Annotated in this window: 58 protein-coding genes and 1 pseudogene (2 of these 59 cut by a window edge); 26 read left to right on the forward strand and 33 right to left on the reverse strand. The window is 64.4% G+C overall.

The window, feature by feature from the left end; all coding sequences use genetic code 11:
• The 7 genes from MU553_RS05085 to MU553_RS05115 form a co-directional block, all read left to right on the forward strand.
• A protein-coding gene (locus MU553_RS05085) for a hypothetical protein (RefSeq protein WP_247376417.1) crosses the window boundary here: on the forward strand, nucleotides 1-116 show its end. 217 nt of this gene lie to the left of the window's left edge; only the last 116 of its 333 coding nucleotides appear in the window; its start codon lies beyond the left edge, outside the window; its stop codon occupies nucleotides 114-116.
• A complete protein-coding gene (locus MU553_RS05090) occupies nucleotides 116-514 on the forward strand; it encodes a DUF8023 family protein (RefSeq protein ID WP_247376419.1) in 399 nt (132 codons plus the stop codon). The genes MU553_RS05085 and MU553_RS05090 overlap by 1 nt, the downstream gene beginning before the upstream one ends.
• Complete coding sequence (locus MU553_RS05095) at nucleotides 511-1986, forward strand: Env/VP5 family phage fusion protein (protein WP_247376421.1); 1476 nt, start codon at nucleotides 511-513, stop codon at nucleotides 1984-1986. The genes MU553_RS05090 and MU553_RS05095 overlap by 4 nt, the downstream gene beginning before the upstream one ends.
• 9 nt (nucleotides 1987-1995) lie before the next feature.
• Nucleotides 1996-2538, forward strand: coding sequence for a DUF8063 family protein (locus MU553_RS23945; protein WP_486860559.1), 543 nt, complete (start codon nucleotides 1996-1998; stop codon nucleotides 2536-2538).
• Entirely contained in the window at nucleotides 2535-3374 is an 840-nt protein-coding gene (locus MU553_RS05105) for a DUF8125 domain-containing protein (protein ID WP_247376424.1), read from the forward strand. The genes MU553_RS23945 and MU553_RS05105 overlap by 4 nt, the downstream gene beginning before the upstream one ends.
• Nucleotides 3367-4359, forward strand: coding sequence for a hypothetical protein (locus tag MU553_RS05110; protein ID WP_247376426.1), 993 nt, complete (start codon nucleotides 3367-3369; stop codon nucleotides 4357-4359). The genes MU553_RS05105 and MU553_RS05110 overlap by 8 nt, the downstream gene beginning before the upstream one ends.
• Before the next feature lie 105 nt (nucleotides 4360-4464).
• Nucleotides 4465-5385 carry a hypothetical protein gene (locus MU553_RS05115; RefSeq protein WP_247376428.1) on the forward strand — a complete coding sequence of 307 codons (921 nt, stop codon included), beginning with the start codon at nucleotides 4465-4467 and terminating at the stop codon, nucleotides 5383-5385.
• 314 nt (nucleotides 5386-5699) lie between these two features.
• On the opposite strand, the gene MU553_RS05120 is transcribed toward MU553_RS05115, so the two are convergent.
• Nucleotides 5700-5999 (reverse strand): hypothetical protein, encoded by a 300-nt coding sequence (locus MU553_RS05120; RefSeq protein WP_247376430.1) that lies wholly within the window; start codon nucleotides 5997-5999, stop codon nucleotides 5700-5702.
• A 528-nt stretch (nucleotides 6000-6527) separates the two neighbouring features.
• Nucleotides 6528-6794: an ArsR family transcriptional regulator gene (locus tag MU553_RS05125; RefSeq protein ID WP_247376432.1), complete on the reverse strand. Its 267-nt coding sequence runs from the start codon at nucleotides 6792-6794 to the stop codon at nucleotides 6528-6530.
• Nucleotides 6795-7148: 354 nt separating this feature from the next.
• On the opposite strand from MU553_RS05125, the gene MU553_RS05130 reads away from it, so the two are divergent.
• Nucleotides 7149-8198 carry a site-specific integrase gene (locus tag MU553_RS05130; protein ID WP_247376434.1) on the forward strand — a complete coding sequence of 350 codons (1050 nt, stop codon included), beginning with the start codon at nucleotides 7149-7151 and terminating at the stop codon, nucleotides 8196-8198.
• Nucleotides 8199-8449: 251 nt separating this feature from the next.
• Here MU553_RS05130 and MU553_RS05135 read toward each other — a convergent pair whose 3' ends face one another.
• The 8 genes from MU553_RS05135 to thpR form a co-directional block, all read right to left on the reverse strand.
• The gene (locus tag MU553_RS05135) at nucleotides 8450-9220 is read right to left on the reverse strand and encodes a hypothetical protein (protein ID WP_247376436.1); all 771 of its coding nucleotides are present in this window, start codon (nucleotides 9218-9220) and stop codon (nucleotides 8450-8452) included.
• 114 nt (nucleotides 9221-9334) lie between these two features.
• Entirely contained in the window at nucleotides 9335-9550 is a 216-nt protein-coding gene (locus MU553_RS05140; RefSeq protein ID WP_247376437.1) for a heavy-metal-associated domain-containing protein, read from the reverse strand.
• A gap of 164 nt (nucleotides 9551-9714) precedes the next feature.
• Entirely contained in the window at nucleotides 9715-10221 is a 507-nt protein-coding gene (locus MU553_RS05145; protein ID WP_247376439.1) for a hypothetical protein, read from the reverse strand.
• A gap of 12 nt (nucleotides 10222-10233) precedes the next feature.
• Nucleotides 10234-10899 carry a translation initiation factor IF-6 gene (locus MU553_RS05150; protein WP_247376441.1) on the reverse strand — a complete coding sequence of 222 codons (666 nt, stop codon included), beginning with the start codon at nucleotides 10897-10899 and terminating at the stop codon, nucleotides 10234-10236.
• 2 nt (nucleotides 10900-10901) lie between these two features.
• Nucleotides 10902-11177, reverse strand: a complete 276-nt coding sequence (locus MU553_RS05155) for a 50S ribosomal protein L31e (RefSeq protein ID WP_247376443.1) — start codon at nucleotides 11175-11177, stop codon at nucleotides 10902-10904.
• A complete protein-coding gene (locus tag MU553_RS05160; protein ID WP_247376445.1) occupies nucleotides 11177-11329 on the reverse strand; it encodes a 50S ribosomal protein L39e in 153 nt (50 codons plus the stop codon). Before MU553_RS05160 ends, MU553_RS05155 begins: the two co-directional genes overlap by 1 nt.
• Nucleotides 11330-11646: 317 nt before the next feature.
• A complete protein-coding gene (locus MU553_RS05165) occupies nucleotides 11647-12456 on the reverse strand; it encodes a ZIP family metal transporter (RefSeq protein ID WP_247376447.1) in 810 nt (269 codons plus the stop codon).
• Between the two features lie 113 nt (nucleotides 12457-12569).
• The gene (gene thpR, locus MU553_RS05170; protein WP_247376448.1) at nucleotides 12570-13127 is read right to left on the reverse strand and encodes an RNA 2',3'-cyclic phosphodiesterase; all 558 of its coding nucleotides are present in this window, start codon (nucleotides 13125-13127) and stop codon (nucleotides 12570-12572) included.
• 150 nt (nucleotides 13128-13277) lie between these two features.
• On the opposite strand from thpR, the pseudogene MU553_RS05175 reads away from it, so the two are divergent.
• The 4 genes and pseudogenes from MU553_RS05175 to MU553_RS05190 all read left to right on the forward strand — a co-directional run.
• Nucleotides 13278-14015: pseudogene (locus MU553_RS05175) on the forward strand (tetratricopeptide repeat protein); the annotation flags it as partial.
• Complete coding sequence (locus MU553_RS05180; RefSeq protein WP_247376452.1) at nucleotides 14015-14305, forward strand: DUF424 domain-containing protein; 291 nt, start codon at nucleotides 14015-14017, stop codon at nucleotides 14303-14305. The pseudogene MU553_RS05175 and the gene MU553_RS05180, both read left to right, overlap by 1 nt.
• A 68-nt stretch (nucleotides 14306-14373) precedes the next feature.
• Entirely contained in the window at nucleotides 14374-15471 is a 1098-nt protein-coding gene (locus MU553_RS05185) for a mandelate racemase/muconate lactonizing enzyme family protein (RefSeq protein ID WP_247376454.1), read from the forward strand.
• 54 nt (nucleotides 15472-15525) lie between these two features.
• A complete protein-coding gene (locus tag MU553_RS05190; RefSeq protein ID WP_247376456.1) occupies nucleotides 15526-15933 on the forward strand; it encodes an acyl-CoA thioesterase in 408 nt (135 codons plus the stop codon).
• Between the two features lie 36 nt (nucleotides 15934-15969).
• Here MU553_RS05190 and MU553_RS05195 read toward each other — a convergent pair whose 3' ends face one another.
• Nucleotides 15970-16629, reverse strand: a complete 660-nt coding sequence (locus tag MU553_RS05195) for a helix-turn-helix domain-containing protein (protein ID WP_247376458.1) — start codon at nucleotides 16627-16629, stop codon at nucleotides 15970-15972.
• A 265-nt stretch (nucleotides 16630-16894) separates the two neighbouring features.
• Between MU553_RS05195 and MU553_RS05200 the strand changes: the two genes are divergently transcribed.
• Together MU553_RS05200 and MU553_RS05205 are read left to right on the forward strand one after the other, a co-directional pair.
• Nucleotides 16895-18139: an aminotransferase class V-fold PLP-dependent enzyme gene (locus MU553_RS05200; RefSeq protein WP_247376460.1), complete on the forward strand. Its 1245-nt coding sequence runs from the start codon at nucleotides 16895-16897 to the stop codon at nucleotides 18137-18139.
• Nucleotides 18140-18309: 170 nt separating this feature from the next.
• Complete coding sequence (locus MU553_RS05205; RefSeq protein ID WP_247376462.1) at nucleotides 18310-18486, forward strand: hypothetical protein; 177 nt, start codon at nucleotides 18310-18312, stop codon at nucleotides 18484-18486.
• A 2-nt stretch (nucleotides 18487-18488) separates the two neighbouring features.
• Here the strand turns inward: MU553_RS05205 and MU553_RS05210 are convergent, their stop codons facing one another.
• From MU553_RS05210 to MU553_RS05220, 3 genes are read right to left on the reverse strand one after another with little or no spacing between them, the layout of a single operon-like run.
• The gene (locus tag MU553_RS05210; protein ID WP_247376463.1) at nucleotides 18489-18836 is read right to left on the reverse strand and encodes an AzlD domain-containing protein; all 348 of its coding nucleotides are present in this window, start codon (nucleotides 18834-18836) and stop codon (nucleotides 18489-18491) included.
• On the reverse strand, nucleotides 18826-19524 hold the full coding sequence (locus MU553_RS05215) for an AzlC family ABC transporter permease (protein WP_247376465.1): 699 nt from the start codon (nucleotides 19522-19524) through the stop codon (nucleotides 18826-18828). Before MU553_RS05215 ends, MU553_RS05210 begins: the two co-directional genes overlap by 11 nt.
• Before the next feature lie 59 nt (nucleotides 19525-19583).
• Nucleotides 19584-19781: a hypothetical protein gene (locus tag MU553_RS05220; RefSeq protein WP_247376467.1), complete on the reverse strand. Its 198-nt coding sequence runs from the start codon at nucleotides 19779-19781 to the stop codon at nucleotides 19584-19586.
• 105 nt (nucleotides 19782-19886) lie between these two features.
• Here MU553_RS05220 and sufU point away from each other — a divergent pair, with 105 nt between their 5' ends.
• Nucleotides 19887-20312 carry a Fe-S cluster assembly sulfur transfer protein SufU gene (gene sufU, locus MU553_RS05225; protein ID WP_247376468.1) on the forward strand — a complete coding sequence of 142 codons (426 nt, stop codon included), beginning with the start codon at nucleotides 19887-19889 and terminating at the stop codon, nucleotides 20310-20312.
• A 521-nt stretch (nucleotides 20313-20833) separates the two neighbouring features.
• Here sufU and radA read toward each other — a convergent pair.
• The 5 genes from radA to MU553_RS05250 all read right to left on the reverse strand — a co-directional run bounded on the left by radA (nucleotide 20834) and on the right by MU553_RS05250 (nucleotide 25608).
• On the reverse strand, nucleotides 20834-21883 hold the full coding sequence (radA, locus tag MU553_RS05230; RefSeq protein ID WP_247376470.1) for a DNA repair and recombination protein RadA: 1050 nt from the start codon (nucleotides 21881-21883) through the stop codon (nucleotides 20834-20836).
• A 110-nt stretch (nucleotides 21884-21993) separates the two neighbouring features.
• Complete coding sequence (gene pspAB / locus MU553_RS05235; RefSeq protein ID WP_247376473.1) at nucleotides 21994-22641, reverse strand: PspA-associated protein PspAB; 648 nt, start codon at nucleotides 22639-22641, stop codon at nucleotides 21994-21996.
• A gap of 25 nt (nucleotides 22642-22666) precedes the next feature.
• On the reverse strand, nucleotides 22667-23563 hold the full coding sequence (locus tag MU553_RS05240) for a M48 family metalloprotease (protein ID WP_247376475.1): 897 nt from the start codon (nucleotides 23561-23563) through the stop codon (nucleotides 22667-22669).
• 36 nt (nucleotides 23564-23599) lie between these two features.
• Nucleotides 23600-24478 carry a zinc metalloprotease HtpX gene (gene htpX, locus MU553_RS05245; protein ID WP_247376476.1) on the reverse strand — a complete coding sequence of 293 codons (879 nt, stop codon included), beginning with the start codon at nucleotides 24476-24478 and terminating at the stop codon, nucleotides 23600-23602.
• A gap of 92 nt (nucleotides 24479-24570) precedes the next feature.
• Nucleotides 24571-25608 carry an NAD(P)-dependent alcohol dehydrogenase gene (locus MU553_RS05250; RefSeq protein ID WP_247376477.1) on the reverse strand — a complete coding sequence of 346 codons (1038 nt, stop codon included), beginning with the start codon at nucleotides 25606-25608 and terminating at the stop codon, nucleotides 24571-24573.
• 139 nt (nucleotides 25609-25747) lie between these two features.
• Here MU553_RS05250 and MU553_RS05255 point away from each other — a divergent pair, with 139 nt between their 5' ends.
• A complete protein-coding gene (locus MU553_RS05255) occupies nucleotides 25748-26875 on the forward strand; it encodes a 60S ribosomal export protein NMD3 (RefSeq protein ID WP_247376479.1) in 1128 nt (375 codons plus the stop codon).
• Nucleotides 26868-27911 carry a class I SAM-dependent methyltransferase gene (locus MU553_RS05260; protein ID WP_247376481.1) on the forward strand — a complete coding sequence of 348 codons (1044 nt, stop codon included), beginning with the start codon at nucleotides 26868-26870 and terminating at the stop codon, nucleotides 27909-27911. The genes MU553_RS05255 and MU553_RS05260 overlap by 8 nt, the downstream gene beginning before the upstream one ends.
• A 12-nt stretch (nucleotides 27912-27923) precedes the next feature.
• Here MU553_RS05260 and MU553_RS05265 read toward each other — a convergent pair whose 3' ends face one another.
• The 5 genes from MU553_RS05265 to MU553_RS05285 form a co-directional block, all read right to left on the reverse strand.
• The gene (locus MU553_RS05265) at nucleotides 27924-28127 is read right to left on the reverse strand and encodes a hypothetical protein (protein ID WP_247376482.1); all 204 of its coding nucleotides are present in this window, start codon (nucleotides 28125-28127) and stop codon (nucleotides 27924-27926) included.
• Nucleotides 28128-28543: 416 nt separating this feature from the next.
• The gene (locus MU553_RS05270; RefSeq protein WP_247376484.1) at nucleotides 28544-30283 is read right to left on the reverse strand and encodes a helicase C-terminal domain-containing protein; all 1740 of its coding nucleotides are present in this window, start codon (nucleotides 30281-30283) and stop codon (nucleotides 28544-28546) included.
• A 71-nt stretch (nucleotides 30284-30354) separates the two neighbouring features.
• A complete protein-coding gene (locus MU553_RS05275; protein WP_247376485.1) occupies nucleotides 30355-30570 on the reverse strand; it encodes a DUF7561 family protein in 216 nt (71 codons plus the stop codon).
• 42 nt (nucleotides 30571-30612) lie between these two features.
• Nucleotides 30613-31356, reverse strand: coding sequence for a MinD/ParA family ATP-binding protein (locus tag MU553_RS05280; RefSeq protein ID WP_247376487.1), 744 nt, complete (start codon nucleotides 31354-31356; stop codon nucleotides 30613-30615).
• A gap of 58 nt (nucleotides 31357-31414) precedes the next feature.
• Nucleotides 31415-31840 (reverse strand): HIT family protein, encoded by a 426-nt coding sequence (locus tag MU553_RS05285; RefSeq protein ID WP_247376489.1) that lies wholly within the window; start codon nucleotides 31838-31840, stop codon nucleotides 31415-31417.
• Nucleotides 31841-31918: 78 nt separating this feature from the next.
• On the opposite strand from MU553_RS05285, the gene MU553_RS05290 reads away from it, so the two are divergent.
• On the forward strand, nucleotides 31919-32758 hold the full coding sequence (locus MU553_RS05290; RefSeq protein ID WP_247376490.1) for an amidohydrolase family protein: 840 nt from the start codon (nucleotides 31919-31921) through the stop codon (nucleotides 32756-32758).
• Here MU553_RS05290 and MU553_RS05295 read toward each other — a convergent pair.
• A complete protein-coding gene (locus tag MU553_RS05295) occupies nucleotides 32755-33135 on the reverse strand; it encodes a DUF5658 family protein (protein ID WP_247376492.1) in 381 nt (126 codons plus the stop codon). The genes MU553_RS05290 and MU553_RS05295 overlap by 4 nt on opposite strands.
• 180 nt (nucleotides 33136-33315) lie before the next feature.
• On the opposite strand from MU553_RS05295, the gene MU553_RS05300 reads away from it, so the two are divergent.
• From MU553_RS05300 to MU553_RS05315, 4 genes are all read left to right on the forward strand, one after another.
• Nucleotides 33316-33738 carry a hypothetical protein gene (locus MU553_RS05300; protein ID WP_247376493.1) on the forward strand — a complete coding sequence of 141 codons (423 nt, stop codon included), beginning with the start codon at nucleotides 33316-33318 and terminating at the stop codon, nucleotides 33736-33738.
• Nucleotide 33739: 1 nt separating this feature from the next.
• Nucleotides 33740-34393: a hypothetical protein gene (locus MU553_RS05305; RefSeq protein ID WP_247376495.1), complete on the forward strand. Its 654-nt coding sequence runs from the start codon at nucleotides 33740-33742 to the stop codon at nucleotides 34391-34393.
• 146 nt (nucleotides 34394-34539) lie between these two features.
• Complete coding sequence (locus tag MU553_RS05310; RefSeq protein ID WP_247376497.1) at nucleotides 34540-35691, forward strand: thiolase family protein; 1152 nt, start codon at nucleotides 34540-34542, stop codon at nucleotides 35689-35691.
• 257 nt (nucleotides 35692-35948) lie between these two features.
• Nucleotides 35949-36731, forward strand: coding sequence for a hypothetical protein (locus MU553_RS05315; RefSeq protein WP_247376499.1), 783 nt, complete (start codon nucleotides 35949-35951; stop codon nucleotides 36729-36731).
• Between the two features lie 92 nt (nucleotides 36732-36823).
• Here MU553_RS05315 and MU553_RS05320 read toward each other — a convergent pair whose 3' ends face one another.
• From MU553_RS05320 to MU553_RS05340, 5 genes are all read right to left on the reverse strand, one after another.
• Nucleotides 36824-38635 carry an LEA/WHy family protein gene (locus tag MU553_RS05320; RefSeq protein WP_247376500.1) on the reverse strand — a complete coding sequence of 604 codons (1812 nt, stop codon included), beginning with the start codon at nucleotides 38633-38635 and terminating at the stop codon, nucleotides 36824-36826.
• Between the two features lie 87 nt (nucleotides 38636-38722).
• Complete coding sequence (locus tag MU553_RS05325; RefSeq protein WP_247376501.1) at nucleotides 38723-39556, reverse strand: ZIP family metal transporter; 834 nt, start codon at nucleotides 39554-39556, stop codon at nucleotides 38723-38725.
• Between the two features lie 45 nt (nucleotides 39557-39601).
• Nucleotides 39602-40780, reverse strand: coding sequence for a DUF7344 domain-containing protein (locus MU553_RS05330; protein WP_247376502.1), 1179 nt, complete (start codon nucleotides 40778-40780; stop codon nucleotides 39602-39604).
• 83 nt (nucleotides 40781-40863) lie between these two features.
• Entirely contained in the window at nucleotides 40864-46269 is a 5406-nt protein-coding gene (locus MU553_RS05335) for a PAS domain S-box protein (RefSeq protein ID WP_247376504.1), read from the reverse strand.
• 165 nt (nucleotides 46270-46434) lie between these two features.
• The gene (locus tag MU553_RS05340) at nucleotides 46435-47073 is read right to left on the reverse strand and encodes a uracil-DNA glycosylase (protein WP_247376506.1); all 639 of its coding nucleotides are present in this window, start codon (nucleotides 47071-47073) and stop codon (nucleotides 46435-46437) included.
• Nucleotides 47074-47462: 389 nt separating this feature from the next.
• On the opposite strand from MU553_RS05340, the gene MU553_RS05345 reads away from it, so the two are divergent.
• The 4 genes from MU553_RS05345 to MU553_RS05360 all read left to right on the forward strand — a co-directional run bounded on the left by MU553_RS05345 (nucleotide 47463) and on the right by MU553_RS05360 (nucleotide 54261).
• Entirely contained in the window at nucleotides 47463-48503 is a 1041-nt protein-coding gene (locus MU553_RS05345) for a hypothetical protein (RefSeq protein WP_247376508.1), read from the forward strand.
• A 223-nt stretch (nucleotides 48504-48726) separates the two neighbouring features.
• Entirely contained in the window at nucleotides 48727-51924 is a 3198-nt protein-coding gene (gene ileS, locus MU553_RS05350; protein ID WP_247376510.1) for an isoleucine--tRNA ligase, read from the forward strand.
• Between the two features lie 294 nt (nucleotides 51925-52218).
• Nucleotides 52219-53151 carry a DUF726 domain-containing protein gene (locus tag MU553_RS05355; RefSeq protein ID WP_247376512.1) on the forward strand — a complete coding sequence of 311 codons (933 nt, stop codon included), beginning with the start codon at nucleotides 52219-52221 and terminating at the stop codon, nucleotides 53149-53151.
• 279 nt (nucleotides 53152-53430) lie between these two features.
• The gene (locus MU553_RS05360; protein ID WP_247376514.1) at nucleotides 53431-54261 is read left to right on the forward strand and encodes a DUF726 domain-containing protein; all 831 of its coding nucleotides are present in this window, start codon (nucleotides 53431-53433) and stop codon (nucleotides 54259-54261) included.
• Nucleotides 54262-54296: 35 nt separating this feature from the next.
• Here the strand turns inward: MU553_RS05360 and MU553_RS05365 are convergent, their stop codons facing one another.
• From MU553_RS05365 to MU553_RS05375, 3 genes are all read right to left on the reverse strand, one after another.
• A complete protein-coding gene (locus tag MU553_RS05365; RefSeq protein ID WP_247376516.1) occupies nucleotides 54297-54731 on the reverse strand; it encodes a hypothetical protein in 435 nt (144 codons plus the stop codon).
• Between the two features lie 54 nt (nucleotides 54732-54785).
• Nucleotides 54786-55634, reverse strand: a complete 849-nt coding sequence (locus tag MU553_RS05370; protein ID WP_247376517.1) for a ribose-phosphate diphosphokinase — start codon at nucleotides 55632-55634, stop codon at nucleotides 54786-54788.
• Between the two features lie 85 nt (nucleotides 55635-55719).
• On the reverse strand, nucleotides 55720-55999 hold the final stretch of the coding sequence (locus MU553_RS05375) for an HVO_0234 family beta-propeller protein (protein ID WP_247376519.1). Its footprint extends 521 nt past the window's final position; the window shows 280 of its 801 coding nt (coding positions 522-801); its start codon lies off the right edge, out of view — the gene reads right to left on this strand; the stop codon is at nucleotides 55720-55722.

Raw genomic sequence — 55999 nt, forward strand, 5'->3', positions numbered from 1 at the left:
TCGTCGGCTCGCAGATCATGTACGCGAAAAGCGAAGACGAGGAGTCGTTCACCGACGGCGACGGCGAAGAGGTCACGTACAACCCGCGTTCGTTCCGCTTCCAGGGTGATGACTGATGGCGACGGCACGCAAGAGCGTCATGCAGATCGTCGGTGATCGCGCCCAACTCCGAACCATTCCGGCACTGCTCTCGCTGCTGTTCGCACTGTCGTCGCTGTTCCAGTTCGGCGGCCTCGCAGCGCCGAAGTTCCTCTGGCTGAACTACACCATGACCCCGCTGCACGCGACCGCTGTCAGTGCCGCTGCCTACTTCGTCGCGTTCATGTCGTCCGAAACCCGCCAGTGGGAGAACTACGCCAAAGGCGAACAGGCGTTGATCGCGATCTCTGGCGGCGTGATCTTGGGCCAGCAGTTCGTCCCGATCGTGAGTAACACGATTTCCTCTGCTGGTGCAGCTGGTGGGATCTTCGCCTGGATGCTCTCGCTGATCGGTTGGGGTGTTGCCATCCGATGAGAGAGTCAGCCCGGCGAGTCGCCTCGATCTCCCTGGCGCTCCTGGTCCTGTCCTCGGCTGGCCTGAGTCCAGTCGGTACAGCGGCCGCATCCCACAACTGCGGGTCTGTCGACCTGACGGCAGGGCTCGCGATCACTGCAGGCGGTGAAACCGCTGAAGCGCTCGGTCTCGGGAACAACAAGGACTTTGATGGTGACCTGCTGCCTGGCTGTGACCTTCTTCACGGGTCAACTGACACAGGTGCTCTCAAAGATGTCGACAAAGCCCAGGCTCGCAGTGAAATCAAGACCGCCGCAGCTACTGCTGCACAGCACGCCCGCGACGAGCTGAAATGGTGGAACAACGGGCTTCAGGGCCTGCCGATGCAGGCCCGCAACGACGCCCTCGCTGCGTACGGCCGTGCGCTCGATAACGGTACTTCGCAGGCCGCTGCCCAGGTCGAGGCCAACGAGACCGTCGACGAGTTCTACAGCGCCCAGGTGACGAACTTCGTCGCTGACTGGAACAAGATGATCCTGTCCTGGGACGACTACGATAAAAAAGAGACCAACGAGAGCCTGGCAATTGACTACGTTGGTCGTCTCCGTCCAGACGGCGAAACCCGTAAATCTACCACCATTGAGGCCACTGAAAGCGTATCACTGTCTAACGGCAGTACTGCTGATGCTTACCGCATCAATCAGTATGGCCTGGTCAGTGAAACCGGGAACGTGACGCTGATGGTCAACAGGACTATCGAGTCACCGACCTCCTGGGAGTGGCGTCAGGTCCTGGAGAAGATGCGCCAGCAGCGCCAACAGACGAAGGCCGAGGTCAAGACCTGGATCGATCAGACCTACTCGAAAGTCGAGTCTGGTGATCTCACCTGGTCGCAGGCCGTCGGTGCTTCGACAGTTGCCCGCAACTTCGCTGCCGAAGGTGACTTCCAGTCGTGGGCTGCGGTGCGCCTCGCAAACATGAAAGGCGTCTCTATGCCCGAGAACATGTCGCAGGTCGGGTACTGGAACATCACCCACGGTCACCACACGACCAAGGGCATCCTGGCCTCAGACGGCAACCCGCCGAGCGGTGCGTTCGAGGCCGGGAAAACGTACAACGGTAGTGAGCTACCCGGCCCGCAGTACCTGATCTCCGACTCGGGCGTTACCAAACTGGACGGTCAGTTCACCATCGAGGACATCACCAACTCCGACGGTGAGAAGGTGAACAAGACCGTCATCAAGGAGGTCCACTACGAGACCGCGAACGTCTCGAACCTGAAAGCGATTCTCGAACGACAGCAGAAGCGGCGAGCCGAGCTTGAAGCTCGCGAGCAGAAGTTACTGAATCGCTCTCAAGGAGGGAGCAGTGGCCTCCTTCCCGAATCGCTACCGTTCGGAGGTGCCGGCGTCGCGGCAGGTGTCGCGATCTTCCTGCTCCTCGCGATCGTCGCATCGAGGAACCCTGCTGGTCCTGCCGCCTACAGAAAGTAACTCACAACTATGCGCTTTTTCGTGAAAGCAACCCTGATAGTCGTGCTGCTCAGTAGTATCGCCGGTCCTGCGGCTGCAGCGAACAATTCGACAGCGACGTCTTCGAATAGTTCCGCTGCTCCGCCAGGGACCTACATCAGTGAGAACGTTCGCCTCCTCGACTCAGGCTACAACCAGTCGAGTGGTGAGGCGTTCGTCGAACTGCGCTCGACCAAGACCATGGCGGTGACGATCTCCGACGGCGGAGCGTTATCGACTGGTTCTGGTGAAATTGCCTCTCGGACGTTCGTGCTCGATGCCGGTGAAACCACTCGTGTCGTCCTCCCGGTGACGAAGACAGGCGGCCGGGTCGCCGTGGTGATCGACACGCCAGGAGTCCTGTACGGTCACATCATCAAAACCAGCGACTCGATCGTCGGTCCTGGCGGTTTCACCGCTCGCGACGCTCAGATCACTGCCGCCAGCGGTGCCCTCGTCGTGGCGATCGTCTCGATCGTGATGGTCGTCCGCTACCTGGCTGGGACCAACGACGCTCCGGAGCGGATAGCATGAGATACGACGATTATCACGAGCGACGGCCTGAGACACTGACTGAATGGACGCTCTGGTTCGTGAAAGAGCGATTCCTGAGTATCATCGCGGTGATCGTCCTGGTCGGTCTCGCGTTCGTGCTGGTCGGCGTCGATCTCGGTATACCCCGATGGCTACGCCTTTCGGGACTAACCATGATCGTGCTGAGTCCGTTCGCGTACCTCGTCGGCTCCTCGATCACCGGCATGCTGCCGGACCCGCCCGGTGAGATTCTCGTCGATATTGACGCTCGGAAAATGGACGGTGCCGTGTTCTGGTTCCCGACCGACGATTTCCGTCAGCTGACCGTCACCGAAGGCGAACTGAACCAAGTCGCTCCCTCGCTGTACTTCGGGAAGCAGGTCGATCTCGATGAGATGACCGCGATCGGCACCTGGCGCGGGACACTCTCTGATCGGCAACTGCTACGCGGTCTCCAGAAAGTCTACGAATGTCGTGGCCAGCTCGAGGACGACGCGAAGAAAGGCTTCGTCCTGGAAACCCAGGCGTTCACGCTGCTCCGAAATGCAGTGCGTGAAACTACCGCTGTCGTCGTCGAGACGTTCCAGCGTGGGACGCTCCCCGACGAAGGTGAAGGACTGGACCACCAGATAGAGCAGGCGCTCGAACAGTTCGATCTCGATGATCGCATCGATGACGAACTGAGCGACCTGGACGACCTCGATGCAGACGAGGCCCTACTCGATCCGGACGGCGACCGTGACCTCGACGAACAGGCTGCTGAACAAGTCGGCGACCGCGTCGATCACGACGCAGCTCGTGCCGACGCTGCCCAGGAGGTTCCCAGCGATGACTGATATTGACGAAAAACTGCTGACTGCTGCCAAACTTCGCGAGCAAGTCCGTGGCGATCTCGATGGCGGTGATCCGCGTCTCCTTCCCCATACTGGAATGGTCACGAACGAGCGAGATCGAGCGGTTCTTTCGTTCCTCGAAACCGCTGACGTGCCTGGATCTGCTGACCTCAAGGGATGCAATAGCTTCGCTGAAACGGACCTCGGCGACACGGTGACCTCGAAAGTTCTCACCGACGAACTCTCAAAGGCCGTCGTCGACGGGAATGCCTCGATGCTTGCCTACGCTGTCGGTGTCACTGAACAAGATCTCGACGGCTCTGCACTGCGACTCCCGATGATGCTGAACGACCAGCTGCACAACAACGATGCTCCAGCATTCATTCTTGGTGCTGGCAACCCCAACACTGGGAAGACGAACACCATGTCGCTCCTTGCAGAACTCCGCAGCTATGCCCTCGATGACTACCTCGTTCTCTCGAACAGTCGATCGTGGGATCTAACCGACGTGGTGGTTACTTCTGCCCACGATCTCGCCGTCGCGCTGCTCGAACACCGCGACGTGCCGAAGTTCCTGATGATCGACGAAGCCTCGACGCACTTCGACGCCCGGACTCATCGGCGCGAGGTCGCAACCCAGTGGACTCCACTGGCAAAGCGGTTCGCCAAGATCGGTGTCGATGCCTGCGGGCTAGTCGTTCATACCGGTAAAGACTGTCACCCCGAGGCGAAGCGACTTGCGACGCTGGCGTACTATAAGACGCAGAAAGACGTTGTGGAATTCTATGAACGGTGGCCTGCTGACGGTGACTTTCCCGCCGACCAACTGTTTAATGGCTCCATTGAGGATCTGGAACCGACTAGTGTCCACTACGATCCCGACGACGCCGCACCGTGGGACTGGAACCTTGAATCAGAGTTGTTTACTCTTGACTTATCCTGGTCCAAGATCCTTGATAGGTTGTCTAATGATGGCGAATATGACTAATGGATTAATATTAAATTGCTGCAAACTCCAAAAAACGCAGGTTGATTGAATTAGATACCGGTCTTTCCCAAAGGAGTTTAATTTCATGGCTACCAACACTATCTCATGTTTGATTTCCTACCCTGGAGTAAACGAAATAGCGAACCTGAACAACGCATACATGAAGAAATAACACCTCCTGCCAGAAAACGGATCGCGCATTCTCTCCGTTTCGTAGAAAAAGAAGACATCTCCTCGGCATATGACACGTTAGTAGAACTGACTGGAAATGATCCACATTGGTTTGAGTACTCCCATAAAAGAAAACAGGAGCAATATAATTTCATCCTAAATGTAGATGATCAAGACATTTTGTTAGACTATTTAGAATTTCTGTTAAACACCATCTGGCGAAGCAGGGGGTCATATAGTACGCCTACTTATAGCACGAATGATTTGATTGAGGCCTGTCTGAAGGTTGAGATGGCATTAATTGAAGAAGGAATTTTAATTCAAATGAAACCCTCCCCTTCTGAGGAAATGATAAAAGATGAATGGAATCGAAATGACTATCATAAAATCATCTTTCAACAATTGTCTGATGAAACTATAATAGAATCGGACCAAGAACTTCGCGTCTTAGCACTTGGTGATACTTGGAAAGAACCTCTTGAAGGCTACAATGAAGCTTGGCAATTGTACAAGGAAGGAACATTCACGTATGTAATTCCAGAAAAACTCTATAATAGTCTTGAAGCAGTTTGTGAAAGAATTTGTATTGACAATGAAGAGTGGTTGGATGAGAGTGCTGGACTCGGTGATTGCATTTCCGAACTTCGGGAACAAGGTCTATTTAAACCAAATGATGAGATGGTAGCAGAATGGCAGAAAATAGCTTCCGGGATACAAGTTGGCGTTCAGAGAGCTGGTGGAGACCGAAAACGACATGAAAAAATTGATCAAGATTACTTAATATTGTTACTTCATCAGGTATCATCATTCTTGACATTTGTCATAAAGAGATACGAAAAGGAAATTCGAGAATAGAGGCTTAGAAAATTGCATTTATCGATCAATATGGGTAGATGGTTCCCTCTGATTCCTAACGGTTCAATCTCCCAGCTCGTTGTATGCCTCAATCAAGCCGCATCCACCAACCACCGAGCGACCCACCCAAACTGTCGGTCGGCTCGACGCGATCTCGATACACTCGAAATTGAATGAAAGGTTACTCTGAATTCCTCAGCAATCTATGGGAGGCCTGGAACCGTCTGTGCCCCCCTCACATGGGGGGTACACACGGAAGCCCGGCCGTTTTGAGGGACCGAAGGGACCGATATCATCGGCTGTGACAAAATCTGTTAAGAAGCTTTTCTATTGTCCTTGGTCTTTGTGCCTTCAGTAATTTCGTATTTTACACCGGTTTTTGAAGATTCTGTTACAATAATGTCTGCGTTTTTATATTCTAACGATTCGCTCATTTTATTGATCCTCTGAAGCCCTACATAAAGACTCCCGACTAGTACTATTAAAACAACACCCATGATCACAATAAAGAAGTCGCTTTTCCCATTAAGAGACCAAGTTGCAATAAACCCGCCAGATGCTCCACTCATGATATCTCTGAATGCTCGTTCAAACTGCTCTTCTTTGTTTATCATAATTTGGTCAATGTATCTTCATTAGTTAAGTGCTATATTACTATTTGTGCATAGAGTATGATTCTTTGACATCTATAGTACAAGTACAACAGTTAAGTCCCAATATTCCATAGATCTCCTGGCCCATTCTCCATGGAAGCTTAAACCGACATCTTTGTGTACGAAATCTGGCAAACTCCGACTCGCCAATTTAATATTAATTTGAACTCATCCGCTGTATAACTGTTCCAAAACCCGCGGATGGCGCGGTCGTGGATACAGCTCAACGTCGATCTCACCATCGAGATATTGCTGACCTCTTGTCGTCAACTCGACTAAATCCATGTCGTCGGTCAGGAATCCGACGAGATCTGCGTCTGCGAGGACTCGACAGCGCTCTTGAATCTGTGACTCAGTCGCGTGGAAGCCCGCTATTTTCGACATTAAACTTGGCGTCGACATATCTTCATCTCGGAGGTGTTCCAGGATTCGGTCATCCAGTGCTTCTTGCCAACTTGCGGTCCTGCGAATCGTCATGATGGAGGGTCGTTATACGTCGTTCGTCTCTTGTTCCGATGCGATACCTTCGCTGTTTACTCCGTTTTCGTCGATATAGACGCCTTCCTCCGCGTCGTATCGTTCTTCGAGATACGCTTCTCCTTCCTCGGTGATCACGTAGGCTCCGTTCCCGACGTGCTTGAGAAGCCCATGTTCGGACAACTTCTTCATGCGCCGTCCGATCTGAGTCCGCGACACTCTGATCAGACCGCTGTCGTGGATCTCTTTCGGTGTCCCTGTCCCCTCGTTTTCTCGCATCCACTCCAGTATCCGGTCATCCCAGACACTTTGCCACGAACCAGATAGACGCATTGGAGATGTCTATACATCCGCGCCCACCTAATTCACTCTTTATACAATCTTGTGCCCGCTCTAGTACTATTTGGTTGTTCGATACATTTATGCACTCTACGACTAATTGTGATTCTGCGGGCCACTGGCTGGTGGCTCAGTGTCGCCAGAAAAGGCCGTGCTGGAACACGGCCCGAAGGTGGTCCGTCCCTCGACCATGAACGACGGAACCTTGCAGGGGCGTACGCCCCACGAGAGCGTAGTCGCATCATCCGATAAAAACAGTTGGACTACCAGCTGTCGCGCTCGCGGGGGTGAGAGATGACCGACCTCGACCCGATCTCTCCCGTCGACGCTGTGGCGATGTACCACGATGCCATGCGCGACGAACACGCTGAATCCACACGCAAGAGCGCGAAGCACCGCCTTCGTGCTTTCATCCAGTTCTGCGACGAGGAAGAGATCGAGAACCTGAACGAACTCTCCGGCCGCGATCTCTACAAGTATCGGACTTGGCGACGCGAAGGCCAAGGAGATGGTCGCGACCCGATCAAGCTCGTCACGCTCAAAGGACAACTCGCGACGCTTCGCCGGTTCCTCCGTTTCGCGTCGAACATCGACGCCGTCCCGCCGGAGCTGTACGAGCAGGTCACCCTGCCGGTGATGAAAAATGGCGAGGACGTGTCAGATACGACGCTGAAACCTGCGCGGGCGATCGACATTCTCGACTATCTCGAAAACGCGCAACCCGCTTCTCGCGACCACCTGATCGTGCTGCTGCTCTGGGAAACCGGTGCGCGTACCGGCGCGATCCGCGGCCTCGACCTCGGCGATCTCGATCTCGACGGCTCCCACCCGCGACTCTCCGGACCTGCGGTTCACTTCGTCCACCGCCCGGACACCGGGACGCCACTCAAGAACCAGGAGAAAGGAACTCGGTGGAACCGGATCAGCGAGAAAGCCGCCCACTTCATCGCGGACTACATCGAGTACCACCGGCCCGACGTGACCGACGAGTACGGTCGCGACCCGCTGATCACGACTCAGTACGGTCGTCCGTCGGGCAATACGTTTCGGACCACTCTCTATCGCGTCACCCGCCCGTGCTGGCGCGGTGCCGAGTGCCCGCACGATCGCGACATCGACGACTGTGAAGCGACTCACCTGGACAAAGCGAGCCGGTGTCCCTCGGCTCGATCACCCCACGACGTGCGTAGCGGTCGGGTGACCTACTATCGTCGAGAAGACGTGCCCCGTCGAGTCGTCAAAGATCGACTCAACGCGAGCGAGGATATTCTCGATCGGCACTACGACCGTCGGAGCGACCGCGAACAGGCCGAACAGCGCAGCAACCACCTTCCTGACCTGTGAAAATGATGTGTGCTAACATTCCAGTCTCACAATCCCGAAAGTCCTGCTCCCATCGTGCCCGTCCACCTTTTTTCTCGTCGGGTTCGCCTGCGGCGAACCGCTCCTCGCAAAAACGTGGGCGAAAAAGGGCTGCTGGCTCCCGCTGGTCGCCAGCAGTGAAACGCCTCGCTTCGCTCGGCGTATGCTCTGTGATCAACGGAGACTTCTAGAGTAACAATATACTGTCGTACCACTGTCTAAACTACTCTCCGTTAGGATTCGCCGAGTTTCATCCGCTCGGGAACCACCGTCCCGTCGGCCCTGCCGAGTTCGATCAGGCCGGACGTGAGGAGGACGCCACCGATGCCGGCGACGAGGAGCGCACTGGCGGCCGGTGGGAGCAGGTCTGTGCCCGCGGTGCCGACGACCGCGCCGGTGGCGAAGCCGAGTTGTGGGGCGGTCACGCCGACGAGTCCCCAGCCACGGCTGGCCGTTGCGTAGAGGCCGCCGACGGCGACGGTCTCGACGACGGCGTGGCCAGTCAACAGCGCGACGGCGGCGAGACCGAGGCCAGCGTCCGCTGTGTAGACCCCGGCGACCAGCACGCCTTCGACGGTTCGGTGGGTGAGGATCGCGCCGAACGTGCTGTCCGCACAGGGACCACAGTCCGTGAGGGCTCTGTTCCGGACGAGCCAGGCGAGGCTGATACCGGCGACGCCGCCGACGACGGCGTATCGCCCCCGATCGACTCCCGCCGCGACCAGCCCGAGGGCGCCCAGAGCGACGACGAGCCACACGATCCACTGGGGCTGGGACGGGGACGGGGTCTGTGCGGGACGCGCCCGCCGACGGGTGACGACTCCGAGGCCGACGAGGAAACTGACGAGCACCGAGAGGGAGACGACGACGCCGAACGCGACCGGTGACTGGGCGGACGACGTCCCAGGGTCGTGACCACTGGCGACTCCCGGGACTCGCGTCATCGCGAGCAGAACGCCGATCGCCACGCCGAGGCCGCTCGGTCTGAGTCTCTCAGCACACATGTGTCCTCCCTCCGCTGTCGTCCGCCCGTCGGCTGGCACGCCGATGACGGGGGAAGCCACACCTTCTCCTCGCCGATCGACGTGGGTGCTGTGGGGTCACACCGACGCCGGTACTTACCGGTTCGCAGAGAACCCGAGTTCGTTGATCTCATCCACGAGCGCGTCCACGTCCAGATCGTCGTCGCCCTCTACCTCGACGGTCCCTTCGATGTAGTTGGCACTGACCCGCTTGACACCCGGCTTGTGGCGGAGTTCGTCCTGTATCGTGTCTTCACACCCGTTGCATTTCATGTCCGAGACGTTGATCTGGTGGGTCGAAATCGAAGCCATGTGTCACAGTACCTAACGCACTACCGCTCAAAAGCCGTTGTTCCGATATTGATGCGCCTGTGGACGGACTGATCGGCTGTTTCTCACCGATCGAAGCTCCTTGGAACCGAATACATCTCGGAGTTCTTCCCCTCCCCTCTCCGCGAACTCGCCACCGCGTATCGCTAGCCCGTCGCGTTGATCGGGTTCGGGAGCGGGTAGAGGTTCGCCGTGGTTTCCTCCTGATCGACGGTGCGAACGGGGCGGCCGTTCATCGTGACCACGAAATCCGGGTCCGGCAGGTCCGTCGCGACGTTGACCGTCGTCGCTGCCCGGCAGCTCTCGTTCTCGAATTTCAGGCTGTTTGACTGGACCGTTTCGAGGGCGATCTCGTAGTCGCCGGTCTGTCGCTGGGAGACATCGACGGTGACGTCCGTCCCACGCGGGTGGACGACGGTCGCGTTCAGCGTCGTCGTCCATCGCTCGCCGCTCGCGATGACGTGAAGCCAGCCGGCGTTCGCTCGCGGGCCGTCGTAACAGGACGGGCCGCCGCTACTGACGCTGGTCGGGAGCGTCGAGTCGTCCAGGGGCGCCGAGTTCGCGCCGCTAACGACGATTCCACCCACGAACCCGATCAGCAGGCCGGCAGCGAGAACGAAGAGAAGAGAACTGGCAGCAGCACTGTCGCGCATCGAAACGGGCTCTCAGTCGATGTAGTCGAGCGCGGACTCGATACGCCCCAGTTCCGGTCCGGTGGTGTCCTGGCCGACGACGTAGCCGGACTCGTTCGCGAGCAGTCCCGACCCGACGAGGGGACCACCGTAGTTGATGGTCCCGATGTCGGCGGGGACGTCGAGTAGCTCCTCGAGGAAGTCGAGTTCCTCGTCGGTCGATTTCGGGTGGCAGAGTACGCCGCGGTCGGTCGCGACGGCTGCGGTCCCGACGGTGCGGACGCCGGCGAGCGTCCCGCGTTCGACGGGCACGTCGAGGCCGTCTTTGACGGCCTGCACGGCCTCTCGCGGGAGGTCCGGGTGGACGTACGCGCCGCTGTTGTTGGCGAGGACGACGTTCCCGGCGGCGTTGATCCGGCCCGGGAGCTCGGTGATGGGTCGCTCGTACTGCTCGGCGATCCGCTCGCGCTCCATCTCGGAGATGCGGCTACTGACCAGCAGGCCGCTGTCGTTCCCGGTGGCGAGGGCGCCGACCGTTCCCGAGCCGCCGACGGTCGTCGGGATCGCCGGCACGTCGAGTTCCTCGGCGACGTCCTCGCGGACCTGCTCGTCGATGTCCGGCCGGATCAGGAGACAGTCGTCCGTGGCCCGGGCGAAGACGCCGACGTACGCCGAACCGGCGAAGGCCGCGCGAAGCAAAGCTATGCCGTCTCTGCCTCGACGACGCTCTCGCCCTCTTCCTCGAAGCGAGCGGCGCGCACCCGAAGCTTGCTCGGGGGCTTTTTCTGGCCCTGCGACCAGACGTCCTCGTTGATCGAGGCGTCGAGGCGGACGTCGTCTTCGTCGACGTTGAAGTGCTTCGCGAGGTGCTCGCGGATGATCGTCATCGCTCGGCCTGCACGCTCGTGTTTCGGTACCGCGTTGACGTCACGGAGCGGGACGGTGATGACCCGCTCTTCGAAATCACTTGCGCTCATTATTCGTCAGTGTCGCTGCTGCGCCAGTTGCGGCGCTTGGGGTTTCGCGAAACGTCGCGATCCGTCTTCATCATGATCCAGGCAGGCACACGGCTGTTCTGCCGGTCCTTCTTGGCGAGGCGCTTTTTCTTGGCCTTCGACTTCTTACCCATAGTGCGCTCTTCTTCCTCGCCACCGCTTAAATTTGTGTTCTTTCGAACCCACGTTTTTCTTCGTCACCAGAACGCCCGCGTTCTGGTTGGCTCACGAGAACTTTGTTCTCGTGAACGTCGGGTGTCCTCGCGAGCTAAAGCTCGCTGCGGGACCTGCGTGGCGGCTTCGCCGCCACGTTTTGAGGTTGCGGGCCAGCGGCCCGCAACCCACTCCTCGAAAAACGTGGGCGAAAAACTGCTGCTGACTCGGCCTTTGGCCTCGCCAGCAGTGAACCGGCGGCCAGCGGCCGTCGGATGCTATCAGCGACGGTTCTTGATCAGATGAACGCCAGCGGCACCATCACGAGGACGCCCACGACGAGTCCCGAGATGAGTTCCCGGTGACCGCGATTCGGGAGTCCGGCCCCGTGTTCGAGGGCCTCGGGGATGAACTCCGAGAGCACCAGATACACCATCGCGCCGGCGGCGAAGCCAAAGCCCGCGGGCAGGAACTCCTTGGCGATGCGGACGAAGTAGAAGGCGAGCACCGCCCCGATAGGCTGGGGGAGGCTGGAGAAGACAGCCCACCACACCATCTTCCAGTTCGAGATGCCCATCGACCGCAGCGGGATGGAGATGGCCAGTCCCTCCGGGATGTTGTGGATGGAGATGGCCACGGTCATGAAGATCGCGAGGAGCGGGACGACGAACGGCCCGAACGTGAGTCCGCCCGCGAGGTTCAACTCGGCGAACGAGACGCCGACGGCGACTCCCTCGGGGAAGCTGTGGACCGTCAGGATTCCGAGAATGAGCACGAGCTTCTGGAAGTCGGCTTGCTCGAAGTCCTTCGAGTCGAAGTGGTGATCCGAAATGACTCTGTTTGCGACGATGACGAGGACGACGCCGGCAAGCAATCCGCCGATCATCAGGTACACGTCGAACTGGCCGTCGGCTTCTGCCAGGCCCTCCATGACGAGCCCGAACAGCGACGCGGAGACCATGATGCCCGACGCCAGTCCCCAGAGCCCGACCTGCAGTCGCTCGCTGACGTCGTCGAGGAAGAAAAACGGGAACGCACCGATCCCCGTCGCCAGTGCCGTGATCAACCCCGCAACGAAGACTAACACCAGATTCGCCAGCAGTCCCATACTCGTCCTCGACTTGCCCCTCACGCGGCTTAAGAATTATCACTAATGTGATTGTTTTGGGTGGCCTAAACCGGGGGACGCGCGCTGGCCGTCTCGCCAATCGGTCAGCTGATTTATAACTCGAACCGTTCGAGCGTCGCGTACTCGGGACCGTCCGCAGTGAGGACGCTCTCGGTCAGTCGGACCTCCTCGACGTGCATCGTCCCGACGGTCGGTTCTGCCTCCCTGACTGTCTGTTGCACCAGTTCTTTTCCGCCAGCGTGTTCCATGCGTGCGAGCGTGACGTGGGGCGTGAACTCGTGGTCCTCCTCGTCGAATCCCAGGTCGACCAGTCGCGGTTCGATGGCCGACTGGAGGGTCACCATCTCGTCGCTCCCGGCATCGACGCCGAGCCACACGACGCTGATGTAATCCAGTGAGGGAAAGACGCCGAGGCCGCCGAACTCGGCCGTGAACGGTCCGACGCTCGCGTCAGCGACGGCGGCGTCGAGCGCGTCGACGATCGCGTCGACGCGGTGGGACGGGGTGTCGCCGAGGAACTTCATCGTGACGTGGGCCTGCCCGGGGTCGGTGAAGTTCAGGCCGGGTGCGTCGGAGAACAGGTCCTGCACGGTGGCGACCTCGTCTTCGAGCCCGTCGAGGTCGATGCTCACGAACAGTCGCTTGCCCATGGCGTCCACTACAGTCGATTCGTGCTTGAACCCACCGGCGATTTGTCAGATCGCCGCGGGTGGTCCCAGTGAGTCGGCGCGACCGTCACGTCCGAGCGCCGGCCGGTCGGGGACGTAGCCCTTAACCGGCTCCCCGCCCAAACCGGGCACATGACCGACAGAGACTCCGAGGAGCACGACTTCTCGGAGGGGCAGGGTTTCGACGACCCCTACGAGGAGTTCGATCTCGATCCGCCGGAACTGGCGGTCGACCCGGACAAGGTCGACCCCGTCGACTCGCGTGTCCTCGCCGACATGCTCGACGACCGCAACCTCGCCAGCGAGGAAGTCGACGCCGAACAGCTGCTGGAGGTCGGCCTGGAGTACATGCACATCAACCGCTTCGAGCAGGCCGCCGACGCCCTCGAACGCACAGCACGGTACGCCGAGGACGACCGCATCGCACAGGAGGCCTGGACCAACAAAGGCGCCGCTCACGCCCAGCTCGAAGAGTACGACATGGCGATCGGCGCGTACAAGGAGGCCATCGACATCGACGCTTCCAGCGATCACACCGCGACCGCCGAGACCAACCTCGCATACGCGCTCTGGGAGTCCGGCCGCTCCGAACAGGCCTTAGAGCACGCCGAGCGCGCCGTCGAGATCGACGAGCGGTTCGCCGAAGCGTGGTACAACCGTGGCTTCTTCCTGCTGGAGCGCGGCCTCGCCGAGGACGCCCTGAACTGCTTCGACAACGCCATTCGCCTGGGCCACCGCAACACCCAGGTCCTCGAAGAGAAAGCGATGGCGCTGGAGGAGATGGGCGAGTACGACGAGGCCGAGGAGGTCGCCGCGGAGGCCGAAGAGATGCGCGAACGGGCCGAACAGGACCTCGTCCAACAGCGAGAATGATCCTCAACGAACGCGACACGGACGAAGGACTGCTGGTGTCGGTCTGTGACCCCGACGTGCTCGGGGAGACCTTCGAGGATGGGCCGATCTCGCTGACGGTCGACGAGGAGTTCTACGACGGGGACCCAGTCGACGAGGACGCCGTCGTCAACAGCCTCGCGAAGTGCGCGGTCGCCAACCTCGTCGGCACCGAAGCGGTGGGCGTCGCCATCGAGCACGGCTTCGTCGACGAGGCGAACGTCCTCGACATCGAGGACACCCGCCACGCCCAGATGCTGCGGATGTGAGCGGTTCCTTTTGAAAGCCTCGTAACACCGGCTGAATACTTATTGAGATACCCGTTGGGGTACGTGACATGCAGATAACGGGTGTCAATCAGTACAACCTCGAACACCAGGCCGAGGGCGCGTTCGAGCCGACCTGGATTCCGGAGTATCCGCAGGGGACACACGAGGTGGCGCTGTTCGAGATCGAGACCGACGCAGGGATCACGGGGTACGGCGCGATGCCGAGTTTCGCCGGCGGCATGGACTTTGCCGAGCCGCTCTCGCTGTTCTTGCTCGGCGAAGACCCGCACGACGTGGAGGGTATCCTGGGGAAATTAGAGAGCGTCAACCTCATCGGGCCGCGCCCGTGGGGCGTCGAGATCGCGCTCTGGGACGTCATCGGCAAGGACGCAGGCAAGCCCATCTACGAACTGCTCGGCGGGAGCGCGAGCGAGATCCCGATCTACGCCTCGACGGGAGAGGTCATGCCCGCAGACGAGCGCATCGAGTACGTCGAGGACCGGCTCGACGAGGGCGTCGAGGCCGTCAAACTGCGGGTGACCGAGGTCGAACACCTCGACATCGTTCGCAAAGTGCGGGAGGCGTTCCCGGACCTGACGCTGATGGTCGACGCAAACAAGGGGTGGGCCGTCCGGGTCATGGACGACGAAGTCGCGTGGTCCTACGGCGATGCCCTCGAATTCGCGCGCGGCCTCGACGAAATCGGCGGCGTCGAGTGGCTCGAAGAGCCCCTACCGCGGCACGACTACGCGCAGTACGCACGCCTGCGCGACGCGGTCGACGTGCCCATCGCCGGCGGCGAGTTCAACAACGGCATCCACCACTTCCGCGAGTTCGTCGAGCACGGGTCGCTGGACGTGCTCCAGCCGGACGCTGCCCTGGCGACGGGGATCAAGCGTGCCAACGAGGTGGCGGCGATGGCGCGCCAGCACGGCCTCCGGTACGTTCCCCACACCTGGACGAACGGGATCGGGTTCGTCGCGAACCTCCACGTCATGGTCGCCAACGACTCGCCGTGGTGTGAGTTCCCCATGGAGCCGCCGTGGGACCCCGAGGTACGCGACTTCCTGCTGACCGAGACCCTGGATCACGAGGACGGCTTCGTCACGCCGCCGGACGGTCCCGGACTCGGCGTCGAGATCGAGCCGGACCTTCTCGCGGAGTAGTCGATCCTGCAGCGAACCGTAAGGGGGACAACCGCGCACCTCTCGGTTCCGGTAATGACAGACGCCGCATTCGAGTTCGTGACGGAGATGGAGATTCGCTATCGGGACCTCGATCCCTGGGACCACGTCAACAACGTCGTCTACGGGACGTATCTCGAACAGGCCCGCATCGAGTACATGGACGCCGTCATCGACGAACCGCTGGAGGACCGGGACTTCGTGCTCGCCCACCTCGAACTGGACTACCACCAGTCGGTCGAGTACCGCCACGACCTGACCGTCGCGGTCCGAGCCAGCGACATGGGCACGTCGAGCCTCTCCTTCGCCTACGAGGTGCGCGCCGACGGTGACGTCGCTGCGACCGGCGAGACCACGCAGGTCCACATGGGCGCGGACGGCCCAGCGCCGTTGCCCGAGTCCTGGCGGGAGACGATCGAGCGCTTCGAGCCGGCACTCGACTGATACCTGGCTGCCGACGGCTACAACCGACGGGTGTGGTCACGCTGGATCGTTCATGAGGCGACCCTCGACGAGGTGCTGTTCGATGAGCCGTTGCTGGGCGCGTTTCAGCCGCTCGGACAGCGACGGCGGGGAGATGCCGAGGGCGCCTGCGACGTCTGCCTGCGTGGCTCCTTTCGGAACGTCGAAGTAGCCCATCTCGTAGGCCGTGATGAGCGCCTCGAACTGTTCGTCGGTGAGGCCGTCGTCCGGGTTGGCTTCCGTGGCGTCCTGGAGGCGGACGACTTCCATCGCCATGTCCTGGTCGGTGATGAACTCGCGGGTTCTGATGAGCTCCTCGCGGTCGGCGAGATAGCCGGTCACGTAGATGCCGTCGGGTTCGATGCGGACGTGGCTGATGACGCCGTTGACCGACGAGTTCTCCGGCAGGTGCGTGAGCGTCGAGTCCAACCGCACTCGGTAGAGACGTGCCGTCTGGCACTCGGAGACGATGTCGGTGCCTCTGCTGTTTGGCAGGTCAGCGAACGCCGCTTCGAGGTCGTCGAACTGGTCGCCCTCGGCGCGGACGAACAAGCAGAGCACGTGTTCGGATTCGATGCGCCAGCGCTCGACGGTGAGGCGCATTTCGGGCACCGTCGCCGCGACCTCCGTGATGTACAGTCCTTCTCCCCACTGCCGGTACTCCACGATGAGGCCCATACCCTACTCACCTCAGACTGCGTTCCGTTCCCTGACCACGGTCTTCGTACTGATCTCTGACGCTGTGCGCTCCCCACCCACACTCATGCTCACCCCTTTTCATTCTCGTGAGATAATTGTTTGGATATGACACGCTTGGCGTGGTTCCACACACGACGGGCGAACGGTACCGTTCGTGCCAGTCCGAGCCCACCGTCGTGGGTACTTCCGGCGGGACTCAGTTGGACCGAAGAACAGTTCTGTCCCCAACTCTTAGGCGCACCTAATGGAAACTCCGCAGACCGAACCGCTCGACGTCGAGCGCATCCGTCGGGACTTCCCCGTCCTGGAGCGGGAGTTCGACGGGACGCCGCTCGTGTATCTCGACAACGCGGCGACCAGCCAGACGCCCGAACCGGTCATCGATTCGATCACCGACTATTACCGCCGCTACAACGCCAACGTCCACCGCGGACTCCACCAGCTCTCCCAGGAAGCCTCGATCGCCTACGAGGAGGCCCACGACCGCGTGGCCGAGTTCATCGGCGCGTCCGGTGGTCGCGAGGAAATCGTCTTCACCAAGAACACGACCGAGTCGATGAACACCGTCGCGTACGCCTGGGGTCTGGCGAACCTGGAGCCGGGCGACGAGGTCGTCCTCACGGAGATGGAACACCACGCGTCGCTCGTGACCTGGCAGCAACTCGCCAAGAAGACCGGTGCCGAGGTGAAGTACATTCAGGTCGACGACGAGGGCTACCTCGACATGGACCACGCCCGCGAGCTGATCACCGACGACACCGCGATGGTCAGCGTCGTCCACGTCTCGAACACGCTCGGGACGATCAATCCCGTCTCGGACCTCGCCGATCTCGCCCACGACCACGACTCGCTGATCTTCGTCGACGGCGCCCAGTCGGTCCCGCACATGTCCGTCGACGTGGAGGCGATCGACGCCGACTTCTTCGCGTTCTCGGGCCACAAGATGTGCGGCCCGACCGGCGTCGGCGTTCTCTACGGGAAGCGCCACCTCCTCGAAGAGATGCAGCCCTACCTCTACGGCGGGATGATGATCTCGAAGGTGACCTTCGAGGACTCGACCTGGCACGACCTCCCCTGGAAGTTCGAGGCCGGCACGCCGGTCATCTCCCAGGGCATCGCGCTCGCCGAGGCGTGCGATTACCTCGACGAGATCGGCATGGACCGGGTCGAACAGCACGGCGAGCGACTGGCGGAGTACGCCTACGAGCGCCTCAGCGAGTTCGACGACGTCGACATCCTCGGGCCGCCGGGCGACGACCGCGCTGCCCTCGTCTCGTTCAATCTCGATACCGTCCACGCCCACGACGTGTCGGAGATCCTCAACAGCCACGGGGTCGCCGTCCGGGCCGGCGACCACTGCACCCAGCCGCTCCACGACAAACTCGGCATCCCGGCCTCGACGCGTGCGTCCTTCTACATCTACAACACGCAGGAGGAAGTCGACGTAATGGTCGAGGCACTGGCGGACGCCCGCGAGTTGTTCGCGTAACTGCGAGCGAACGGAGTGAGCGAGCGATTTTTTGGTCCAGCTTTTTGCACGAGTGATTCGTGAGCGGTGCGAACGAATCCGAGTGGAAAAAGGTGGTCTCTACCGAGTGACCTCTCGACGTGTCGTCGGGTCCGTAGCTTCTACTAGGGGGCTGTGGTACGGTGTATCGTATGGCACTCTGTCCGCACTGCGACGCCGACGTCACCGAGTGGGCACAGCGACTCGAACAGGCACCGGCGGCGAACACGCCGAAGGTGTGGACCTGTCCCGAGTGTGAAACCATCCTCGGGATCTCGGACTGGGGGACGACGGAACGGGACCAGCGACCGCAACAGCCGACGCAGTAGTTCTAGAGGGCTGGCAGCACGAGAAACCGGACGATCCAGAGCGCACCCATGCCGGCGGCCATCGTGGCGAACACGTTCTCGGTGCGCCAGGCGACCGCCCCAGCGGCGCCACCGGCGAGGAGCTTGTCGAGGGCCAGGTCGCCGGACCCTGGGTGCACGGTGACGAACGCGGGCAGGACGAGCGCTGCGAGAACCGCCGCTGGGACGTACCGAAGGGCGCGTTCGAGTCCCGTGGGAATCTCGTCGAGGCGGCCGAACAGCGCGATGAAGGAGAGCCGGATGGCGTACGTGAGGACGCCGATGACGACGATGACGCCCCAGATCGTCGGGTCGGTGTAGCTAGTGGCCATCGCTCACCTCCACGTCCATGCGGGTCTCGGCGGCGAGCCCGACGACGATGCCGACCGTCGCGCCGACGAGGAGGCCGAGGTTGAGCGGCAGTCCCGCGCCCGCGACGGCGACGCCGCCGCCAGCGATCGCGGCGACGGTCGTCGGACCGTCCTCCATGGCGGGCACCAGCAGCGCCAGGAAGACGAGCGGGACGGCGAACTCCAACCCCCAGGCGTCGGGGACACCGCTGCCGAGGACGACGCCGGCGGCGGTCGTGAGCTGCCAGACCACCCAGAGCGTGAACGCGACGCCCAGATAGTACGCTTTCCGGTCGAACGAGCGCTCGGAGCGATAGCTGGCGACCGAGAGGGCGTACGCCTGGTCGGTGAGGAGATAGGCCAGCCCGCTTTTCCACTTCGCGGAGAGGTCCCGGAGGTAGGGGGCGATCGACGCCGAGTACATCAGCATGCGGAGGTTGATGACGGCGGCGGTGACGACGACGACCGACAGCGGTGCGTCACTGCCGAGGAGGTCGAGCGCAGCGAGCTGGGAGGCGCCCGCGAACACGACCACGGACATGCCGAGCGCCTGCGACAGGTCCAGACCCGCGTTCACGGCAGCGATGCCCGCCACGAGACCGAACGGGGCGACGCCGAGCAAGAGCGGGGAGACGTCCCGGACGCCGCGACGGAAGTCGGCGGAGTTCATGTTCGGTCCTCGCAGTCCAAGCGGTCTAAACGTAGCTATTCCGCTTCGAACCGCCCGCTTCAGTCGCCGCGTCTGCCCTGAGTCAACGCCCAGAGGACGATCGCGAGCCCCTCGATCCGTGCGGCAGTGTACACCCACGGACGCAGTTCGAAGTCGCTCTCGGGCGTGACCGCACGGTCCATCCAGAAGTCGACGACGCGTCGCGGAACGAGTAGTTCGAGGAGGCCGAGTGCCACGAACAGCGGTCGGAATCGCATAGGTGACGTTGGGGCTCTCACTGAATATCGTTTCCCCCGGCACAGCACGTGCGAACGTCTCCCTCGGAACGCTTATCCGCGACACGCCTCTATGAATGGCTAACAATGGTCGGCGGCTCCGATATGTACCGACAGCAGATCCTCGACCACTACAAGAGCCCCCGCAACTACGGGGAACTCGAGGATCCCACGTTCACCCACGTCGGCGAGAACCCGATGTGCGGTGACACTATCGAGATGCAGGTCAAGCTCGACGACGACGAGGAGACCATCGAGTACGTCGCGTTCCAGGGCGACGGCTGTGCGATCTCCCAGGCCTCCGCGTCGATGCTCTCCGAGAAGTTACAGGGCATGGACGTCGACGAACTCCAGGAGATGGACCGCGACGACGTCACCGACATGCTCGGCGTCGACATCTCGCCGATGCGCGTCAAGTGTGCAGTCCTCGCCGAGAAGGTCGCCCAGGACGGCGCCGACATCTACTTCGGCGAACTCGACGTCGACAAGACGACGACCGAAGACGACGACTGAGACTGATTTTATCCACGTCGGATTTTCTGCTGATAGTATCTATAGTCTCACGGCTGCTCTCAAATGTGAATCACTCTCTAATTCCCATTATTGCGGCGGCTACAGTAGATTCCTGTCAGAGAGGTCTGCAACCTTAATATGTTAGTGTGACTATCATTTGTATGCATGGATGCTATCGGTGAAACTCTTGGCGTAGTGGTCGCTCTCCTTCTACTCATTGCGATTTTGGGTGTTCTGTGGCCACTTCTCCCCGAAACGGGGTCGTTCAGCGGCTTCAAAAATTCCTTGCGAACAGTAGTACAACTGCTTCCTCTGCTTGTACCGACGGGTGTTGGGATAATATTATTGTACCTAAAGAATTTCTGACCTGTTGAACAAGCATCCGCGCGAGCGGAGCGAGCGTGGTTCACTCCAGGCGACCAACGGGAGCCTGGAGCAGTTTTTAGTCCAGGTTTTTGCGAGAGGGGTGCCCGCAGGCCCCTTCGAGGCCGAGGACACCCCTCGAAGTAAAAAAGTGGTTCTTATTCGTCCATCAGACCGCCTTCCTCGACGCGCATGACCCCCTCGCCGTCAGGCAGGTTCGGGGCGTCGACGAGCTTGACGATCCGCTTGTCGCCCTTGGACTTGCGCAGGTAGATCCGGAAGGTCGAGGTGTGACCCAGGATGTTGCCACCGATGGGCTGGGTCGGGTCGCCGAAGAACGAATCGGGATTGGAGGCGACCTGGTTCGTGACGACGACGGCGGTGTTGTTGAGGTCGCCGACGCGCATCAGATCGTGGAGGTGTTTGTTGAGCTTCTGCTGGCGCTCGGCGAGTTCGCCACGACCGACGTACTCGGCGCGGAAGTGCGCGGTCAGGGAGTCAACCGCGAGCAGGCGGACGGGGAACTCGTCGTCCTGGCTCTCGCTGGCCAGGTCCTTGGCCTTCTCGGCCAGCAGGATCTGGTGGTTGGAGTTGAACGCCTTCGCGACGTGGATGTTGTCGAGCATGACGTCGACGAGTTCCTCCAGCAGCGCCTCGTCGGTGGGATCTGCGTCCTCGTCCTCGCCGACGAGCCCGTGGAGCTCCATCGTGTCGGCGATGACTTCGTCGTCCTGGCCGCGAACCATCTGATCGATCCGTTCCGGACGGAACGTGTCCTCGGAGTCGACGAAGATCGCGCTGCCTTCGAGGCCGCCGTGTTCCTTGGGGAGCTGGACGTTGACCGACAGCTGGTGGGTGACCTGGGACTTGCCGGCCCCGAACTCACCGTACACCTCGGTGATGGACTGGGTCTCGACGCCGCCGCCGAGGAGTTCGTCGACCTCCTCAACGCCCCAGGTGAGCTTGCCGATCTGCTCGCGGCGCTCCAGGACCGTTGCACCCGTCTCGAACCCGCCGATGTCGGCGGCTTCGCGAGCCGCCTGAATGATGTCCGAGGCGCTGGACTCGCCGATGTCGGCAGTGTTGGAGAGTTCGCCGGGGCTCGCGACGGCGATGCCCTGGTAGGAGTCGAAGCCGTTGTCTTTGAGCTTCTCTGCTGTCGCCGGACCGACGCCCGGCAGGTCCTCGAGATTTTCCGTTGTTGCCATACAACCGGCTTGTCCCCCCTATCACATAAAGGCTCGTTAACAGCAGAGTGAAAGTGAAACTGCCGGACTGCACAGTGGTCGGTCGTTGACCCGTCCAAACGTTTAGATAGTTATTCCCAGGGATGGGTACCTGGCCGGTCGGGCCAGAGCGGGTACCAGTACTCCTTGTCCGGTTCGAGGTCGAGTTCGCCGTCGAGGACACTCTCGAGTTTGAACTCCGCGCTGCTGTCGCGCTCGTGCCCGCCCGTGGGCGCGAACGGGTAGTACGACCCCCGACGGAACGAGTACACCCAGTAGACCGGCTGGTGGTCCTCGGCGGTTTCACCGCCTCGATTTCGATGGCTCTGCGAGCCATCGCGGAACGCGAACAGCGCCGCGAGCAGTCGCGACCCGAAGCCCGTCTCCACGAGGGTGTCGGCGGCGAAGTGGACGCTGGTGACGAGGTCTTCGACGTCGTCGTCTTCGAGCACGACCCAGTCGTAGCCGTGGTCGTCCTTGACGAACCTGGCGCTGGTGCCGGTTTCGACCTCGCCGGCGTCGAGGATGGCCTCGACCTCGGCGACGGCGTCCTCGAAGTCGGTGCTGTCGACCGCGGAGAAACAGAGGGCGGCCTCGCCCGCCGGCTCGTAGCCCAGGTCGGCCTCCATCGTCACGTAGGCCGTGCTCATCCCGAACAGGTCCTCGGGGTCGGCGTCGCGGGTGGCGTCGGCTTCGGCACGGAGGCCGAGGACGGATTTGATGCCGTCGAGCAGTCCCATGGTTTCCAGTCGGTACGCTGGCCCCTTAGCTTCCGTCGTCCGGCGGGGCGGTCCCCTCTAACTCGGCGGCGAGGTGGCGGAGGCGGCGCATCCGGCGGTGTGTCGGCGGGTGCGTCCACGGGACGAGCAGGCGACCGCGAGGCGGGACGATGCAGAACGCGTTCAGGCCGGCGACTCGCCGGAGGTCGGTCTCGGGTTTCGGGTCCGCACAGTGGATCTTTCCGAGTGCCAGCGAGAGCGCAGTGGGGTTCCCGGTGATCGCGACGGCGCCCCGGTCGGCGGCGTACTCGCGGTACCGCGAGAGGACGAGCGTTCCGGGCAGCGAGACGACGAGCAGCGGAATCCCCAGCAACACGAGGTAGATCGCTGCACCGGCATACCCGAGCAACAACGCCCTGCTACCGAGATTCCGAATGCCGCCGTTGACGAGCGTAACGGCCACAGTCGCTGGGAAGTTGGCGGTCGTTAGCACCGCCGAGTCGCCGTTTTTGAGATGTGCGAATTCGTGGGCGAGCACTGCCTCCAGTTCTTCGTCGTCGAGCGTCTTCAGCAGGCCGAGCGTGACGCAGATGACGGTCCGGTCGCCGATGCCCGCCGACAGTGCGTTCGGGTCGTCGGTCGGGATGACGGCGACGGCGGGGCGGGCCACGTCGGCCTGTCGTGCCAGTCGCGCCGTCGTCTCGAACAGCTTCGGGTAGTCGTTGTGGGAGATGGCGATCGCTTTCGTGATGAGATAGGCCAGTCTGTCCGCTTCACGGGCCAGGACGAGGACGAAGAGCAGGACGACGCCGGCGACGACGAGCCCCAGTTCCAAGCCGAGGACCCAGAACACCGGGCCGAGGAGGCCGGCCCAGCTTACGACCGTCAGCGCGAGGGCGAGGACCATCCGGCGTTGCAGCCGTCGGTCGCGGTGCCACTCCATACGTTCCCTTTGACTGGTTAGCTCAAAAACAGTTCGTCAGAACCGCTCCAGTTCGCGCTCCATCTCGCGAAGCCGCTCGACGCGCTTCTCCGTCGAGGGGTGCGTGCGGGCGATCTTCCCGATGAAGCCGCTCTTGATGGGGATGATGAAGAACGCGTTCATCTCGGCCTGCTCGCGGAAGTCCTCCTTGGGGACCTTGTCCATCCGGCCGTCGATTTTCATGAGCGCGGAGGCCAGCGCCGAGGGACGGCCGGTGATGAGCGCGCCGCCGCGGTCGGCTGCGAACTCCCGGTAGCGACTCAGCGCCCGGATCAGGACGAACGAGACGACCCACACCAAAAGCGAGACGACGATGGCGACGACGACGCCGCCGCCCTGGCGGTCGCCGCCGCGGTTGCCGCCGAACAGCCAGCCCCACCGGACGATGAGGAAGGCGATCGTCGAGAGGAACGACGCGATGGTCATCACCATCACGTCGCGGTTCTTGACGTGGGCGAGTTCGTGAGCCAGCACGCCCTCCAGTTCCTCCTGGTCGAGGGTATCGAGGATGCCGCTGGTCACGGCGACGGTCGCGTTCTGCTGGGATCGCCCGGTCGCAAAGGCGTTGGGCACCCGGGTGTCCGCGACGGCGATCGTCGGCTTCGGCAGGTCGGCCTGCTGGGCGAGGCGTCCGACCGTCCGATGGAGGTCGGGGTACTCGTTCTCGCTGACCTCCTTTGCTCCCATACTCCGGAGCGCGAGCTTGTCGCTGAAGAAAAACTGGGCGAACGAGAACAGCCCCATGACGACGGCGACGAGCAGCAGGCTCTCGAAGTAGAGGCTCAGGACGCCGATGAACACGAGATAGAGGGCTGCGAGCAGGAACATGGTCAGGCCCATGCGCGCTCGCAGTCCCCAGTCCGCTTGCCACTGCATGGCCGCACCTAGGTGACGACGGCAATTAAGTTCGCTGTCGGCCCATTCGCCGGCGAAAGGGCCCGAACGTCGGTCCGGGCTCTCGTCCGTGCTCAGGGTTTGATTACCGCTCGTCCCTCGATCTCCCGGTCTTCCAGCCGCTCGGCGACCGCGTTGATCTCCGAGAGGTCGTACTCTGACGTTTCGAGGTGGATCTCGCCCTGTTCGACCAGCGCGACGAGTTCCTGGAGTTCGGTGTACTCGCCGACGAGCGTGCCCCGGAAACTCATCTCGCCGTCGACCAGCGTCTGCGTGGGTTCGTGGATGTGCCCGCCGTACCCGACGACGTGGTGGTCGCCGCCGGCTGCCAGCAGGTCGGGACCCATCTCGGTCGTCCCGTCGCTCCCGACGAAGTCCAGCGTCTGTCGAGCGCCGACGCCGTCGGTGATGGCGTCGACGGCCTCGACGACGTCCTCGTCGGCCGAGTTGACGGTGTGGTCGGCACCCAGCCGTTCGGCCAGGGAGAGCGCCTCGTCTTTGACGTCGACGGCGATGGTCTGAGCGGCGCTCATCGCGTCGACCGCCTGGAGGCCGATGTGGCCCAGGCCGCCGATGCCGACGAGGACGGCGTAGTCGCCGGGGACGAGTTCTGCCACGGCCTTCTTGGCCGCGTGGTAGGCCGTGATCCCGGCGTCGGCGTGGGGCGCGATCTCGACCGGATCGACGCCTTCCAGCGGGATGACAGCCCGCTCGTTCGTCAGGAGGTACTCGGCGAACCCGCCGTCGGTCGTCAGCCCCGGGAACGCCAGTTCGTCGCAGTACATGTCGTCACCGAGCCGGCAGGCCCGACACGTCCCGCAGGTCATCACGGGATGGCAGATGACCTGGTCTCCTTCTTCGACGACCGTCACTTCCGGGCCGACTTCGGCGACGGTGCCCGCGTTCTCGTGGCCCAGCGTCTGCGGGAGTTCGGTCGGTGCGTACTGCTGCCACATGCCCTCGATGATGTGGTTGTCCGTCTGGCACCAGCCGGCCCCTTCGATCTCGACGAGGACTTCGTCCGAGCGGGTGATCTCCGGGCGGTCGATCTCGTCGATCGACAACGCCTCGCTCATGTCGTCCGTGAACTCGTGGAGTCGCGCAGCGCGCATACCTCCCCTATCGGGCCGCGACGCTCGTCAATCCTTGCCGTGTGGTTTCGATTCACACATGTCCGGTCGCTGGATCTCACGGGGAGAGGGCGCGGACGGGAACGCGCCATTTAACCGATGCAGCGGCATATCACGGACAATGACTGAGTCACGCGAGTTCTGTCCGCGGTGCGGGGACGCCGTGGCAGCGCGGCCGGAACCACGGCCTGGCGAGCCGCGGGACCCGGACCGCGTGCTCTGTAACGACTGCTACTTCGAGGAGTTCGACCTCGTGGACGCCCCCGACCGCATCGAAGTGCGGACCTGTTCGCAGTGCGGGGCCGTCCACCGCGGCAATCGCTGGGTCGACGTCGGGGCCCAGGACTACACCGACATCGCCATCGAGGAGGTCAGCGAGGCGCTGGCCGTCCACGTCGACGCCCACGACGTCGACTGGCAGGTGATGCCCGAACAGGTCGATCAGACGACGATCCGCATGCACTGCCAGTTCACGGGTCTCGTCCGCGGGTCCCAGCTCGTCGAGGAGGTCGTCGTTCCCGTCAAGATCGCCAAGCAGACCTGCAACCGCTGTGGCCGCATCGCCGGGGACTACTACTCCAGCATCGTTCAGGTCCGGGCCACCGAGCGCACGCCCACCGCCGAGGAGATCGAGGGCGCCGAGGAGATCGCCCGCGAGATCGTCGCCGAGATGGAGGAGACCGGCGACCGCAACGCCTTCGTCACGGAGGTCGGCGAGACCGACGAGGGCCTGAACATGAAGCTCTCGACCAACAAGATCGGCAAGAAGGTCGCCCAGCGCATCGTCCAGGCCTACGGGGGATCGTTCTCCAGCGCCGAGACCCTCGTCACCGAGGACGAGGACGGTAACGAGGTCTACAGAGTGACCTTCGCCGTCCGGCTCCCGCGCTACCGCCAGGGCGAGATCATCGACCCCGAGGACGACGACGATGGCCCGGTGCTCGTCCGGAGCGTCCGCGGCAACCTCAAGGGGACCCGGCTCACCACCGGCGAGGACTACGAGGCGTCCCACGAGGTGGGGGACGCCCCCGACGCGGATCGGCTCGGCACGATCGAGGACGGCGAGGAGACGACGCTGGTCGCCGTCGAGGACGAGCGAGCAGTGCAGGTGCTCGATCCCGAAACCTTCGAGGCCAAGACCATCGCCCGCCCGGACTACATGGACCCCGACGCGGATACCGTGCCCGTGTTGAAGAGCCGTGCCGGCCTGCACGTCCTTCCCGAGGCCGACGAACCCGACGATGAGTGACGACGACTCGCTCCCCGGGCCACTGGACACGGCCGAGCAACCCCTGGCGGCCGTCGTCCCGAAACCGGACACGGAGGACGCCATTGCCGACCTGCGAGCGGAGGGCGTCTACGACGACGACCGACGCATCCGGGAGTTCGGCGCCGACGCCGTCGCCCTGCCCGTGACGGAGCCACCGCAGCGGACCCAGGTCCGGGAGGTCGTCCGCCAGGAACCGGCTCGACGGCTCCGCACGCTCGACGACCACCTCCGCGAGCAGGGCTGGTCCGAGGACGAACTCGACCGGGCGCCCGGCTCCTGGGCCGTCATCGGCACCGTCGTCCTCGTGGACGTCGGCGACGCGCCGCGACCCGCGGAGGTGGGCGAGGCACTGCTGGCCCTGCACGCCAACGCCGACACCGTCCTCGCTCGCCACGGCATCGACGGTCAGCACCGCGAACCCGACGTCGAGTTGCTCGCCGGCAGCGGCGACACCGAAACCGTCCACACCGAACACGGGACCAAGTACGCGCTGGACCTCGCCCAGGTGATGTTCTCGCCGGGCAACAAGGCCGAACGCGCCCACATGGGCGACGTTGTCGACGCGGACGACCGCGTGTTCGACATGTTCGCCGGCGTCGGCTACTTCACGCTCCCGATGGCCCGAGCGGGCGCGCACGTCACCGCCACCGAGCACAATCCGACGGCCTTCCGCTACCTGCTGGAGAACGCCAAGCTCAACGACGTCCACGACCGGGTGGACATCTACCGGGCGGACTGCCGGGACGTGGCCGACGGGGTCGAGGCCGACCGCGTCGTGATGGGGTTCTACGACGCGTACGAGTATCTGGACGCGGCACTGGCAGCCCTCGAACCCGGTGGTATCCTCCACATGCACGAGGCGACGCCCGAGGGACTCGTGTTCGACCGCCCCATCGACCGCATCGAGGATGCGGCGGCCGCGGTCGATCGGACGGTCGAGGTGCTCGACACGCGGCGCGTCAAAGGCTACAGCGAAGGGGTCGCCCACGTCGTCGTGGACGCTCGCATCGAGTGAGTCGGCGGCCAGTCACTCCACGTACCCGAGCTCACTGAGTCGCTCCCACAGCTCCGAATCCTCGTCGGCGACTTCCTCCAACTGAGTGAGGTCGCTCTGTTGCACTTCCACTAACTGCAACGCCGTCCTGAGCTTGTAGTGCACCTCGGCGTCCTCGGTCTCGTCCAACAGGGATTCGAGTACCGTCCGTATCGTCTCGAGTGTTTCTCCGCTCATACTCTCAGATGTGAATATTCGCCGAATATAATTTACGATCGGAAGCTAATTTGCGTATTTTTACACATAACGTGAATATAACGTTGATATGGGTTACATATGGGTGATGCGTATCGGATAGCTGGGCAGACGTCGGGGTGTCTCGGTCTCGCTTATCGCGTCGCACAGCCGGGTGACTACGTGGAGCGAATGGTCTCGGCACGCGGACACTCGGATGCGATCGGCTCGGGTCGCTACCTGGGTGGTGAGAAATCCGGGCCGATGGGCGAGGGCTCGGGACGGCGGAGTCTGTCCGCTCGAAAGGCATAATTGAGTGGGCGGCTGAATGCGGGTATGGATCGCCAACAGATCATCGCACTCATCTTCGTGTTGCTGATGGTCCTCTCTCCCGTCGCGTACGCAGCCTACTCGGCCTTCTAGCTGTCCCAGACGTCGGAGAGGGGGTGGGAGTCGTCCGACGCGGACGACCGCCGACGTGACCGGGACCGCGAGCGACCGGTGTTCCCGCCGCCGTCACCGACCGCCGCCGCCGGATCGAACACGGGGAGTTCGGGCTCGGTCATCCGGTCGACCTGGGCGGCGAACCAGTCGGGCATGTCCGTCCGGGCGCGCTCGAACAGGTCGAGCAACGAGGAGTCTCCGAGGTAGGTCGCGCCGTGGTCGTCGGGGGCGCGGACGACCCGACCACACGCCTGGATGACCGTTCGCAGCGCCGCCCGGTAGTACCAGCCCCACTGTCCGTCCTCCAGGCGGCGGGCCACCCGCGAATCGCGGGTGTTGGGATACGGCGCTTTGCACAGGAGCTGCCAGCGCGCCAGATCGCCCTCCAGGTCCAGCGCTTCCTCCATCTTGACCGAGAGGAACACGTCAGCGCCGTCGCTGCGCTTCCAGGTCGAGAGGACGGCGTCGCGGTTGTCCTTGGTGTGCTGGCGCACGCGAGCGTCGACGCCCATGTCCGCGAGCTGATCGTACAGCCGTTCCTGGATGCCGTAGGAGTGGCAGTGAACGATCCCCTTCTCGTCGGGATGGGCCTGCATGAGGCGGACGAGCGTGCGGGCGATGGCGGGCAGCGTCTCGTCGCGGTGTTCGTAGGTCATCTTCCCCTGGGTCACGTCGTACAGCGGCCGGTTCTCCACGGGGAACGTGTGAGGCACCTCGACGAGCGCCACGCGGTCGGGGGCCAGCCCTGCGCCAGCACAGAAGGCGTCCTTGTTGAGAATCGTCGCAGAGAGGAGCGCGAACTTGTTGCCCCGGTCCCAGACGGTGTGTTTGAGGTAGCGCTCGGGTGCCATCGGCTTGATGGTGACTGCACTCCCCTCGCCGTCGGGCTGGTCGACCACCCACGTCGTCCCGCTGTCGGGGTCGCGGTAGTCTTCGAGGAACCACTGCAGCTCCGAGATGAGTTCGGTCAGTCGGTCGCGTTCGGCGACCTCGTCCGGCGTGAGTTCGGCGTTCCCCCGGAGCTCTTCCTGCCGACGCGAACAGACTGTCATCACGCGGTCGGCGTACTTTGCGGCCGCGTCGAGGTCGTCGCCGATGGCCGGGGGCTGGACGTCGTTCCAGACGGGCACCCGACCTGGCGAGAGGTCGATCGTCGCGTACATCTCGGCCCATTCGGAGAGCCCGTGGGCCTCGTCGACGACGACCACGTCGCGTTTCCCGAACACGTCGGAGCCGGCGGTCTGCATGAAGTAGGCGAGCGTCATCGCGGCGATGTTGCGGTTGGAGGCGATCGACCGGTCCGAGAAGTACGGACAGCGGTGTTTCACCTGACAGTCGAACATTCGCTCGCGGGCACACGGCGCCTGGTTGACCGGCGTGTCCGTCTCGCCGGGGAGGATACAGGAGTAGTTGTTCTTCCCGCGGATGATGTTTAGATCCTCCAGCAGTGCGTCCGAGGCCACGTCGTCGAGTTGGGAGACCTGCGGCGTGGTGTAGTACGCGCCGATGGTCTCGTGGGCCTCCGCTTCCCCTGCACGGCGGGCGCAGCCGGCGATCGCTCTCGCCAGGAGGGATTTCCCGCTCCCGGTCGGTGCGCGCACCAGCACGACGTCCTTGCCGGCCTCGAAGGCGGCGCGGATGTCGTCGAGCGCCTGCTCCTGAGCACCACGGTAGGAGGGCGCCGGGAAGGCGTCGTGGATCCGGGCGGGGTTCACGTTCCGGGAAACAAACTCGGATAGCCTAAAGTCATCGGCTTCGGCTGGTTCGGGAGCCCCGCGAGCGGCGGCTAGCCGTCGCCGGGCAACTCCCGGACGTCCGCCGCGGTGACGTCGCGGTCATCCGGCAACTGCTCGATGCAGTCGTTGCACAGAAACCACTCCGAACCGTCGGCGAGTTCGAGCAGCAATCCCTCCGTCTTGTCCCGCGAGAGCGACCAGAAATCGCTGATCCCCCCTGCGATCGTGACGGTGCGACCACACCCGTCACAGGACTCCTTCGCCATACTCCCACTACTGGCAGCGGACGATAAAGGGGTTTCCCGGCGTCACCGGTACGTCCCGAGGAACCCGTCGTCCGGGAACGTCAGGTCGAGCGTCGTCGCCAGCGCCGTCTCGACGGCATCGGCGACCGCCGGCGCGAACGCCGCGTCCGGGTCGGCACAGACCGGCAACTCCCCCACGGCAGCCACGTCGCTCTCCGGGACGGTCGCATCCACGCCCTCGACGGTCTCGTCGGGTGCAACGCGGTTCGCGACGGTGGCGTGGGCGGGCGCGCCCACGTCGTGCAGTCGGTCGCGCATCGTCGGTAACCGGTCGAACCCGCGCTCGGTCGCCGGGACCACCGGGACGACGCGATCGGCCGTCGTCACTGCCGCGACCGCCTGGTTGCTCGCGATCGGCGGGACGTCGAGGAGCACGTAGTCGAACGATCGGCTGGCCGCCGCGACGCGGTCCTCGAACTGGCGGGCGGCCTCGGGCGTCTTGGCTCGCGCCAGGCGCTCGAACGGGGCCCGTGCCGGACAGACCGCCAGTCGACCCGGGAGGTCGACGGGGTACTCGAACAGGCCGGCGTCGAGGGCCACGTCGCTGGCGTCGGTCACGAGGCTGGTCACGTCGGGTTCGATCCGTCCGGGGACGTGGGTGGCGAGTCCCTGCGTCGCGAAGGCGGCGTCGACGAGCGCCACGTCCGCCCCCGCCCGGGCGAGCGTCGCGCCGAACTCCACTGTCAGTCGCGTCGTTCCCGCACCCCCCGTCACCCCGACGAGTGCGAGCGTCTCACTGCTGGTCACAGGCCCGAGTCCCTCGTTCTCCGGGAAAAACCTACGGTTCTTCGAGTGACAGGTTGCGCTACTGGTTGGCCGCGACGTCCTCGGCGATCGCTGCGAGTTCGTCGTCGTCTAAGTCCGGCGGGGAGCCGCCGACGGCGTGGATGGGGTGGCCGCCGTCGTCCTCGAACCGCGGGATGATGTGGCCGTGAACGTGCGGGACCTCCTGACCGCTGGCTTCGCCGTTGTTGAAGCCGACGTTGCTCGCGGGGGCGTCCACGGCGTCCTCGACGGCGGGGATCAACTCGTGGAGCGCCTCGTAGAGGTCGTCGGCCAGGTCCGCCGGGAGGTCGTTCAGGCGCTCGTGGTGGTCCTTCGGGATGACGAGCGTGTGGCCCGGCGCCAGCGGGTTGACGTCGAGGAACGCGAACACCTCGTCGTCCTCGTAGACGGTGTTGCTCGGGATCTCTCCGGCGACGATCTGACAGAAGATGCAGTCCTCGGGCATGGGCGAGACCTCGACCGCCCGCCCCAAGAAGGTTTCCCGGCCTGCGGATTTATTGGGCGGGTCGCCGTGGGTCCGGGTATGTCCGAGGGCCAGTTCGCGCCGGCGACCGACGCCCACGTCCACCTCATGCCCGAACGCCTGCTCGCGGCGATTCGCGAGGCCCTCTCGGCCGAAGCCGAGTGGTCGTTCGACCATCCCACGTCGCAGGCGGCGATCGAGACCCGCCTGCGAGACGCCGGCGTCGACCGGTACTTCGCGCTCCCGTACGCCCACGAAGCCGGCGTAGCCGCCGAGTTGAACGAGTGGGTGGTAGATCGGGCGGCCGACTCCGACATGGCGGTCCCCTTCGCGACGGTTCACGGGGAGGACCCGGTCGAACAGGTCGTCCGCGACGCGTTCGAGGCGGGGGCGCGCGGTCTGAAGTTCCAGTGTCCGGTCCAGGGGTGTGGCCCGGCCGACCCGCGCCTCGATCCCGCCTTCGAACTGGCCGCGGAGTACGACCGTCCGATCCTGTTCCACGCGGGGACGGCGCCGATGTTCGAGGACAGCCCGCACGTCGGCGCCGACCAGTTCGCACAGTTCGTCGCGTCCTACCCCGAGGTTCGGGCCTGCGCTGCACACATGGGGACGTACGAGGTCGACCGGTTCCTCGAGTTCGCTCGCGAACACGACCAGGTCTTCCTGGACACGACGATGGCGATGTCGCCACGGTCGCCCGAGGCCATCGGGTTCGATCCCTCGACCATCGCCGACGAAACGCTGGTCGAACTCTCCGAGTCGATCATGTACGGGTCGGACTTCCCGAACATCCCGTACGCCTACGAGCAAGAGCGTGCGGGGCTGCTCGCCCGCGACCTGCCGCAGTCGGCGCTGCGGGACCTGTTCTGGCGGTCGGCGACGCAGTTCCTCGGTGATTAAGCGAGGATCGCGACGACGTTGATCAGCGACGTGGCGGCCCACGGGAGCGCGAGCCCTAACGGGACGACGATGCGGTTCGGACGGGGCGTGACGACCCAGGCCGAGAACGCGAAACACACGGTGGCGAGCTTTAGCGTGGTGAACGCGACGAACCCACCGTCCGCGAGGACCGACCGAACGATCGGGTTCCCTTCGGTCAGTCCGTGGTGGACCCCGTGGTACGTCGACAGCAGGTCGGCACAGAACACCGCTGCGACGAGTCCCCACAGGCTGCGCTCGTGGCGTGCGATCCGGCTCCAGGCTGATCCGAACCGTGTGCTGCTCGTGGTCGGCTGGCGATTCGACGGACGGTCGGTTTCCAGGGCATCAGATGGCATTGCGAACGGAACGGGGTCTCTCGACGCTGCTGGCCTCCCCACCGAGCCCAGTAGCGCGAACGTAGCAGGTGACTTAATTTAAAACTGTAGCGTATTGAATAATTTGTGGTTACAGAGTTGTTACGACGGGCCTGAAGCGTGCAAACAGTTATTACTGACTCGCCTGAATCTCTCATGAGAATGGCACGTACTGTTGGCAGGCTGGCACGTAATCTCGGCCTAACGGTGTGTCTCGTCTGCGTCGGAAGCGTCGCGTTCACCACGCCGGCGCTCGCTCAGACCGGAGCGAGCGGAACGGAGGAGCCCGGACTGTGGTACGCGACGAGTCTCATCGCGCAAGTAATGCTCTCTATCGGCGCCGTCGGGTTCGTCGTCCAGGCTGCACGCGCCTACGGTGGCGAGATCGGCAAGGCCCTCTACGTCGCCGGCGGCGGCGTGATCGTCTTCGCCGTCTGGCGCCTGCTCGACGGGGCCACGCAGATCCTGAGCCTGGAGCGACCGCCGGGCAGCGTCGAGAGCGCGGTCTACCTCGTCGCGACCGCGCTGCTGCTGGCGGGGTTCTACATGCTGTGGGAGACGATGAGCAGTCACTCCACGGCCTAGGATGAGTAGCTACGAGCGCCTCGCCGAACGACTGATCGAGACCCAGCGGACGATGCTCGGCAAACGGGCCGTCGACATCGCCCGCTCGGTCGAGGGCATCGAGGTGACCGACGACGGACAGGTGGCGAACGTCGTCGACGACGACCGCGCGACCGTCGGCGCTCTCGTCGACTCCTACGTCGACGTCATGGGCGTCACCGCTCAGAGCCGCCTCACCGAGGTCGCACAGGAGTACGAGGACCTGGTCCTCCCGGCGAACCTCGGCGGCCCCGGCCCCGACGACGAGGACGCGGCCGACGCCGAGACCGACTCGGCGGTCGTGACGAACATCTGGGGCGAGGAGTACGCAGCGGACAGCACGGACCCCGACAGTGCGAATCCGATCGACGTCGTCGAGACCGATCTGAACGCGATCTACGTCGCCGTCGACGACGGGACCGGCTCGGCGGCGCGAGTCCCGCTGAGTCAGGCGATCGTCGACACCGTCGTGGCCGAGACGGACCTCGAACGGGACCAGTTGGACGAGCCCGGCACGTACGTCGACGCGATCCAGGTCGTCCGCCTGGTCGACGCCGATCCCGGAACGTATCTCTCCTTTACCGTCGAAGAGCAGGAGCTCCACCTCCATCAGGACGGAACCATCACCGTCGAGTAGCGTCCGACGCGGCCTCTAGTTCGTCGTTCGTTAACCCTCTCTCGCGCTCGCTGGAATCCTGGCAACTCCACTTTCGTTTCTATGAAGTTTGTTAAGGGATCGAAGAAACACTGATACTCCTCGCGCCTGTATGACAGTTCACAACCATGCGTAACGCAGTGATCGTCGACGCGGTACGGACTCCGTTCGGCAAGCAGAACGGCTCGTTCCGGGACACGCACCCGCAGGACCTGGCGGCTGAACCCCTCAAAGCGCTGGAAGACCGCAACGGCTTCGACGCGCCGAACACGATCGAAGACGTCATCTACGGCTGTGTGACGCCGATCGACGAGCAGGGACTCAACATCGCCCGGCTCGCACCGATGGTGGCCGGGTGGGGCGACGACGTGCCCGGCGTCCAGCTGAACCGGATGTGCGGCTCCGGCCAGCAGGCGATCAACTTCGCTGCCAGCATGGTCATGGCGGGCCAGCACGACGTGCTCATCGGCGGCGGCGTCGAGCACATGACCCGCGTGCCGATGGGCTCGGACGGTAACAGCGTCACGGACACCTACTTCGAGCACTTCGACGAGGTGACCACCCAGGGCGAGGGTGCAGAGCGCATCGCCGAGGAGTACGGCTTTACCCGCGAGGAACTCGACGAGATCGCCGTCGATTCCCAGCAGCGCTGGGGTGAGGCCTGGGAAGCCGGTCACTACGACGACCAGATCGTCCCGGTCGAGACGGAACTCGACGGCGAGACGGTCACCGTCGAGCAGGACGAACACCCGCGGCCCGACACCGACGTGGAGACGCTGTCGAACCTCCCGCTGTCCTTCCGCGAGGAGGGCAACGGCGTCCAGCACGCCGGCAACTCCTCGGGGATCGTCGACGGCTCCTCGGCCGTGCTCGTCGCCAGCGAGGAAGCCGCCGCGGAACACGGCTGGGACCCGATGGCCCGCATCGTCCAGACGGAGGTCGTCGGCGTCGACCCCCTCACGATGCTCAAAGGCCCCATCCCGGCCACCGAGCAGGTCCTCGACAAAGCCGACATGGACGTCAGCGACATCGACCTCTTCGAGGTCAACGAGGCGTTCGCCGCGGTCGTCGCCGCCTGGCTCGAAGAGACCGGCGCGTCCTGGGAGGACACCAACGTCAACGGCGGCGCGATCGCTCACGGCCACCCGCTGGGCGCCACCGGCTCGATGCTCCTGACGAAACTCGCTCACGAACTCCAGCGCACCGGACAGGACTACGCGCTCTCGACGATGTGCATCGGCTTCGGTCAGGGCATCGCGACGATAATCGAACGGATGTAATCCGCGGCGAGACCGCCGACTGCTGGACGTCGGGCCGACGATCAGTGCGCTCGGAACGGACCCGCTTCCGCGACCGAAATCTTCCGTTTGCGAACGCTCACACGTCAGTCCCGGAACATAATACGCGTCTACTGCGCCTCGATCGCTTCGTTTTTCGGCCACAGCGGCCCGCTCCGGGTGGCCGGTGGACTGGTACGCAAACAAACTGGTAACGAGGCGACTGGTTTTGACGGCGGCTGGTGGACGTGTGGCGTGTTATGGACGATGGGATGACGCGACGGCGGTATCTCTTGACAGTCAGCACGGCCGGCGTGGTCGGTCTCGCCGGCTGCGGACAGAACGATGGCACCGACGACGCGAAGACAGCCGCGAACGACGACAGTTCTGGCGACGGCGGGCCATCGCCCGCGGACGGGGGCGACGATGACGACGACGAGGAAGCCGCCGAGCGCGACCGCAGTACGACCGACCGAGACGACGCAACCGAGACCGCCGGCGACCCAGAGGACGGCGGCGAGACGACCGCGACCGAGGAAGGCACTGCTGACGGCGGGGAGACGACCGAAAGCGGGGACGACGACGGGGACGCGAGCGGTGACGGAGCGGAGACCGACGACGGCACCGACGAATCGGGCGGCATCGTGACGCCGATCGCGCAGTTCGCGTTCTCGTACACGCCCGACGGAACCGGTGGATCGGGGACGCTGACGATCACGCACGACGGCGGTGACGCGATCCAGGCCGCGGAACTGTCCGTCCGCGGCAGCGGCTTCGGTGGCTCCAGTTCGAGCACCGGAACTGCGTCCTCCGCTTCGGCGGTCACGAGCGCTGACACGACGTGGCAGGCGGCAACCGACGCCGGCGCCGCCACCGCGACCGGGACGAAAAACGGCGAGACGGCGGTCGTCTCCGGCGACCAGCTCACGGCCGCGGTGTCTGCGGACTACGAGATCCGCGTGGTCTGGGAGTCCTCCGAGGGCAAGAGCTCCGCCACGCTCGGGTCGGACACGGGGTCGAAAACCACGGAAACCACCCCCTGATCGGCGCCACCGAGCGACGGGTCAGACGGACGCCGGACGTGCCGGCCGCGACTCGACGACCGGCCGGAACCGCCGGAGAGAGGGATGCGCCGTCAGTTCCCGTTCGAATCGAGCACGTCCGTCTCGATGGTCGTCGACTGGCCCAGCGAGTCGAGTTCCTGGGTCGCGCTGCCGGCCCGTGAGTCGACGGTCACGACGACCGAGACGTCCAGCGACGACTGTTCGTCGTTCCGGACGTGCGTGACCCACCACTCGTCCATCTGCTGGTTGTCGAGCGCCATCGTCAGCGAGACGGTGCCGGTGGACTCCGCTCCGATCGCGTCCACGTTCCGGGTCGTCTTGTCGGCCAGCACCACGTCGTTCAGCGACACCGTGTACTCGACTTTGCTGACCTCGACGCGCGTCGGGAGGTCGTTCTCGACGGTCGCTTCGACGTCGATCGGTGCGGTCTGGGCGGTCGCCTCGCCCCACTCGGACTGGACGCTGCGGACGGTCAGCGCGTCCTGCCCGCTGATGGTGACTTTCTCGTTGCGGTCGCCGTTCATGCCCGCCAGCAGGTCGGTCTCGACGGTGCTCTCCCGGTCGTTCATGGTCACGTCGAACTTCGTGAAGCCGACGTCGGCGAGCGCGGTCGGCGTCGTCCGCACCGTCGATCGCTCGCCGCGGTTGAGGTGGCGCGCCCACCAGGTCGGGACCTCGCCGTTGTCCATCTCGGCCGTCAGTTCGACCTGGTTCGCGCCGGCCGAGAGGGCAGAAACCCGCTGGGAGCCGCTGGCGACAGTCACGTCGTTGATGGTCGTCTCCTGGCTGAACGCGAGCGTCAGCACGTCGGTCATGTCGTTGTCGGGGGCGTCGATGGTCGACGTCGACTCGATCTCGGTCGTGGCGTCGGTGACGGTGCCCCACTCGCGGCTCGTCTCGGTGACCTCGGGCCACGCGACCGCCGGGGCGCGTGGGCTGCCGACGTTCGTGACGTTCGTACCGCTCCCGCCGAGCATGTCGGTTTCGAGCCGGAGCGTCTCGTCGAACAGGCGGATGGGAATCCGTTTCTGCTCGCCGTTCTGCTCGACGATGCCGTACATCGCGACGGTGAGGTCGCTCGTCTCGTCGTCCCTGACGTGTTCGGCCCACCAGTCCGCCATCTTCGGGGTGTCGAGCGCGACCGTCACGTCGAGGTCGTCCCGCTGCCCGGGTTCGATGGCGACGCCCGTCGTCTTCCGGTCGCGGCCGAGTTCGACGCCGTTCATCGTGACGACGTACTCGACGCCGTCGAGCGTGACTGGGTAGTCGTGGGCGTTCTCGATCGTGGACGCGAAGGTGATCGGCGTCCGCTCCGCGGTGGCCTCGCCCCACGCGGCCGACTGGTCGCTGACGCGGAGGAACGTGTCGTTCTGGACCGTGACCGTGCGCTCGCCCTGCTGGGTGAATCCGCCGAGAATGTCGGTCTCGATGCGCTCTTCCTTGGCGGGGATCTGCTTGGAGAACCCGGGGGCAGCGACGGTCGCGTCGATCCTCAGCGTCGATTCCTCGCCGCCGTTGACGTGGCTGACCCACCAGGCGGCGATGCGCTCGTTTCGCATCTCCGCGGTGAGGTCGATGGTGTTCGTCCCGGTGCCGAACCCGACGCCGGATCGCTGTCCCGTCGCGAGGGTCACGTCGTTCAGCGTCGCGGTGTACGAGACGTCGACGATGCCCGGCAGTCCGACCGGGTTGGGGTTGTTCACGACGACCGTGGTGTCGATTTCGGTCGTCGCGTCGGTCACCTCGCCCCAGGCGTACTCCGACCCTTCGACCGTCGGTCGCTCGAAGGTCGTCACCGCGACGCCGACGCCGACGACTGCCACCAGCACGACCACGCCGAGCACTGCCCCGCCGAGTTTCAGCCAGCCACTGCGCGTTCCCATTTGCCGTTTCAATGGGTCCCGTTACCAAGAAGATTCAGGCTGGTTTCGCGTTTCGTGCGTCGAGAAAAACGGTGTACGGGGTCGCGACTACCCGAGACTCACGTCGAGATACAGCATGACGACGACGCCGGCCATGGTGCCCAGCGTCGCGATGCGCTCGTGGCCCCTGGTGTGGGTCTCGGGGACGATCTCGTCTGAGATGACGAACAGCATCGCGCCGGCGGCGAACCCCATCGCGTAGGGCAACAGTGGGCGGGCGACCTGGACGGCCAGCGCGCCGAACAGCGCCAGCGGAATCTCGACGATCCCCGAGCGCAGGCCCGCGAACATCGCGTAGAACTTCCGGTCGAGCCCCGCGTTGATGGCCGCCACGGAGACGGCCAGTCCCTCGGGGATGTTCTGGATGCCGATGGCGAGCATCAGCGGGATGGCCGTTTCGACGTTGCCCGAGCCGAAGCCGACCCCCACGGCGAGCCCTTCGGGCATGTTGTGGAGCGTGATCGCGAGGATGAACAGGACGACCGGCGTGACCCGCTCGCTTTCGAGCGGAACCGATTCGCTGGGGTTCGCGGCGTCCGTTCGCTTGGATCCGGTCAGCAGGTAGTGGGCGTGTGGCACCACCACGTCTGCGCGGTCGAGAAAGAGGACGCCGAGGACGACCCCGACAAGTACCGGGATCGGATCGCCGCCCGAGTACTGCTCGATGCCGGGGATGATGAGGCTCGTGAACGCCGCCGCGAGCATCACGCCGGCGGCGAAGCCCAGCGCGCCGTCGAGCGCGCGCTCCGAGGGGTCGCGCCAGACGAGGACGAGCGACGCACCGAACAGGTTGAGCGCTGCGATGACGATGCCACCGACCAGCCCCTGGACGACCGGATCCGTTCCTGCGACCTGCTGAAACAGGTCGACGACCGACACCATGTACTGACCAGTTGTCGGGCTGGCGAGTTAACGCTCCCGGCGCGGTTACGGCGACGCCGGTGACTGATGGTCGGGCTGCCGGTTGCCGCCGGCGTCGAGTCGCGAGTCGACCAGTTTGCGGACTGCCGTCACCAGGCCGTTGTCTCGTCCGTCGCCAGTGACGGCCGTTTCGGACGCCACCCGGTTCCGATCGATCGTCGCCAGCATGGCCGCCCGGGTGTCGGCGACGACCAGCCGACTCAGTCGGCCTTCCCCGCCGAGCGACGGGAGGTGCCACTGCTGCTGTGGGTTCCAGACTGTTGCCTCGGGGACCGCTGCGTCGATCCGGTCGCGCACGGCCGCGTGCGGTGTCCCGATGGCGACGTCGACGCCGCGCTCTGTCGCCACTCGCAGGTGGATGAGACAGCCGGGCGTCAACAGCCCCTCCGCCGCGAGGACGACGACGAGTTCGTCGTCCGCGTGGTCGGCCAGTGCCCGCATCCGCTCGACGACGTCCTCGTGGGCGTCGATGCTCCAGACGTTCTCGTCGGCCGCTGCTGAGGCGTCGTGGCCGCCGTCACTCGCCACCGAGCTGAGCGGTTCGGTTTCGGTGAGCCACGCCGAGCCGATGCGCTCGATTCCCTCGTCGGCGATCGTCCGCGTCTCGGCGTCGTACTCGACGAATCTGGCCTCGTCCAGTTTCGGGAGGTGGACGTGGTGGAGCGTCGTCTGGACTTCTTCCAGCGTCGACTGATCGATCCGCGTGAGGTCAGCGTCTTGCTCGACGGTCGCCACGGCGACGGCGAGGCCGGTCAGCGTCACGCGTTCGTGGGGCGTGCGCGCGAGGACCGACGCGACGGTGCGCCGTCGGTCGGAGTTCATTACTGACAGGAGTGCGTCCCCGTCGACGTCCGGTGGGATGGCGTCTTCGACGGTTCTGACCGCCGCGATCCCTTCGTCAGTCGCGGTTGCAGTGTCGCCGTCGTATTCGATCAGGTCGCTGGCCGCGAGCCGGGGGAGCTCGCCGTGCACGAGGTCGATTCGGTGCTGCCGTATCGCTCGTTCGCTGACCGCGGCCGGCGCTCCGGCGTGGTCCTCGACGGCACGAACCACAGCCAGGGCCGCCGGTGAGAGGGGCGCTGACTGGGCGGCGAGGAGACGGACCAGGCGCCGTGACTGGGCCGACGAGAGCGGCTCGTACTGCCTGAGCACAGTTGCTGCCGGGGGAGTTTCCGCTGTTCTCATCTACCGCAAACGGACCCGCTATGGTGGCAAAAGGGGATTCCCTAAACGGTTAGGATCGACTGCCTGAAACGCTGGACGGGGCGCTACGCGGTGGTGTCTCCCTCGATGATCGTGTTCAGGAGGCGTCGTTCGGCGCCCCGCAGGTGCTGGTGGAACGTGGGCGCTGAGATGTCGAGCGCGTCGGCCACGTCCTCGCCGGTGCTCTCGCGGGGCCACTCGAAAAAGCCCGCGAAGTAGGCGGCCTCCAGGGCGGCGAACTGCCGCTCGGTCAGGAGGTCGGCGAGGTCGAACTGGTGTCGGCTGACGATTTCCCTGTCGGCGGCCGTCCGGCGCTGGGCGAGCAGTTCCGTGGCCGGGTACGCGTTTTTGACCGTCTCGACGACCTCGCGAACGGGTGCGTTCGGCGGGAGTTCGGCCGTCATCCGGTAGTCGCCGTCGGCGAACGTCGCAGACGGGATGTGGCCACCGTGGGCGGTGATGATGCTCAGCGCCGGTGGCTCCGCGAGCTTCAGCTCGAATCGGCGGGTGCCCTCGGCTTCCTCACTGATGAACGACACGTCCGCCCAGGCTGACAGCTGTTCGACGAGTCGCTTCAGCGTCTCGGCGCCGTCTGCGCTGGCGGTTCCGTAGGCGAGATACCCTCGGCTGGTGGGGATGGTCTGTGCGATGGAGAACTTCCCTTCGGGGGTCCCTTCGAGGCCGAGTTCCTCGAACATGTCGCGGATTCGGAACTCCACCTCGACGACTTCGTCGCTCATCAACAGCCGCTTTCGCTCGATGGCGTTGATAGCGTGGCCCATTACCTCGCCGAGTTGCTCGACGACGGCGCGCTCTTCACCGCTGAAGGCGTACGGCCGTTTCGCGTAGACGTTCAACACCCCGTAGGTGGTGTTCTCGTAGATGATGGGGATGGCCACCGACGAGCGATAGCCGTGTTCGAGCGCCCGGTCGCGCCACTGTTCGTACGCCGGGTCCTCCGTCACGTCTTGACAGACCTGGACCTCGCCGGCTTTGATCGCCCGACCCGTCGGGCCCTGGCTGTCCGAGCTGTCGTCGACGGTGATCGTGATGTCCTCGAGATAGCCCTCGACGCCGGCCTCGGCTCGGACGACCACTTCGTCGGTGTTGGTGTCGACGTCGCCAGTCCACGCGAACGCGTAGGAGTCCGAGTCGGCCAGCCGCTCACAGACCAACTCCTCGATGTCCTCGCGCGTGGACTGCTGGATAAGGACGCTGATGATGTCCCTGATGATGCCGTTGAGGTTGTTGAGCGCGGCCAGGCGCTCGCGCTGGCGCTCGATCTGTTGTTCGTGTTCGATGCGGTCGATGGCCGTCGTGAGGATGTTCGCGACCGACTGGACGAAGTTGACGTCCTGGTCGCTGATCGCTCGCTTCTCCGTGTCGTGGATGCCGAGCACCCCCCACGGCTCCTCCGGCGGGCCGATGACGACGCTGATGCCGCTCGCCACGTCGTGGCTGGTGAGTAGCTCCGGGCCGGAAAAGCGGGTCTCGGCGTCCATGTCGGGGACGACCACGGGCTCCTCGGAGGCGAGCGTGTAGCCGGCCTGGGACTGGCGGTCGGTCGGGACGCGTGCCGACCCGACGAGCCCGTCACGCCAGCCGACCCCAGAGCGGAGCAGCAGGCGGTCACTGTCCGGTTCCAGTTCGAGGACCTTGCAGTAGTCGTTGTCGAGGGTCTCGGCGACGAACTCGACCGCCTCGTCGAACAGGTCGTCGAGGTCGTCCGCCGCGAGTGCGCGCTGGCCGAGCTGAGTGACGACCTGCTGCTGGCGGACGCGTCCCTGCAGTTCCGATTCGCGCTGGCGCAGTTCCGTGACGTCCTGGGACATCGCCAGCCCGGCGATGACGGCGCCGTCGTCGTCTCTGACGGGGACCGTGTGGAGCTTCCGGATCTGGTCACCGACTTCGAGCTCCACGGTGCTCGCTTCGCCGTCCAACGCGGTCTCGAACAGCGGCCGCAGCTCCTCGGAGAGCGATTCCGGCAGCACCTCGTCCATCAGCCTGCCTTCGAGTTCCGACGCTGTCCTGCCGACGTCGGTCGGCATTTCGCCGCCGAGAACGAGATAGCGCAGTTCCTCGTCGAACAGCGTGACGCCGCCGTTCGGGAAGTTGTCGACCAGCGTCCGGAGCCGCCGCTGTGACTCTTTGAGTTCACGCTCGCGGTCGAGGCGGTCGAGCGCGCTCTCGGCGTTCGTGGCCAGCAGCTCCACCAGTTGCTCGGTTTCGGTGTCGAACGCGTCGACTTCGCGCGAGCCGACGATCGCGATGCCGTGATCGCCCAGCGGGACGAAGACCCCGGCACGCATGTCCGTCTCGTCGGCATTGAGGTGCGGTGAGTTCCGCACGTCAGCCAGGCGGACCGACTCCCCGCTGGCGTAGACGTGTCCGGTGAGGCTGGACTCGTCTGGGGGTACGCGCGGCAACGACTGGCCGCGCATGAACGCCGCCTCGCTCGACACGGCGGCGGGATACAGCTCGTCGCGCTCTCTGTCGTAGAGATACACGGCGACCCCGGAGAGGTCGAGCACTTCCGTCGCCGCGTCGACGATCCGCTCGCTCACCGCCTCGTCACTGGTCGCCTCGTAGAGGTCGCGCGTCGTGCTGTGGAGCGCCTGGACCGTCTCTTCGAACTCCTTGCGTTCGGTGATGTCGCGGACGACGCCGACGCGACCGACCCGGCCGTCGTCGAGTTCCATGACGGAGAGCGTCCCCTCTGCCATGAACTCGGTCCCGTCGGCCCGCTGCATGGGTCCCTCGACGGTGAGCGTCTCCTGGTCGCTGGTCCGTACCGTCTCGTAGGCGTCCTCGACCCGGTCGGCGGTCTCCTGGCCGACGACCCTCGCGGCCGGGGCACCGATGAGTTCCGCCCGGGTGTACCCGGTCATCTCCGCGTACGCCTCGTTGACGAAGACGAACTCGCTCGCTTCGTCGATCACGTAGACGCCGTCGTCGATCGTCTCCATCACCTGCTCGTACTCTTCGAGTTCGCGCTCGCGCTGTTTTCGACCGAGTTCGTAGCCGATCCACTGCGAGAGCAACGTCATGACCGTCCGGTCGAGTTCGGTGATCTCCCGGTCACGCGGGTCCGGACTGGCGAAACTCAGCGTCCCGTACAACTCGCCGTTGACGTGGACCGGCACGCCGAGGTACGACTCCAGCTCGAACTCCCGATAGCAAGGATGGCTGGTCAGGTCCGCGTCGGAGGCGGACGCGAACCCGAGGGGCTGGGTCTGCTGGAGGGTCACTTCGCAGTACGTGTCGGCGAGCGAGTAGGTGTCGCCGACGCCGATATTTCCGGTTTCGTCGCTCACATGCCGTACGTGGTAGTCGTCGCCGTCGATCTCCGAGAGGATTCCGACGTCGAAATCGAGGAACTCGCGCCCGGAGGCGAGCAGTCGCTCGACCTTCTCCTCGAAGTCGACGTCGGCCCGCGTCGAGGTGTGATAGAACTGGTTCAGGTAGTCGCTGTAGCGCTGGAGGCGCTCCTCGCGGTGGATCCGCTCGGTGATGTCCGTCCCGGCGCTCAGGACGCTCGCGTCCCCGTCGGCTCTCAGGACGGTGTTGTTCCACTTGATGAGCCGCTCGTTCCCGTCGGCGGTGACGACCGTTCCGACGCGGGTGTCGGCCTCGTCCGAACCGGCGAGTACGTTCTCGAAGACGTCCCGAACGTCGTCTCTGTGACGCGCTGGGATGCAGGTCTCGAACCAGTCCGCGCCGAGCAGTTCGTCCTTCTCGTAGCCCAGCAGTTCGCACCCGCGCTGATTGACGTAGGACACCGTGCCGTCCGGGTCGATGATGACCATCACCGACCCTGCGAGTTCGAGGATCGTCTGCGCGCGGTTGCGTTGCTGACGCACTTCGGTTGCCCGCTCCTTGCGGTCGGTGACGTCCCGGAAGTACACCGACAGCCCGCTCTCCGAGGGATACGCGTTTATCGCGAACCAGGTGTCGAGCGGGGCCAGGTACTGCTCGAAGCTCACCGGCTCCTGGGCCACCATCGCGCGCTCGAACTGTTCCTGAAACGTCGAGCCGACGGTTTCGGGGAACACGTCCCAGATGGTCGCTCCGAGTAGCTCCGATTTCGACGCGTCGAGCAACTGCTCTGCCTGCGCGTTGACGTAGGTGAACTGCCAGTCGTCGTCGAGTCCGAAGAAGGCGTCCGTCACGCGCTCGAACACGTCCGTCATCTCCGACTCCAGGGTGTCGCGCTCGTGCTGGAGCTGTTGTTCGTACTCGCGGCGCTCGGTCATGTCTCGCGTGACCTTCGTGTACCCCTGGAGCGTGCCGTCGTCGTCGCGGACGGCGGTGATGGTGACTTTCGCCCAGAAGCGCGACCCGTCGCTCCGGACGCGCCACCCCTCGGTCTCGAGGCGCCCCTCGCTGGCTGCGTCGGCGAGGTTCTGGTCCGGACGGCCGGCCTCCCGGTCCTCCTCGGTGTAGAACGTCGCGATGTGCTCGCCGACGACCTGGTCTCGCTCGTAGCCTTTGAGTCGCTTTGCGCCCTCGTTCCAGGTGACGACCCGTCCGGCGGGGTCGAGCATGAAGATCGCGTAGTCCTCGATGGCGTCGACCATCTGCTGGAACTGCTCGTCGTGTTGCCACCGCGTGTACCCCGCGTGTAACTCCTGGAGCACCTCCCCGAGCTGATCGACCATCGTCGTGAGGAGGTCGATCATCTGCTCGTCGACGGCCTCGTGCGCTGGCAACAGGAACGTCAGCACGGCGATGACGCCCGCGTCGGCGACGACGGGGACGCCGAGCGCCGTCGTGAGCCCGCTCTCACGAGCGGCGGCCGCTCTGTGGAACTGCGCGTCCGCGTCCGTCACGTCCCGGATCCACTCCGCCTCGCCGCTCTCGTACACCCGTCCCACGAGTCCCTCTCCCGGCTCGAACGTCGTGGCGCTCGACGCTGCAGCGAACTCCGCGTCCGCGTCCCGGACGTCGGCGCTCGAAACGAGCGCCAGTTCCCCGGACGCCGTCGGCATCCACGCGTCGCCGTAGACCCATCGCGTCTCCCGACAGATGCGTCTGAGCGCCCTGGAGAGACTCTCCTCGAACGAACCCACGCTCGCTTCCCGGGGAGACGAGGACTTGAAATCAGAGCCAGTGGGTGCGGTGGGCTGGTTCGGACGGAGCACGCCGATCGTGGCGCCCCCGTCCTCGCTATCAGCCGTCCCGACCCGGAGGGTACAGGGTACCGCGTCGTCGGTTGCGGTCGTGACCTGCACGTCGATCGCCTCGACGCCCCGGTCGTCTCCGCTCAGCAGCCGCCTGATCGCCAACTCGGCCCGAGCGAACGCATCGGGTTCGAACAGCACGGAAACGTGCTCACCGAGCAGTTCTCGCCGGGAATATCCCGTCACCTCGACGAGCGCGTCGTTGACCGCGGTGACGTGCCGGTCACCGTCGAGTCGATACACGCCGTCCCGGATCGCGTTCGCGAGCCCGGAACACCAGCCGTCGTCCACTGCGTCCCCTGTTTGTCGGTGACTAACGGACCGACCCTCCCCCTGGTCCCCAGACTCTCTCGACATGGTACCACAGTTATCCCATCAACGGTGATAAGCACCGCGACGAATGAATGTTATCTGATGGTTTTAGGAAGCGGTTAAAACCATAATAGAGTCCTTAATTCAGACGTTTCTGGTGACTCTGCCTATCTCCTTGACATACTCGTCGCGGTCGTATCCGAGTCTGCCGAGCCAGACCGCCTGGTAACTCGGGTGGAGGAGCGGCAGCACGGTCGTCTCGAGCGGCGGGCAGTCGATCGGCTCCAGTACCAGATCAAGGAACCCGTCGACGTCGCTGCCCGTGAACGCGAGCACTGACCGTGTCGCGTGCTTGCCGGTCGTGACGACGGCGTCCGGGTCGACAGTCTCGATCTCCGCTCGGAGGTACGATCGGCAGTGGTCCCGTTCGCCGGGCGTCGGCGCCCGGTTCGTCGGCGCGTCCGCGTCGGGGTTCTCGGCGGGGAAACACTTCACCGCGTTCGTGAAGTAACAGCGTTCCAGCCCGTAGCCTGCGTCGGCGAGCAACTCGCGGACGCGTCGCCCGGAGTGACGCGAAGTGTAGGCCATCCCCGTCCAGTTGCCGCCCTGCCACCGGGTCGCGTCGGGGTCGCCTGCCGCGGGGGCTTCACCGACGACGACCAGGTCGGCGTCGAGCGGACCGTTTCCCCAGGCGATGCACTCCCGGGCGTCGACGAGCGCGGGACAGCGCTGACAGTCGTCGGCGAGGACGTGCTGGCTGTCGGGGTCGGGAAACGGGGGCATCGGTCGCTCGTTCGTGCCCGGGGGGTTTGAGCGGTTCGCCGCCGGCCGAACCGCGGACCGTCCAGCTGCGAACGGTTGCTTTCGCGAGCCGTTCCGGATGGTCGAACACTGCATCCAGCGTCTGGTTCAGTTGCTCACGCGGCATAAGCGACGATTGTTCACTCCGGCGTCGGCTACGGGCGCGTTCTGTTCCGGTCACTTGCGGCACGGCTGTCGGTTCATCCACGCTATTCTACGCGCTCACCGACCCATTACCCGAGTAAGCTGTCCTAGTGGCGAGATTCCGGAGCCAGATAACCAAACGGGTGGACGGACTGCATCCCACTGCATGCCAGTGCTGACCCGGTCGGCAGCGACCGAGACTGATCGGACGTGCAATCACGAAAACTATGACTGAGAAATCAACGGAGTCTACGGACGGCGGTACGCTCGACGACCTGCCACTGGAAAACACCCGACGGACGCTCCTTCGCGCCCTCGGCGGCGCTGCTGCCGTCGGCGGCATCTCCGGCGTCGCAGCCGGCGTCGACGACGAGGGTGAGGAGAACAAGGACGACGACGAGGGAGAATGGAACGACGGCCCCGGTGAGGATGACGAGGACGAACGAGACGACGGCGGCGGAGACGACAACGGAAACACCGGATCCGGACAGCGCCTCTCCTTTACGCTGCTCGACCTGTTCGACGTGAACGGGTTGGCGGTCACCGACGAGGCGATCTCGGCCCGGGAAGTGACCCTCGAGGTCTCGAACGGTGGGTCCGCGATCGAACTGGTGACCGCTTCGGGCGTCCGGATGAACGTCGTGGGCGACGCCATCGCCGGAACCAGCGTCGACTCCATCGACCTCCACAACCTGCTCGAACCCGAGGTCGAAAGCGCGATCGCGACGCTCGCGAACGGCGACACGCCCGAGGAGGTAAACGCGCTGCCCGACCCCCTCTCTGAGCAGGTCGAATCGACCGACAGGTCCGTGTACAAGGAGATCGACGCGCGGACGAACGGCTCGCGGTCGGTCTCTGACGTGGCCGAGAACGAGCTGTCGACCGCTGGGAACGACAGGCACAGGAGCGACCCGCTCATCGTGGTGATCGTGATCATCATCGCGATCATCCTGTCCTTCGGGGGCGGTCTCCCGCGACTCGACGTCGGCTCGGGCGCCTCCAGCGACTCGGCTGGGGCTGGCGACTCGGATGAATCCGGCGAAGCCGGTGGGGCCGAGGAAGCCGGTGGAGCCGACGAATCGGAGGAAGCGGACGAAACTAGCGGAGCCGGTGGATCGAGCGGATCTGGCGAGGCTGGCGACGCAGGCGGCATCGTCGAAGACGACGAAGACGAGGAAGACGAGGAAGGGACCGTCGGATCGGACGGCATCGGCGAAGACGGTGGCGAACTCGACGATTCCGAGGAGCCTGGCGCAGGAATGGATTGATCTGCAAATCTGGGACCTCCAATACGTCGATCTCCCGATTCTTTTCCGTGCTCGGTTTTCACCGCTGCTCGTCTCGGACCGTCCCGTGACGGCCGCGTTTCGACGGCGCGCCTGCACAGTCCGACGGGTGTTCGTGGGATATGTTCGGATTGCCGTCGCGTCGCAGTACTGACGCCGTTGTCGGACCGATTTGCCTTTAGTCCCGGCCCCAATTGGAGGACACATGAGCAGGTTCGATCCGGTGGACGACCAGTACGACCCTCATTCGGTCGAGGAGGAGATCTTCGACTACTGGGACGCGGTCGACGCCTACGAGCAGACCAAAGACCACAGGGCCGACGGGGAGACGTACTTCTTCGTCGACGGCCCGCCGTACACCTCCGGGTCGGCGCACATGGGGACGACCTGGAACAAGACGCTCAAAGACGTCTACATCCGCTTTCTCCGCATGCAGGGCTACGACGTCACCGACCGCCCCGGCTACGACATGCACGGGCTCCCCATCGAGACGAAAGTCGAGGAACGGCTGGGCTTCGAGAACAAGAAGGACATCGAGGAGTTCGGCGAGGACGCCTTCATCGAAGAGTGCAAGGAGTTCGCCGAGGAGCAACTGGAGGGACTCCAGGACGACTTCAAGTCCTTCGGCGTCTGGATGGACTGGGACGATCCCTACAAGACGGTCGACCCCGAGTACATGGAGGCCGCCTGGTGGGGGTTCCAGCAGGCTCACGAGCGGGGCCTCGTCGAGCAGGGGCAGCGATCTATCTCCCAGTGTCCCCGGTGTGAGACGGCGATCGCCAACAACGAGGTCGAGTACGACCACGTCCAGGACCCGTCTATCTACGTGAAGTTCCCCCTCAGCGACCGCGACGGCTCGCTCGTCATCTGGACCACTACTCCCTGGACGATCCCGGCCAACACCTTCGTCGCCGTCGACGGCGAGGCGACCTACCAGGCCGTCCGCGCCGAGCAGGGTGACGACGAGGAGGTCCTCTACCTCCACGAGGAGTGCGTCGAGGACGCCCTGGAACAGGGCGGCTACGACGACTACGAGATCGTCGAGGAAGTCTCGGGCGAGGAGATGGTCGGCTGGGAGTACGACCACCCGCTCCGCGAGGAAGTACCCGACGCACCCGACTTCGACGGCGCATTGCAGGTCTACACCGCCGACTACGTCGAAGCCGACCGGACGGGCCTGGTCCACAGCGCTCCCGGGCACGGTGAAGTCGACTTCCAACGCGGCCGCGAACTCGGCCTGGACGTCTTCTGTCCGGTCGGTCCCGACGGTACCTACGAGGACGCCGCGGGCAAGTACGCCGGCGAGTTCGTCAAGGACGCCGACGAGCGCATCATGGACGACCTCGACGCCGAGGGACACCTCCTCGCCCGGGGTACCGTCCACCACGACTACGGCCACTGCTGGCGGTGTGACACGGGCATCATCCAGATCGTCACCGACCAGTGGTTCATCACGGTCACGGACATCAAAGAGGAACTGCTCGACAACATCCAGGACAGCGAGTGGTACCCGCAGGAAGCTCGGGACAACCGCTTCACGTCGTTCGTCGAGGACTCGCCGGACTGGAACGTCTCGCGCCAGCGCTACTGGGGCATCCCGATCCCGATCTGGACGCCCGAGGACTGGAGCGGAGAGATGCAGGAGGCCATCGTCGTCGGTACTCGCGAGGAACTCGCAGAGCGCGTCGATCAGGACGTCGACCCCGAGACGGTGGACATCCACAAGGGGACCGTCGACGACCTGACGATCACCGAGGACGGCACCACGTACACCCGCGTCGGCGACGTGTTCGACGTGTGGCTGGACTCCTCGGTCGCCACGTGGGGCACCATCGGCTTCCCCAGCGACGAGGAGACCTTCGAGGAACTGTGGCCCGCCGACCTCATCATGGAAGCCCACGACCAGACCCGCGGCTGGTTCTGGTCGCAACTCGGCATGGGCACCGCCGCGATGGGCGAGGTGCCATACGACCAAGTGCTGATGCACGGCTGGGCACTCGACGAGGACGGCCGGAAGATGTCCAAGTCGCTGGGCAACATCGTCGAACCCGGCGAGGCCATCGACCGTCACGGCCGGGACCCGATGCGACTCTTCCTGCTGTCGGTCAACCCGCAGGGGGACGACATGAAGTTCTCCTGGGACGAGATGGCCGAGATGAAGCGCCGGCTCAACATCCTCTGGAACGTGTTCCGGTTCCCGCTGCCGTACATGCGGATGGACGAGTTCGATCCCGACGCGGTCGACGTCGAAGACGCGGAGACGGAACTCGTCGACGAGTGGGTGCTCTCGCGCCTCCAGAGCGTGACCGAGGAGATGACCGAACACATGGAGGACTTCGAGCAGCACAAAGCGCTGGACGCGCTGCTCGAGCTCGTCGTCGAGGACGTCTCGCGGTTCTACGTCCAGACCGTCCGCGACCGGCTGTGGGAGGAAGACGACAGCAGCTCGAAGGAAGCGGCGTACGCCACGCTGTATCACGTCCTCGAACAGGTCGTGACGCTGTTCGCGCCGTTCTCGCCCTTCGTCGCCGAGGAGATCTATCAGAATCTCACCGGCGACGCCGGCTTCGACACGGTGCACATGCGCGACTGGCCCGACCGCGACGAGTTCTGGCACGACGAGGCTCTCGAAGCCGACGTCGAAGCGGTCCGCGCTGCAGAGGAAGCCGGCTCGAACGCCCGCCAGCAGGCCGAACGGAGCCTTCGCTGGCCGGTCACGCAGGTCATCGTCGACGTGACGACCGGCGAGGACCTCACTGCCTCGCTGGAGAGCCAGACCGATATCCTCGCCGAGCGACTGAACGCCCGCGACGTCGAGGTCGTCGATCCCGACGAGGACTGGGGCGAGATCACCTTCTCCGCCGAGGCGGACATGAGCCTGCTCGGGCCGGAGTTCGGCGACGAGGCCGGCCGCGTGATGAACGCGCTGAACGAGGCTCGGGTCACCGAGCAGTCCCTCGACGCGCTCGAAGCGGCCGTCGAAGACGAACTCGGCCGTGACGTCGACCTCACGGAGGAGATGGTCGAGTTCGTTCGCCACACGCCCGACGACATCAGCGGCTCGGGCTTCGAGGCGCTGGACGGCTCGGGCGTCGTCTACGTCGACACCGAACTCACCGAGGACATCGAGAGCGAGGGCTACGCTCGCGAGGTCATCCGCCGCGTTCAGGAGATGCGCAAGGACCTCGACCTGGACATCGAGGAGCGCATCCAGGTCGAGTTCGACATCGACGACGACCGGATCGCCGACCTCGTCCGCGAACACGAGGCCCTCATCGCCGAGGAAGTCCGCGCCGACGAGTTCGGTGGCGTCGAAGACGGCCACCGGAAAGAGTGGGCGGTCGAGGACGTGGCGCTGACGATCGCGGTCGAACCGTTGGCTGCTGCTGAAGCGTCGGACTAGATCGCTGTTCGGACCCGAGCGAAGCGAGGGTCCGTTTTTCGAGGTGCAGGCTGTAGGTGCCATTCGTGCCTTCGAAGGAATAATTACCGCTCGAGGTTGCGTGGCTCCGCTCCGCGTTCAGTGAACGGGGTTTGACTAGTTGCTGAATCGTCACTCTCGCGTCCTGTACTCATTTAAGTCACCTCATATTCGGGCCTATTTATAAACACGCCGCTAGTTTCAACCTATAGTATAAAAATTAAAAATATATAGCTAGCGAAAAATTACAATAGCTACCCTGTTGCTTGCAAGGACGTGAATCGCTCACACGAATCACGGGCTGGGAGCACAGACAACGATCAGAGCGCGACCGGTCGTCGCGGCTTCCTCAGGGGTGCCGCCACGGTGGGGACTACACTCGTCGGGTTCGGTGCCGCGACGGGTACTGCCGCGGCCGGCGGGAGCGACGGTGACTACGAGGCGCCACACGACTATCCGCTCATCAGTACGCGGGACCATTATGCGATCAACTGGTACGGCGACCCGTATCTGACGGACGGACACACCGCGACCGACTACGATACCGTCGGCGACTGGGACAAGTACGACGACGCCACCGAGATCTGCGTGTTCGTCCACGGCTGGAACGCCGACGACGGCAACGACGACGACATCGACTCGGCGTACACGTGCGAACTCGCCCTCGACCAGAACGGATACGACGCTTTCAACGTCGGATTCTCGTGGGATTCGGACAAGGGCGGCGGCATCGACCAGGGCTGGTACGAGGCCAAGGAGATCGCCCGGAACAACGGGCCGAAACTGGCGAACTGGATCACCGACACCGACCGTCCGGTCAGGCTCATCGGCCACTCGCTGGGGGCTCGCGTCGTCGGCAGCGCGCTGGAGACGTTAAACGAGTGGGGACGTCACGACGCCGTGCGGTCCGCCACCCTGCTCGGCGGTGCGATCGACGACGAAGACGTCGAACTGGACGACGAATACGGCACGGACATCAGGGACGTGGCCGGGCAGTTCGACAACTACTACAAAACCGACGACGACGTCCTCGCCTGGGCCTACTCGCTCGGTGAGTTCAACAGCGCCGTCGGCCGATACGGCATCCAGGACGAGGCGGACGCACCGGCCAACTACGAGGACCACGACGTGACGGACGTGGTCCCCGACCACGGCTCCTACTACGAACCGGGTGACGGCTGCATCCCGCAGGTGGTCTCGGAGTTCTAACAGCGGCCGCGCGGTTTGCAGCCGCTGGCCTTCGGCCAGGAGGACTCGCGTCCTCCGCGGTCCCGGCTGCTGCCATGACTCGAGATGATCCAACGCCCAGAAAACATAACATACTTTTATTATATATAGCTAGCGAAAAATTACATTTGGTTGCTTGTTACACGGTATCCTGTGACGCGAGACAGTCACACATCGGTTGGGGGAATTGGACGGGAAACTGCGGATTCGCTCAGCAGACGGCGGTTCTTGCGGGGGGCGTCGGTCGCCGTGGTGGGCACGATGGGGGTCGTGTCCGCCAGCGGCACTGCGGCTGCGGGTTCGTCGACCGCGAACGCGGACGCACCGAGCGACTATCCGCGGGTGACCACGCGAGACCACTTCGACGACGACGCGAATCTCGCCGACGGGGAGACGGCGTTCTCCTATCAGAAAGCCGGTGACTTCGCCGGAATCGGCGACGAGCCGCTGACGTTGTTCGTTCACGGCTGGATGAACAGCGAGGACGACGCGCTCGACGGCGCCTACGAGTGTCAGCTGGCGCTCGAAGCGAACGGCTACGGGGGCGACACCGCGGCGTTCTCCTGGGACTCCGACCAGGGCGACAGCCTCGATCTCGGCTGGGCCGACGCGAAGGACATCGCCGAGAAGAACGGGCCGAAACTGGCCAACTTCGTCACGGACTGGAACGCGAACGTCGGGACCGACGTCCGGCTGGTCGCACACTCGCTCGGGGCGCGCGTGACGATCTTCGCGATGGAGTCACTGGAGACCGACTTTGGTGCCGCCGACGCCGTCACCTCGGCGACGCTGCTGGGAGGTGCCGTCGCCGAGGACGCCGTGTCGCTCGACGCCGGCTGGTTCGACAGCGAGTACGGCGACCACATCGAGTACGCCGCCGAGCAGTTCGACAACTTCCACGACGACGGCGACCCGATTCTGGAGTACGTCTACGAGACGCGCGAGTGGGAGGACGCCGTCGGCGAGAAGGGCTGTGACGGACCGGAGCCGGACAACTACACCGACTTCGACGTGACGGACCAGGTCGACGCCCACGGCGACTACTACAAGCGTGACGTCGGCGTCGCCGATCAGATCGTCGCCCAGTGGTGACCACGCCACTGCGACGCCGCGGTCGCGAACGATCGCTAGCTGCGGAAGCTGACGGGCAAGGGCGACACGCCCCCCGCCCGGTAGACCACGTAGTACGCGATCGGATAGGACGAGAGAACGATCGTCGCTCGGGCGAGAGCGGTCAGGTCATCGCCGTTGGCTGCTGCAACCACCAGTAGCCCGAGCAGGGTGACGACGATCTGGACCAGCGCCGCGACGATGACGAAATCGGCCAGGCGGCTGATCGAACCGCCCTGGCGGACGAACGTCCGGGCCGTCGGTGCGGCCAGCAGCATCGACCCGACGACGATGACCGCAAGTGACGGCAGCGTCACCGACAGCAACACCCGCGCACACACGACCGACGGCTGGCCGTACACCAACAGGAACGCGGCGAACGCGAGCAGCAACTCACGACGCGGTGACTCCGGAATCGTCCGGCCCGCGATTCCCGCGGGATCCATGTCCATGGGAACGACTAACGCGCCCGATCGTCTTATAACGATGCTGCGCTCTCGCGGTGGTCAGAGCGCGTCGGCGACGACGGGGGCGACGCTCACCGCGCTGACGGGTCGTTCGATGGTGTCGGTGCCGTAGATGGTCTCGACGCCGGCCCGGGCGAGTTTCGTGTGCGCGTTGGCCGCCAGCATGGGGTGAACGCAGGTGACGAACACGCGGGCAGCACCGCGCTCGTCGAGGACGGCGACGGACTCGCTCATCGTCGAGCCGGTGGCGATGATGTCGTCGGTCAGAACGACGTCCCGGCCCGCCACGTCCGTGTCGCTGGGTTCGATCTCGACCTCGCTGCCCGACAGCCGCGTCTTCTCGAAGTAGTCCGTCTCGCCGCTTCCGTAGGCGTCCCGGACGGTGGCAGCGATGTCGATCGCGCCCTCGTCGGGCGAGCAGAAGACGGGATCGGTCAGGTCCGCAGGGAGCGGATCGGCCAGTCGCCCGGCGGCGTCGACGGTCTCGGCCGGGACGGTGAAGTGCTCGGTCACGTCCGGCTCGTGGGGGTTCACGGTGAGGACCCGATCCGTGCCGGTGCTGATGGCGCGGGCCATCGCACGGACCGACACCGGTTCACCTGGCTCGAAGGCGGCGTCCTGGCGGGCGTAGCCCATGTACGGCAGGACGGTGACGACCTCCTCGGCGCCGGCCTCGCGGACGGCGTCCTGAAGCTGGAGCAGCTCGACGTGTGCGTCGCTGGAGTCGGTCGACGCGACGACGACGGCCCGGTCGGCCGAGAAGTCCGGTACTTTCCCCATCAGTTCGCCGTCGGGGAACCGCTCGAACTCGACGTGCGCAAGCGGCTCGCCGGTCGCCTCGGCGAGCGCCGCCGCCAGCGACTGTGACGTGGACCCACTGACAATCATATCTGAGCCGTCTACACCCGGGGTAAAACCACTTTTTCTTCGCTCCGCGGTACGTAGCTCCCGCGAGACACCGCGCGCTGGCCCCTCAGGGCGCGACGGCCAGCCCTGCGACGTCGCGCAGTCCCAGCGCCCGATCGCGCCAGCCGTCGCCCACGTCCACCAGCACCGTTCCGTTCTCGGTGAGCGCGTAAGTGCCGGGTCCGTGCGCCAGTGCGACGACTGGCCCGTCTCGCGGAACCTCCCGCTCGGTCCACTCGCCGTCGACCTGTTCGTAGAGTGCGTCCACGGTCGCGGCGTGTGCCTGCGACTCGTCGCGGTCGACGGTCGTGAAGTCGCCGTCCCGCGCCTTCGCCCAGCCGGGACCC

Source organism: Halorientalis brevis, assembly GCF_023077655.1.

Coding starts and splice junctions, on each gene's coding strand:
- MU553_RS05090 (WP_247376419.1), top strand. CDS start 116: ATGGCGACGGCACGCAAGAGCGTCATGCAGATCGTCGGTGATCGCGCC.
- MU553_RS05095 (WP_247376421.1), top strand. CDS start 511: ATGAGAGAGTCAGCCCGGCGAGTCGCCTCGATCTCCCTGGCGCTCCTG.
- MU553_RS23945 (WP_486860559.1), top strand. CDS start 1,996: ATGCGCTTTTTCGTGAAAGCAACCCTGATAGTCGTGCTGCTCAGTAGT.
- MU553_RS05105 (WP_247376424.1), top strand. CDS start 2,535: ATGAGATACGACGATTATCACGAGCGACGGCCTGAGACACTGACTGAA.
- MU553_RS05110 (WP_247376426.1), top strand. CDS start 3,367: ATGACTGATATTGACGAAAAACTGCTGACTGCTGCCAAACTTCGCGAG.
- MU553_RS05115 (WP_247376428.1), top strand. CDS start 4,465: ATGTTTGATTTCCTACCCTGGAGTAAACGAAATAGCGAACCTGAACAA.
- MU553_RS05120 (WP_247376430.1), bottom strand. CDS start 5,999: ATGATAAACAAAGAAGAGCAGTTTGAACGAGCATTCAGAGATATCATG.
- MU553_RS05125 (WP_247376432.1), bottom strand. CDS start 6,794: ATGCGAGAAAACGAGGGGACAGGGACACCGAAAGAGATCCACGACAGC.
- MU553_RS05130 (WP_247376434.1), top strand. CDS start 7,149: ATGACCGACCTCGACCCGATCTCTCCCGTCGACGCTGTGGCGATGTAC.
- MU553_RS05135 (WP_247376436.1), bottom strand. CDS start 9,220: ATGTGTGCTGAGAGACTCAGACCGAGCGGCCTCGGCGTGGCGATCGGC.
- MU553_RS05140 (WP_247376437.1), bottom strand. CDS start 9,550: ATGGCTTCGATTTCGACCCACCAGATCAACGTCTCGGACATGAAATGC.
- MU553_RS05145 (WP_247376439.1), bottom strand. CDS start 10,221: ATGCGCGACAGTGCTGCTGCCAGTTCTCTTCTCTTCGTTCTCGCTGCC.
- MU553_RS05155 (WP_247376443.1), bottom strand. CDS start 11,177: ATGAGCGCAAGTGATTTCGAAGAGCGGGTCATCACCGTCCCGCTCCGT.
- MU553_RS05160 (WP_247376445.1), bottom strand. CDS start 11,329: ATGGGTAAGAAGTCGAAGGCCAAGAAAAAGCGCCTCGCCAAGAAGGAC.
- MU553_RS05165 (WP_247376447.1), bottom strand. CDS start 12,456: ATGGGACTGCTGGCGAATCTGGTGTTAGTCTTCGTTGCGGGGTTGATC.
- thpR (WP_247376448.1), bottom strand. CDS start 13,127: ATGGGCAAGCGACTGTTCGTGAGCATCGACCTCGACGGGCTCGAAGAC.
- MU553_RS05180 (WP_247376452.1), top strand. CDS start 14,015: ATGATCCTCAACGAACGCGACACGGACGAAGGACTGCTGGTGTCGGTC.
- MU553_RS05185 (WP_247376454.1), top strand. CDS start 14,374: ATGCAGATAACGGGTGTCAATCAGTACAACCTCGAACACCAGGCCGAG.
- MU553_RS05190 (WP_247376456.1), top strand. CDS start 15,526: ATGACAGACGCCGCATTCGAGTTCGTGACGGAGATGGAGATTCGCTAT.
- MU553_RS05195 (WP_247376458.1), bottom strand. CDS start 16,629: ATGGGCCTCATCGTGGAGTACCGGCAGTGGGGAGAAGGACTGTACATC.
- MU553_RS05200 (WP_247376460.1), top strand. CDS start 16,895: ATGGAAACTCCGCAGACCGAACCGCTCGACGTCGAGCGCATCCGTCGG.
- MU553_RS05205 (WP_247376462.1), top strand. CDS start 18,310: ATGGCACTCTGTCCGCACTGCGACGCCGACGTCACCGAGTGGGCACAG.
- MU553_RS05210 (WP_247376463.1), bottom strand. CDS start 18,836: ATGGCCACTAGCTACACCGACCCGACGATCTGGGGCGTCATCGTCGTC.
- MU553_RS05215 (WP_247376465.1), bottom strand. CDS start 19,524: ATGAACTCCGCCGACTTCCGTCGCGGCGTCCGGGACGTCTCCCCGCTC.
- MU553_RS05220 (WP_247376467.1), bottom strand. CDS start 19,781: ATGCGATTCCGACCGCTGTTCGTGGCACTCGGCCTCCTCGAACTACTC.
- sufU (WP_247376468.1), top strand. CDS start 19,887: ATGGTCGGCGGCTCCGATATGTACCGACAGCAGATCCTCGACCACTAC.
- radA (WP_247376470.1), bottom strand. CDS start 21,883: ATGGCAACAACGGAAAATCTCGAGGACCTGCCGGGCGTCGGTCCGGCG.
- pspAB (WP_247376473.1), bottom strand. CDS start 22,641: ATGGGACTGCTCGACGGCATCAAATCCGTCCTCGGCCTCCGTGCCGAA.
- MU553_RS05240 (WP_247376475.1), bottom strand. CDS start 23,563: ATGGAGTGGCACCGCGACCGACGGCTGCAACGCCGGATGGTCCTCGCC.
- htpX (WP_247376476.1), bottom strand. CDS start 24,478: ATGCAGTGGCAAGCGGACTGGGGACTGCGAGCGCGCATGGGCCTGACC.
- MU553_RS05250 (WP_247376477.1), bottom strand. CDS start 25,608: ATGCGCGCTGCGCGACTCCACGAGTTCACGGACGACATGAGCGAGGCG.
- MU553_RS05255 (WP_247376479.1), top strand. CDS start 25,748: ATGACTGAGTCACGCGAGTTCTGTCCGCGGTGCGGGGACGCCGTGGCA.
- MU553_RS05260 (WP_247376481.1), top strand. CDS start 26,868: ATGAGTGACGACGACTCGCTCCCCGGGCCACTGGACACGGCCGAGCAA.
- MU553_RS05265 (WP_247376482.1), bottom strand. CDS start 28,127: ATGAGCGGAGAAACACTCGAGACGATACGGACGGTACTCGAATCCCTG.
- MU553_RS05275 (WP_247376485.1), bottom strand. CDS start 30,570: ATGGCGAAGGAGTCCTGTGACGGGTGTGGTCGCACCGTCACGATCGCA.
- MU553_RS05285 (WP_247376489.1), bottom strand. CDS start 31,840: ATGCCCGAGGACTGCATCTTCTGTCAGATCGTCGCCGGAGAGATCCCG.
- MU553_RS05290 (WP_247376490.1), top strand. CDS start 31,919: ATGTCCGAGGGCCAGTTCGCGCCGGCGACCGACGCCCACGTCCACCTC.
- MU553_RS05295 (WP_247376492.1), bottom strand. CDS start 33,135: ATGCCATCTGATGCCCTGGAAACCGACCGTCCGTCGAATCGCCAGCCG.
- MU553_RS05300 (WP_247376493.1), top strand. CDS start 33,316: ATGGCACGTACTGTTGGCAGGCTGGCACGTAATCTCGGCCTAACGGTG.
- MU553_RS05305 (WP_247376495.1), top strand. CDS start 33,740: ATGAGTAGCTACGAGCGCCTCGCCGAACGACTGATCGAGACCCAGCGG.
- MU553_RS05310 (WP_247376497.1), top strand. CDS start 34,540: ATGCGTAACGCAGTGATCGTCGACGCGGTACGGACTCCGTTCGGCAAG.
- MU553_RS05315 (WP_247376499.1), top strand. CDS start 35,949: ATGGACGATGGGATGACGCGACGGCGGTATCTCTTGACAGTCAGCACG.
- MU553_RS05320 (WP_247376500.1), bottom strand. CDS start 38,635: ATGGGAACGCGCAGTGGCTGGCTGAAACTCGGCGGGGCAGTGCTCGGC.
- MU553_RS05325 (WP_247376501.1), bottom strand. CDS start 39,556: ATGGTGTCGGTCGTCGACCTGTTTCAGCAGGTCGCAGGAACGGATCCG.
- MU553_RS05330 (WP_247376502.1), bottom strand. CDS start 40,780: ATGAGAACAGCGGAAACTCCCCCGGCAGCAACTGTGCTCAGGCAGTAC.
- MU553_RS05340 (WP_247376506.1), bottom strand. CDS start 47,073: ATGCCCCCGTTTCCCGACCCCGACAGCCAGCACGTCCTCGCCGACGAC.
- MU553_RS05345 (WP_247376508.1), top strand. CDS start 47,463: ATGACTGAGAAATCAACGGAGTCTACGGACGGCGGTACGCTCGACGAC.
- ileS (WP_247376510.1), top strand. CDS start 48,727: ATGAGCAGGTTCGATCCGGTGGACGACCAGTACGACCCTCATTCGGTC.
- MU553_RS05360 (WP_247376514.1), top strand. CDS start 53,431: ATGGGGGTCGTGTCCGCCAGCGGCACTGCGGCTGCGGGTTCGTCGACC.
- MU553_RS05365 (WP_247376516.1), bottom strand. CDS start 54,731: ATGGACATGGATCCCGCGGGAATCGCGGGCCGGACGATTCCGGAGTCA.
- MU553_RS05370 (WP_247376517.1), bottom strand. CDS start 55,634: ATGATTGTCAGTGGGTCCACGTCACAGTCGCTGGCGGCGGCGCTCGCC.